Origin of the sequence: Streptomyces sp. CC224B (genome assembly GCF_030010595.1) — a bacterium.
Taxonomy (GTDB): Bacteria; Actinomycetota; Actinomycetes; order Streptomycetales; family Streptomycetaceae; genus Streptomyces; species Streptomyces longispororuber.
On record NZ_JASCXL010000059.1, the window covers coordinates 1 to 57671 of the forward strand.

General features: G+C 72.4%; 51 protein-coding genes (1 of these 51 running past the window's edge). 31 read left to right on the plus strand and 20 right to left on the minus strand.

The window, feature by feature from the left end:
* Positions 1-58: 58 nt before the first annotated feature.
* Positions 59-247 carry a DUF5703 family protein gene (locus QK440_RS23075; protein WP_016641768.1) on the minus strand — a complete coding sequence of 63 codons (189 nt, stop codon included), beginning with the start codon at positions 245-247 and terminating at the stop codon, positions 59-61.
* A gap of 47 nt (positions 248-294) precedes the next feature.
* Between QK440_RS23075 and QK440_RS23080 the strand changes: the two genes are divergently transcribed.
* Complete coding sequence (locus QK440_RS23080) at positions 295-1101, plus strand: hypothetical protein (RefSeq protein WP_282795088.1); 807 nt, start codon at positions 295-297, stop codon at positions 1099-1101.
* Between the two features lie 82 nt (positions 1102-1183).
* Here the strand turns inward: QK440_RS23080 and QK440_RS23085 are convergent, their stop codons facing one another.
* Together QK440_RS23085 and QK440_RS23090 are read right to left on the minus strand one after the other, a co-directional pair.
* Positions 1184-3538, minus strand: a complete 2355-nt coding sequence (locus QK440_RS23085; RefSeq protein ID WP_282795131.1) for a helix-hairpin-helix domain-containing protein — start codon at positions 3536-3538, stop codon at positions 1184-1186.
* A 116-nt stretch (positions 3539-3654) separates the two neighbouring features.
* A complete protein-coding gene (locus QK440_RS23090; protein ID WP_282795089.1) occupies positions 3655-4644 on the minus strand; it encodes an aldo/keto reductase in 990 nt (329 codons plus the stop codon).
* Positions 4645-4862: 218 nt separating this feature from the next.
* Between QK440_RS23090 and QK440_RS23095 the strand changes: the two genes are divergently transcribed.
* On the plus strand, positions 4863-5918 hold the full coding sequence (locus QK440_RS23095; protein ID WP_282795090.1) for an LLM class F420-dependent oxidoreductase: 1056 nt from the start codon (positions 4863-4865) through the stop codon (positions 5916-5918).
* Between the two features lie 314 nt (positions 5919-6232).
* Complete coding sequence (locus tag QK440_RS23100) at positions 6233-7021, plus strand: ferritin-like domain-containing protein (RefSeq protein ID WP_282795132.1); 789 nt, start codon at positions 6233-6235, stop codon at positions 7019-7021.
* 70 nt (positions 7022-7091) lie between these two features.
* Here the strand turns inward: QK440_RS23100 and corA are convergent, their stop codons facing one another.
* Complete coding sequence (corA, locus tag QK440_RS23105) at positions 7092-8090, minus strand: magnesium/cobalt transporter CorA (protein ID WP_282795091.1); 999 nt, start codon at positions 8088-8090, stop codon at positions 7092-7094.
* 62 nt (positions 8091-8152) lie between these two features.
* On the opposite strand from corA, the gene QK440_RS23110 reads away from it, so the two are divergent.
* The 4 genes from QK440_RS23110 (at position 8153) to mshC (ending at position 11734) form a co-directional block, all read left to right on the plus strand.
* Positions 8153-8839 (plus strand): histidine phosphatase family protein, encoded by a 687-nt coding sequence (locus tag QK440_RS23110; protein WP_282795092.1) that lies wholly within the window; start codon positions 8153-8155, stop codon positions 8837-8839.
* 92 nt (positions 8840-8931) lie between these two features.
* Entirely contained in the window at positions 8932-9522 is a 591-nt protein-coding gene (locus tag QK440_RS23115; RefSeq protein ID WP_282795093.1) for a DUF3090 domain-containing protein, read from the plus strand.
* Positions 9486-10337, plus strand: coding sequence for an SCO1664 family protein (locus QK440_RS23120; RefSeq protein WP_282795094.1), 852 nt, complete (start codon positions 9486-9488; stop codon positions 10335-10337). The genes QK440_RS23115 and QK440_RS23120 overlap by 37 nt, the downstream gene beginning before the upstream one ends.
* Before the next feature lie 167 nt (positions 10338-10504).
* Positions 10505-11734: a cysteine--1-D-myo-inosityl 2-amino-2-deoxy-alpha-D-glucopyranoside ligase gene (gene mshC / locus QK440_RS23125; RefSeq protein ID WP_282795095.1), complete on the plus strand. Its 1230-nt coding sequence runs from the start codon at positions 10505-10507 to the stop codon at positions 11732-11734.
* A 101-nt stretch (positions 11735-11835) separates the two neighbouring features.
* On the opposite strand, the gene QK440_RS23130 is transcribed toward mshC, so the two are convergent.
* From QK440_RS23130 to QK440_RS23185, 12 genes are all read right to left on the minus strand, one after another.
* Positions 11836-12510, minus strand: coding sequence for a hypothetical protein (locus QK440_RS23130; protein ID WP_282795096.1), 675 nt, complete (start codon positions 12508-12510; stop codon positions 11836-11838).
* Positions 12511-12665: 155 nt separating this feature from the next.
* Entirely contained in the window at positions 12666-14420 is a 1755-nt protein-coding gene (locus QK440_RS23135; protein ID WP_282795097.1) for a S8 family peptidase, read from the minus strand.
* A 378-nt stretch (positions 14421-14798) separates the two neighbouring features.
* Entirely contained in the window at positions 14799-16121 is a 1323-nt protein-coding gene (locus tag QK440_RS23140; RefSeq protein WP_282795098.1) for a PAC2 family protein, read from the minus strand.
* Between the two features lie 158 nt (positions 16122-16279).
* Positions 16280-16951, minus strand: a complete 672-nt coding sequence (locus QK440_RS23145) for an FCD domain-containing protein (RefSeq protein WP_282795099.1) — start codon at positions 16949-16951, stop codon at positions 16280-16282.
* Between the two features lie 175 nt (positions 16952-17126).
* Positions 17127-17879: a ferredoxin reductase gene (locus tag QK440_RS23150; RefSeq protein ID WP_282795100.1), complete on the minus strand. Its 753-nt coding sequence runs from the start codon at positions 17877-17879 to the stop codon at positions 17127-17129.
* Positions 17872-18501 carry a sulfite oxidase-like oxidoreductase gene (locus tag QK440_RS23155; RefSeq protein ID WP_282795101.1) on the minus strand — a complete coding sequence of 210 codons (630 nt, stop codon included), beginning with the start codon at positions 18499-18501 and terminating at the stop codon, positions 17872-17874. The genes QK440_RS23150 and QK440_RS23155 overlap by 8 nt, the downstream gene beginning before the upstream one ends.
* A gap of 120 nt (positions 18502-18621) precedes the next feature.
* Positions 18622-19944 carry an amidohydrolase gene (locus QK440_RS23160; protein ID WP_282795102.1) on the minus strand — a complete coding sequence of 441 codons (1323 nt, stop codon included), beginning with the start codon at positions 19942-19944 and terminating at the stop codon, positions 18622-18624.
* 59 nt (positions 19945-20003) lie between these two features.
* Entirely contained in the window at positions 20004-20777 is a 774-nt protein-coding gene (locus QK440_RS23165; protein WP_282795103.1) for a nucleoside phosphorylase, read from the minus strand.
* 245 nt (positions 20778-21022) lie between these two features.
* On the minus strand, positions 21023-22642 hold the full coding sequence (locus QK440_RS23170; protein WP_282795104.1) for a glycerol-3-phosphate dehydrogenase/oxidase: 1620 nt from the start codon (positions 22640-22642) through the stop codon (positions 21023-21025).
* A gap of 30 nt (positions 22643-22672) precedes the next feature.
* Positions 22673-24229, minus strand: coding sequence for a glycerol kinase GlpK (glpK, locus tag QK440_RS23175; protein ID WP_282795105.1), 1557 nt, complete (start codon positions 24227-24229; stop codon positions 22673-22675).
* Between the two features lie 46 nt (positions 24230-24275).
* Positions 24276-25061 carry an MIP/aquaporin family protein gene (locus QK440_RS23180; RefSeq protein WP_282795106.1) on the minus strand — a complete coding sequence of 262 codons (786 nt, stop codon included), beginning with the start codon at positions 25059-25061 and terminating at the stop codon, positions 24276-24278.
* Between the two features lie 484 nt (positions 25062-25545).
* Positions 25546-26310, minus strand: a complete 765-nt coding sequence (locus QK440_RS23185; RefSeq protein WP_282795107.1) for an IclR family transcriptional regulator — start codon at positions 26308-26310, stop codon at positions 25546-25548.
* Between the two features lie 297 nt (positions 26311-26607).
* Between QK440_RS23185 and metH the strand changes: the two genes are divergently transcribed.
* From metH to QK440_RS23205, 4 genes are all read left to right on the plus strand, one after another.
* Positions 26608-30165 (plus strand): methionine synthase, encoded by a 3558-nt coding sequence (metH, locus tag QK440_RS23190; RefSeq protein ID WP_282795108.1) that lies wholly within the window; start codon positions 26608-26610, stop codon positions 30163-30165.
* 122 nt (positions 30166-30287) lie between these two features.
* Positions 30288-31037, plus strand: coding sequence for an HAD family phosphatase (locus tag QK440_RS23195; protein ID WP_282795109.1), 750 nt, complete (start codon positions 30288-30290; stop codon positions 31035-31037).
* A gap of 391 nt (positions 31038-31428) precedes the next feature.
* Entirely contained in the window at positions 31429-33036 is a 1608-nt protein-coding gene (locus tag QK440_RS23200) for an ABC transporter substrate-binding protein (protein WP_282795110.1), read from the plus strand.
* Positions 33037-33085: 49 nt separating this feature from the next.
* A complete protein-coding gene (locus tag QK440_RS23205) occupies positions 33086-34660 on the plus strand; it encodes an ABC transporter substrate-binding protein (protein ID WP_282795111.1) in 1575 nt (524 codons plus the stop codon).
* A 201-nt stretch (positions 34661-34861) separates the two neighbouring features.
* On the opposite strand, the gene QK440_RS23210 is transcribed toward QK440_RS23205, so the two are convergent.
* Positions 34862-35533 (minus strand): response regulator transcription factor, encoded by a 672-nt coding sequence (locus tag QK440_RS23210; RefSeq protein ID WP_016639462.1) that lies wholly within the window; start codon positions 35531-35533, stop codon positions 34862-34864.
* Between the two features lie 15 nt (positions 35534-35548).
* On the minus strand, positions 35549-36439 hold the full coding sequence (locus QK440_RS23215) for a RecB family exonuclease (RefSeq protein WP_282795112.1): 891 nt from the start codon (positions 36437-36439) through the stop codon (positions 35549-35551).
* A gap of 130 nt (positions 36440-36569) precedes the next feature.
* On the opposite strand from QK440_RS23215, the gene QK440_RS23220 reads away from it, so the two are divergent.
* The 3 genes from QK440_RS23220 to QK440_RS23230 all read left to right on the plus strand — a co-directional run bounded on the left by QK440_RS23220 (position 36570) and on the right by QK440_RS23230 (position 40162).
* Positions 36570-38390, plus strand: a complete 1821-nt coding sequence (locus QK440_RS23220; RefSeq protein ID WP_282795113.1) for a site-2 protease family protein — start codon at positions 36570-36572, stop codon at positions 38388-38390.
* A 54-nt stretch (positions 38391-38444) separates the two neighbouring features.
* Complete coding sequence (locus tag QK440_RS23225; RefSeq protein WP_190137095.1) at positions 38445-39347, plus strand: tRNA (adenine-N1)-methyltransferase; 903 nt, start codon at positions 38445-38447, stop codon at positions 39345-39347.
* 167 nt (positions 39348-39514) lie between these two features.
* Positions 39515-40162, plus strand: coding sequence for a hypothetical protein (locus QK440_RS23230; RefSeq protein ID WP_282795114.1), 648 nt, complete (start codon positions 39515-39517; stop codon positions 40160-40162).
* A 150-nt stretch (positions 40163-40312) separates the two neighbouring features.
* Here QK440_RS23230 and QK440_RS23235 read toward each other — a convergent pair whose 3' ends face one another.
* Positions 40313-40627, minus strand: a complete 315-nt coding sequence (locus tag QK440_RS23235) for a ferredoxin (RefSeq protein WP_190137094.1) — start codon at positions 40625-40627, stop codon at positions 40313-40315.
* Between the two features lie 254 nt (positions 40628-40881).
* Between QK440_RS23235 and arc the strand changes: the two genes are divergently transcribed.
* The 6 genes from arc to prcA all read left to right on the plus strand — a co-directional run bounded on the left by arc (position 40882) and on the right by prcA (position 46780).
* Entirely contained in the window at positions 40882-42648 is a 1767-nt protein-coding gene (gene arc / locus QK440_RS23240) for a proteasome ATPase (RefSeq protein WP_282795115.1), read from the plus strand.
* A gap of 261 nt (positions 42649-42909) precedes the next feature.
* On the plus strand, positions 42910-44421 hold the full coding sequence (gene dop, locus QK440_RS23245) for a depupylase/deamidase Dop (RefSeq protein WP_349239314.1): 1512 nt from the start codon (positions 42910-42912) through the stop codon (positions 44419-44421).
* A gap of 130 nt (positions 44422-44551) precedes the next feature.
* The gene (locus QK440_RS23250) at positions 44552-44770 is read left to right on the plus strand and encodes a ubiquitin-like protein Pup (protein WP_282795116.1); all 219 of its coding nucleotides are present in this window, start codon (positions 44552-44554) and stop codon (positions 44768-44770) included.
* Positions 44724-45152, plus strand: coding sequence for an endonuclease domain-containing protein (locus tag QK440_RS23255; protein ID WP_282795117.1), 429 nt, complete (start codon positions 44724-44726; stop codon positions 45150-45152). The genes QK440_RS23250 and QK440_RS23255 overlap by 47 nt, the downstream gene beginning before the upstream one ends.
* Positions 45104-45949, plus strand: coding sequence for a proteasome subunit beta (gene prcB, locus QK440_RS23260; RefSeq protein ID WP_282795118.1), 846 nt, complete (start codon positions 45104-45106; stop codon positions 45947-45949). Before QK440_RS23255 ends, prcB begins: the two co-directional genes overlap by 49 nt.
* Positions 45950-46000: 51 nt before the next feature.
* On the plus strand, positions 46001-46780 hold the full coding sequence (prcA, locus tag QK440_RS23265) for a proteasome subunit alpha (protein WP_282795119.1): 780 nt from the start codon (positions 46001-46003) through the stop codon (positions 46778-46780).
* A 75-nt stretch (positions 46781-46855) separates the two neighbouring features.
* On the opposite strand, the gene QK440_RS23270 is transcribed toward prcA, so the two are convergent.
* Positions 46856-47923, minus strand: coding sequence for a LacI family DNA-binding transcriptional regulator (locus tag QK440_RS23270; protein WP_282795120.1), 1068 nt, complete (start codon positions 47921-47923; stop codon positions 46856-46858).
* Positions 47924-48075: 152 nt separating this feature from the next.
* Here QK440_RS23270 and QK440_RS23275 point away from each other — a divergent pair, with 152 nt between their 5' ends.
* The 11 genes from QK440_RS23275 to QK440_RS23325 all read left to right on the plus strand — a co-directional run.
* A complete protein-coding gene (locus QK440_RS23275; protein WP_282795121.1) occupies positions 48076-49341 on the plus strand; it encodes an MFS transporter in 1266 nt (421 codons plus the stop codon).
* 9 nt (positions 49342-49350) lie between these two features.
* The gene (gene pafA, locus QK440_RS23280) at positions 49351-50712 is read left to right on the plus strand and encodes a Pup--protein ligase (protein ID WP_282795122.1); all 1362 of its coding nucleotides are present in this window, start codon (positions 49351-49353) and stop codon (positions 50710-50712) included.
* Between the two features lie 174 nt (positions 50713-50886).
* Positions 50887-51879, plus strand: a complete 993-nt coding sequence (locus QK440_RS23285; RefSeq protein ID WP_282795123.1) for an FKBP-type peptidyl-prolyl cis-trans isomerase — start codon at positions 50887-50889, stop codon at positions 51877-51879.
* Between the two features lie 59 nt (positions 51880-51938).
* Positions 51939-52313 carry an FKBP-type peptidyl-prolyl cis-trans isomerase gene (locus QK440_RS23290; protein WP_282795124.1) on the plus strand — a complete coding sequence of 125 codons (375 nt, stop codon included), beginning with the start codon at positions 51939-51941 and terminating at the stop codon, positions 52311-52313.
* Positions 52314-52570: 257 nt separating this feature from the next.
* Positions 52571-53617 carry a WYL domain-containing protein gene (locus tag QK440_RS23295; RefSeq protein ID WP_282795125.1) on the plus strand — a complete coding sequence of 349 codons (1047 nt, stop codon included), beginning with the start codon at positions 52571-52573 and terminating at the stop codon, positions 53615-53617.
* Between the two features lie 14 nt (positions 53618-53631).
* Positions 53632-54642, plus strand: coding sequence for a WYL domain-containing protein (locus QK440_RS23300; RefSeq protein WP_282795126.1), 1011 nt, complete (start codon positions 53632-53634; stop codon positions 54640-54642).
* Between the two features lie 847 nt (positions 54643-55489).
* Positions 55490-55735, plus strand: a complete 246-nt coding sequence (locus tag QK440_RS23305; RefSeq protein ID WP_229926158.1) for a phage terminase large subunit family protein — start codon at positions 55490-55492, stop codon at positions 55733-55735.
* A gap of 9 nt (positions 55736-55744) precedes the next feature.
* Positions 55745-55942, plus strand: coding sequence for a hypothetical protein (locus tag QK440_RS23310; protein ID WP_282795127.1), 198 nt, complete (start codon positions 55745-55747; stop codon positions 55940-55942).
* A 219-nt stretch (positions 55943-56161) separates the two neighbouring features.
* Entirely contained in the window at positions 56162-56446 is a 285-nt protein-coding gene (gene tatA / locus QK440_RS23315; protein ID WP_282795128.1) for a Sec-independent protein translocase subunit TatA, read from the plus strand.
* Between the two features lie 95 nt (positions 56447-56541).
* A complete protein-coding gene (gene tatC, locus QK440_RS23320) occupies positions 56542-57438 on the plus strand; it encodes a twin-arginine translocase subunit TatC (RefSeq protein WP_282795134.1) in 897 nt (298 codons plus the stop codon).
* Positions 57439-57585: 147 nt separating this feature from the next.
* Positions 57586-57671, plus strand: partial view of a diacylglycerol kinase gene (locus QK440_RS23325; RefSeq protein WP_282795129.1) — the beginning only. Its footprint extends 805 nt past the window's final position; only the first 86 of its 891 coding nucleotides appear in the window; the start codon lies at positions 57586-57588; its stop codon lies beyond the right edge, outside the window.

Genomic DNA, 57671 nt, shown 5'->3' on the forward strand with positions numbered 1-57671 from the left:
AGCGGGCCCCGCGATCGCGCGGGGCCCGCTCCCTCCTCACACCACCCGCCTCACCGCCTCACCAAGTGGCTCGGACCTGGCGGATGATGCGCCGCCGCAGCCGCACCCGCCGACTGCCGTCGGCGTGCAGGCTGAGGCGGTCCAGCTCCCAGTGTCCGTACTCTGCGTGGTCCGTCAGCAGACGTGTCGCCTCCTTGCGGGAGACCCCGCGCGGAACGTACACGTCGACAAATTCGTATTCCGGCATCGCATCTATTGTGCGGGCACCGGCCCGGTACGGATAGCGTCTGCACTATGTCTGATGCTGCGCAGCCCACCGCTGCCGAGGTACGCGCCGCCGCCGAGGCGGTCAAGACCGCGCTCGACCGCCATCTCGCCGCGGTCGAACGCAGGTCGGGCGAGGACGATCCGGCCGTCTACGACGCGTTCAACGAGCTGGCCGCCGCGGCCGAAACCTACGACGAACTGCTCTACGACCGGTACGACGAGGTCACCCCCTTCGAGATCCCCGGCGCGGAGGACAGCCTTCCGCCGTACCAGGGGCCCGTGGAGCCGACCGCGCTGAGCGTGCTGATCCGGCGCGACTACGCCGTGGCGGAACCGCAGCGGCTCCTCGCCCAGGCCGCCCGCGTGGAGGCGGCGGACGAGGACGCGGCGGACGACGACCGCCAGGCGGGCACCGTGCCGGGCGCCATCGGCCTGCTCTTCGGCGAGTTCGAAGCGGACGAGATCGCCTCCCGGCACAAGGAGTTCGGCCTGGAGGAGGGCGACTCCACGCTCTGGGTCACGGCCCTGGAGGAGCCGGCGGAGGCGGGCGAGTGGCTGGAGTCGCCCTTCGAGCAGGTCGACCCCCAGCGCGTGGTGTGCCGCTTCGACGTCAGCGCGGTCTTCGACGACGAGCCGAACGGTGTCGGCGGCCTGCACGACGCCGATGACATCGATGACGCAGACGAGCTCGACGACGTCGACGACCTCGGCGGTCGGAATCCGGCCGATCCTGACGCGGACGGCGAGCTGGACTACGTGCTCGACGAGGCGGTGGTCCTGGGCGACACCGAGGAAGTGGAGCTCGTCGAACGCAAGCCGGGCGAGTCCGCCTAGGCCCGCGCGCCGGACCCGCGCGGCGACCGGGCCGCCCTCCGGCCACCGCGCGGGCCGGAGGGCCTCAGGCCCGCGCGGTCCCTCAGCCCACCTCGGGCTGGGGGCGCAGCAGGGTGCGCAGGCGGGTCGTACGCTCCTTGGCCGGGCGCTCCGCCACCGCCTGGGGCAGGGCCTGGGCGACGCCCTGGACCACCGACAGATGGCGCTCGGCGCGGCTGAAGGCGGAGTAGACCCAGGGCCGGGTCAGCACCCCGGCGGCGTCGCCCGGCAGCACCACCACGGCGGCGGGCCAGCGGCGCCCGGCCGCCTGGTGCGCCGTGACGGCCCAGGCGTGCCGCACGCTCTGCTCCACCCGCTCCTTCGGTACGACCACGGGGGTGCCGTCGCACTCCAGGTGCAGGCCCTCCGCGTCGGCCCGTACGACGCGGCCGAGCGCCGTGCGGCCCGGCGCCGGGGCGTACGCGACGCGGTCGCCGGGGTCGAAGCCGCCGAACCGGCCCGGGCCGGGATTCAGCCGTTCCTTCAGCGCCGCGTTGAGCGCGCGGGTGCCCGCGGCCCCGCCATGGCCCGGCGTGAGGACCTGTGTGTGCTCGGGCGGCACCCCGAGCGCGCGGGGCACCGAGTCCGCGACGAGCTGCACCGTGCGGTGGATCGCGTCGGCGGCGTCGCGCACCGGCACGATGACGACCTCCTTGTCCGGCGCGGCGACCTCGGTGAGCTCACCGACGCCGATGCCCGACACCAGCTCGCCGATGGGGCCGGGGTCCGGCGTGCGCGAGACGACCTGGGGGCAGGCACGCGCCGCGAGCAGGTCGGCGAAGACCCGGCCCGGGCCCGCGGACCACAGCACGCCCGGGTCGCCGCTGAGGACCAGGCGGGCGCCGTCGGGCAGCGACTCGACGAGCACGGCCGCCGTCTCCACGTCGAGCTGCGGCGCGTCCAGGACCACCAGGAGGTCCAGGGCCAGCGCGCCCTCCGCGTCCCGGCCCGGGCCCTGCTGCCCGGACAGCAGCCCGGCCACGGTGACGGCGACGTCCGCGTCCGCGGAACGGTCCACGCCGGGGCCACCGGCGCCACCGGGGCCAGGACCGGAGCCATCGGTGGCGCCCTGCGCACCGTGCGCGGCGTTCGTGCCGCCGGTGTCGAGGTGCTGGGCCAGGCGGCGCCGCCCGTCCGCGGTGTGGGTCGCCGCGCACACCCGCAGGCCGAGCGAGCGGGCCGCCGCGACCAGGGCGGCGGGCTCGGAGCGGGCCGCCTCGCCGCCGGTGTGCAGCACCAGGCCGTGCGCGGCGACGGCGCGGATCAGCTCGGCGGCGGAGCCGGACACCTTGCTCGCGGCGGCCTCCCACGCCTCGGCGTCCGGACCGGGTCCGTCGTCCTTCGGCAGGGAGTTGAGCACGCGGGCGAGACCGTCGGCGAGGCTCTCCTCCGCCAGCGCGTACCGCTCCAGGCCGAACAGGACGCGGACCGGGGGCGCCGCCTCCTCCTCGTCCCCGGCGCCCTCGGCGGCGGGGACGGGAGCCGCCTGGGGGGCGTCGTCCAGGGCGTCCTGGAAGACGAGTACGTCGCCCTCCGCCACGGCGCTCCGCACCGCCTCGTCCGGGTCCGGCACGGCGCGCTGCCCGAGCGCGGCGGTGAGCGCCGCCGTGTCGAGGGCCGTGTGCCCGGCCAGTGCGGCCTGCTCCAGGAGCCACACCACCAGGGCGCGGCCCCGGCGCTCGTCCCCGGGCCCGCAGCCGTCGCCGAGCAGCGCCCGCGCGAAGCCGTCGGCCTGCTCGGGCCGCACCCCGGGGACCCGCAGCAACTGCCAGGGGTCCTCGCGCAGCAGGCCGTCCGCGCCCTCGCCGAGGGCGGTCGCCGCCCGGGGCGCGAGCGCGGTGGGCGCCCCGCCCTCGGTGAGCACGGCCGCCACGGCGGCGACGGCCTCCTGCGCGGGCTCGGCGGGAGCGGCCGGAGCCACCTGGACCGGGCGCCGCGCCGGCTCCGGCGCGGGCCTGCGCGGCGCGACGGGCCCGGGGTCCTGGAACGCCGAGGCGACCGGCTTCTCGCCGCTCTCCACGGCCCGTACGGCCGCGAGCAGGTCGGCGGCCGTGCCGGCCAGCTTGGCACCGGCCTCCAGGGGGCCCTTCTTGGCCGCCTTGCGCTCCTCGATCCGCTGCCGCAGCTCCCGCTGCGCGGCCAGCTCCGCCTCGGCCTCGGACAGCTCCCCGGCCCCGCTCGCGGCACCGTCCGCACCGGCTGCGGCGTCGTCCGTGCCAGCCTCGGAGGCGTCCGCACCGGCCGCGGCAGCGGCGTCGGCACTCCCGGCGCCGTCCGCGCTGTCCCCGTCCGTCCCGCCCGGCTCGTCCGTCCTGTCCGCCTGGTCCCCCGCACCCGGCTCGTCCCCCGCGCCGGGCTCGGCCGCCCCGTCCGGCACGGCAGCGGCCTCCCGCTCCACCTCGGTGACGGCTTCCGGCCCGGCCCCGGCCTCCGGCGCAGTCCCGGGCTCCGCCCCGGCCGCCCCGGCCTGCGGGGCCTCGGGCTCGGTGACCTCCGCGGCAGCGGACTCCGTACTCACAGCGTGCTCCAGTCCTGGTCTGGGTAGCGGTGCACGGGCGCCGACACGTCGTCGAGCGCCCGGCAGATCTCGTCAGGAAGACTAAGGGTCTCCACTGACAACGCCGCCGCGAGCTGCTGCGCGGTGCGCGCGCCGACGATGGGGGCGGCCACGCCCGGGCGGTCCCGCACCCAGGCGAGCGCCACGTGCAGCGGTGTCACGGCGAGCCCGTCGGCCGCCGTCACCACGGCGTCGACGACCCGGCTCGCCGCGTCGTCCAAATACGGCGCGACGAACGGGGCGAACTGCTCCGAGGCCCCGCGCGAGTCGGCGGGCGTGGCGTGCCGGTACTTGCCGGTGAGGACGCCGCGGCCGAGCGGTGACGACGGCAGCAGCCCCACGCCGAGGTCCAGGGCCGCGGGCAGCACCTCGCGCTCCACGCCGCGCTGGAGCAGGGAGTACTCCATCTGCGTACTGGCGATGCGGGAGCGGGTGCCGGGCGCGGTCAACTGCCACGTCGCGGCCTTCGCGAGCTGCCAGCCGCTGAAGTTGGAGACGCCCGCGTAGCGCGCCCGGCCGCTGGCGACGGCGATGTCCAGGGCCTGGAGCGTCTCCTCCAGCGGCGTGCAGGGATCGAAGGCGTGCACCTGCCACACGTCCACGTAGTCCGTGCCGAGGCGGGCGAGCGAGGCGTCCAGGGCGGACAGGAGGTGGCCGCGCGAGCCGTCGAAGCGGCGGTCGGGGTCGGGCACGCTGCCCGCCTTGGTCGCGATGACGAGGTCGCGGCGCGGCACGAGCCGCTCCACGAGCCGGCCGAGGAGGTACTCGGCCTCGCCGTCGCCGTACACGTCGGCCGTGTCGACGAGGGTGCCGCCCGCCTCCCAGAAGACCTTCAGCAGGTCCGCGGCGTCGTTCTCGTCGGTCTCCTCGGAATGGCCCCAGGTGAGGGTGCCGAGCCCGATCCGGGACACGCGCAGACCCGTACGGCCGAGATGCCTCTGCTCCATGGCCGCGAGATTACTGGCCACGCCACAGCCCCGGGCAAGGCTGTGGACGAACGCACGGATGTGGACAACCCGATGCCCCGGGCGAGGGACGGGGCCCCGGCGCGCGGCGCCCGCGGGCCGCGCGGGACGCGGGCGCGCCGCTCGCCCCTGACGGAACCCGCGCCCGCGCGCTACAGTCCCGGCACACAGACGTTACTCACGGGTAAGGGGATTCGGCCATGCAGCTCGGGATCAACCTCGGCTACTGGGGCGCGGGGATGGACGCGGACAACCTCACCGTCGCGAAGGAGGCCGACAAGCTGGGGTACGCGGTCTGCTGGGCGGCCGAGGCCTACGGCTCGGACGCGGCCACCGTGCTGTCCTGGGTCGCGGCGCAGACCGAGCGCATCGACGTCGGCTCGGCGATCTTCCAGATCCCCGCCCGGCAGCCCGCGATGACCGCGATGACGGCCGCGACGCTGGACTCGCTCTCGGGCGGCCGCTTCCGCCTGGGCCTCGGCGTCTCCGGCCCGCAGGTCTCCGAGGGCTGGTACGGCGTGAAGTTCGACAAGCCGCTGGCCCGTACGCGCGAGTACGTCGAGATCGTCCGCAAGGCCATGACCCGCGAGCGGCTCTCGTACGAGGGCGCGCACTGGACGCTGCCCCTGCCGGACGGCCCCGGCAAGCCGCTGAAGCTGACCGTGCACCCGCAGCGCGAGCACATCCCGCTGTACATCGCCGCCATCGGCCCCAAGAACCTGGAGCAGACCGGCGAGATCGCCGACGGTGCCCTGCTGATCTTCCCCGCCGCCGAGCACCTGGAGGAGACCGCGCTCCGGCACCTGCGCGCCGGGCGGGAGAGGGCGGGCCTGACCATGGACGGCTTCGACGTCGTGCCGACGGTGCCGCTGGCGGTCGGCGAGGACGCGGACGTGGACACGCTCGCCGACATGTTCCGGCCGTACACCGCGCTGTACGTCGGCGGCATGGGCAGCCGCAAGCAGAACTTCTACAACCAGCTCGCGTGCCGCATGGGCTACGAGAAGGAGGCGGCCGAGATCCAGGACAAGTACCTGTCCGGCGACAAGGAGGGCGCGGCGGCCGCCGTGCCGCAGTCGCTCATCGACTCCACCACGCTGCTCGGTTCCGTGGACCGGATCGCCGACCGGATGCGCGCCTACGCCGAGGCCGGGGTCACCACGCTCACGCTGTCGCCCGCGGGCTTCTCCCTGGAGGACCGGCTCGCCTCGCTGCGGGCGGGTACCGAGGCCCTGGAGCGGGCCGGACTGGCCTGAGCGGACCTGAGGGGCCGAAGAGGTCCGAGAGAGGCCCGGGAGGGTGCGACACGCCCGGGGCCGGGGAGGTCTTCGGCGCCCGCGGGCCCGGGAGAATTTCCACGGCCGTGGTGGGGGCTCGGGGGTCTTCCCCGCCACGGCCGTCAGGAAGCACAACGTTTCGGCAGCCCTCCGGTTACGGCCCCTCGTCCGGCGGCTGGTGTCCTTCGTTCGGCCGAGCTGTCCCGCACCCCTGTTGCCTCCCGGCACGCCGGGCATTTGACTCGTTCCTCGCGGCGGTCCGCGCGGACCGCGAAGGCATGGAGGTGCCTGCGATGCTCTCGGCCAGGAGTCTCTTCCAGGAGATCCTCGACAACGACGAGTCGTTCCGGCTGTTCTGCTCCATCGCGGCCAGCGGGGAGTCCCAGGGCGGCTGGGAGAACGGCCGCATCGCCGCGCTCGTGCCCGAGACCCGGCGCGACCTCGCCCCCAGGATCGCCCGGCACGGCGCCGACGAGGACAAGCACGGCCGCATCTTCCGCGCGCTGCTGAAGAAGCGCGGCCTGGAGCCGTGCGAGGTCCCGCAGGAGACCGACTACACGATGCTCCTGGAGCGCCACGGCATCGGCCTCGCGCACGAGAAGCTCCGCGCCGACAAGCGGCTCACCGAGCGGGACATCATCACGTACCTCGCGCACAGCAGGGTCACCGAGCAGCGCGCCGCCGACCAGATGGCGCTGCTGAGCAGGCACTTCGCGGACCACCCGGAGATCGGCAGGGCCGTGCGGATGATCTCGAACGACGAGGACAACCACCTGGCCTACTGCCACGAGGAGTTGCTCCGCTTCGCCCGCGCGGGCCACGGCCGCGCCATCCAGCGCGCGCTCCGCGAGGCCGCGCACGTCGAGATCCGCGTGCACCGCGACGTCGGCCTCGCCGTCATGGAGCACATGGGCCGCATCCTGCGCTGGTCGCCCACCAAGGTGCGACTCCTCGCGTCGGGCATCCACACCGTCCACGCGTACGAACGCCTCGGCGGCTGGCGCAAGATGGTCGGCCTGCGGATGCCGGAGCGCCGGGACGCCCTGGGCGGGCCCGCCACCCCCGCGCCCGAGTTCGCCTGACGCCCCGGCCCGCCCGGCCACACGCGCGGGTACGCGCGCGTGGCCGGGCAAGCCGGACGCGGCGCGGGCGCTACAGCCAGCCGCGGCGCTTGAACATCCGGAACAGGACCACTTCCAGCACGACCATCAGCAGGATCACCGCCGGGTACGTCCACTCCCAGTGCAGCTCCGGCATGTGGTCGAAGTTCATGCCGTAGACGCCCGCGATCATCGTCGGCACGGCGGCCATGGCGGCCCAGGCGGAGATCTTCCGCATGTCGTCGTTCTGCCGCACGCTCATCTGCGCCAGGTGCGCGGACAGGACGTCGGTGACCAGGCGGTCCAGGCCCTCCACGGACTCGTTCACGCGCGTCAGGTGGTCGTGGACGTCCCGCAGGTACGGCTGCGCCGACTCGTCCACGTACGGTACGGAGCGGTCGGTGGGGCCGACCCCGGCGAGCCGGGCGACCGGCATCGCCAGCGGTCCGGTGGCCCGTCGGAACTCCAGGATCTGGCGCTTGAACCGGTAGATCCGCGACGCCGAGTTCCGCGACCCGCCGCTGTCCGGCGAGAACACCTCGGTCTCCAGGACCTCCAGGTCCGTCTGCAACTCGTTCGCGACCTCCAGGTAGTGGTCCACGACGGCGTCGGCGATGGCGTACAGCACCGCCGTCGTGCCGTGCTCCAGGACCTCGGGCTCCGCCTCCAGGCGGTCCCGTACGCGGCCCAGGGGCGCACCCTCGCCGTGCCGGACCGTCACCACGAACGAGTCCCCCATGAAGAGCATGAGCTCCCCCGAGGACACCGTGTCGCTCTCCGGCTCGTACACCACCGGCTTCAGGACCATGAACAGCGAGTCCTCGTACACCTCGAGCTTCGGCCGCTGGTGCGCCTTCAGGGCGTCCTCGACCGCCAGCGGGTGCAGCCCGAACTCCTCCGTGACCAGGTCGAACTCTTTCTCCGTCGGCTCGTGCAGGCCGATCCACACAAAGGCGTCGCCGGCCGCGCGCGCCTGCTCCAGGGCGTCGGACAGGTCCTCGGGACCCTCGGTCCGGTGCCCGTGCCGGTAGAGGGCACAGTCGACGATCACGTTGCGCATTCTCCCCAGGCCGCACTGCTGCCGCACCCGCGCGTCGGCTTAGGCTGGCCAGCATGCCCACGCTGATACTCGTCCGGCACGGACGCTCCACGGCCAACACCGCGGGCCTGCTCGCCGGGTGGACCCCCGGTGTCGGCCTGGACGAGCGCGGCCTGGAGCAGGCCGCCGCGCTGCCCGGCAGGCTCGCCGCGCTGCCGCTCGCCGAGGCCGTCACCAGCCCCCTCCAGCGCTGCCAGGAGACTCTGGCGCCGCTCCGCGCGGCCCGCCCCGACCTCACCGTCCACACCGACGACCGCGTCGGCGAGTGCCACTACGGCGACTGGTCCGGCCGCAAGCTCGCCGAACTCGCCGACGAGCCGCTGATGCAGGTCGTCCAGCAGCACCCCTCCGCCGCGGCCTTTCCCGGCGGGGAGTCCCTGCGCGCCATGCAGACCCGCGCGGCCGAGGCCGTACGCGAGTGGAACGCGCGCGTGGAGCGCGACCACGGCCCCGAAGCCGTCTACCTCATGTGTTCCCACGGCGACATCATCAAGTCGCTCGTCGCCGATGCCCTCGGACTCCATCTCGACCTCTTTCAGCGGATCTCCGTAGAACCTTGTTCCATCACGGCGATCCGTTACACCCGGCTGCGCCCGTTCCTCGTCCGCCTCGGGGACACCGGGGACTTCACGTCCCTGGCCCCGCGGGGCGAGCCGGCGGGCGAGGATGCTCAGGTGGGGGGAGACGCGGGCGCTCCGTGAGACGCCCGCCATGACCGTGATCGTCGCCCGCAGTAGGGTTCCCCTCAGTTGTCGCGTCAAGTACACGCAGTCGATCCCAATGGAGACAGGACGTGCCCCGTCAGGTGTTCCTCTACGACCCGCCGGAACGCTTCGTGGCCGGAACCGTCGGGCTCCCCGGGCGGCGTACCTTCTTCCTCCAGGCGTCCGCCGGAGTGCGGGTGACCAGCGTCGCCCTGGAGAAGACCCAGGTCGCCGCGCTCGCCGAACGCATGGAAGAGCTGCTCGACGAGGTGGTGCGCCGCAGCGGGGGCAGCGCGGCGGTGCCCGCCGTGGCGCCCGCCGAGGTCACCGACAGCGCCCCGCTGGACGCGCCGGTCGAGGAGGAGTTCCGGGTCGGCACGATGGCGCTCGCCTGGGACGGTGAGGCCGAGCGGATGATCGTCGAGGCGCAGGCCCTCGTCGAGCTGGACGCGGACTCCGAGGACGACCTCGCGGAGGCCGAGGAGAGACTTCTGCAGGACGAGGAGAACGGCCCGCCGATGCTCCGCGTCCGGCTCACCGGCGCGCAGGCCAGGGCCTTCGCCAAGCGCGCCCTCGACGTCGTGAACGCCGGGCGCCCGCCGTGCCCGCTGTGCAGCCTGCCGCTCGACCCGGAAGGACACGTATGCCCGCGCCAGAACGGATACCGGCGAGGAGCCTGACCGACACGGAGCTGCTCGCCCAGGGCGAGCTGACCGTGCGCGGACAGATCCGGGAGGCGTCCAACGCGGTGCTGTACTGCTCGGTCGCCTCCCCCGACGCCCCCGGCCGGTCGCTGTCCTGCGTCTACAAGCCCGTCGCCGGGGAGCGCCCGCTGTGGGACTTCCCCGACGGGACGCTGGCGCAGCGCGAGGTCGCCGCGTACGAGGTCTCCGAGGCTCTCGGCTGGGGCCTCGTACCGCCCACCGTGCTGCGGGACGGGCCCTACGGGCAGGGCATGGTCCAGCTCTGGATCGGCTCTCCCGCGGACGACGACGGCGACTCCGCCCCCGGTGAGGAGCTGCTCGCACTCGTCGACGGGGACGAACCGGGGGACGGGTGGAAGGCCGTCGGGTTCGCCGCGGTGGGGGAGGGGCGCACGGCGCTCCTCGTGCACGCGGACGACGAGCGGCTGCGGCGGCTCGCCGTGTTCGACGCGGTGGTCAACAACGCGGACCGCAAGGGCGGGCACCTGGTGGCGGGGGCCGGGGGGCGGCTGTACGGGATCGACCACGGGGTCACGTTCCACGTGGAGGACAAGCTGCGGACGCTGCTGTGGGGGTGGGCCGGGGAGAAGCTCACCGACGAGGCGGTGGCCGGCCTGGGGGCCTTGCGGGAGGGGCTTGCCGAGGGGCAGGGCCTTGCCGTGCGGCTGGGTGAGCTGATCACCTCTGCCGAGGTGGAGGCCACCCGCGCCCGGGTGGAGGCGCTGCTCGCCTCGGGACGGCACCCGGCCCCCTCCGGGGAGTGGCCTGCCATCCCGTGGCCGCCGGTGTGACGTTCCCGCGGGGACCGGCCGCCGTCTGACACGGTCCGCCGGTGCGGGCGGCTGGTCCGCCCGGGAGGCAGCGCGGGCGGGCACGGCCCACGACGGCCGACGGGGGAGAGACGCGGGTCATGGTCCCGGGCTCGTATGTGGACGGTGCATCCGGTTAGGCTCATGGCATGTATGCCTGGCCCGCTTCTGAGGTCCCCGTCCTGCCCGGCAAGGGCCGCGACCTCCGGATCCACGACACCGCGACCGGTGAACTCGTCACCCTCGAACCCGGTCCCGTCGCCCGTCTCTACGTCTGCGGCATCACACCGTACGACGCGACCCACATGGGTCACGCGGCGACCTACAACGCGTTCGACCTCGTGCAGCGCGTATGGCTCGACACCAAGCGGCAGGTGCACTACGTACAGAACGTGACCGACGTGGACGACCCCCTCCTGGAGCGGGCCGAGCGCGACGGCAAGGACTGGGCGGAGCTGGCACAGACCGAGACCGCGCTGTTCCGCGAGGACATGACGGCCCTGCGGCTGCTGCCGCCCCGGCACTACGTCGGTGCCGTCGAGGCCATACCCGGCATCGTGCCGCTCGTGGAGCGGCTGCGGGACCTGGGCGCCGCCTACGAGCTGGACGGGGACGTGTACTTCTCCGTCGAGGCCGACGCGCACTTCGGCGAGGTGTCGGGGCTCGACGCCGCCGCCATGCGGCTGCTCTCCGCCGAGCGCGGCGGCGACCCGGACCGGCCCGGCAAGAAGAACCCGCTCGACCCCATGCTGTGGATGGCCGCCCGCGAGGGCGAGCCGAGCTGGGACGGCGCCTCCCTGGGCCGCGGCCGGCCCGGCTGGCACATCGAGTGCGTGGCCATCGCCCTGGACCACCTGGGCATGGGCTTCGACATCCAGGGCGGCGGCTCCGACCTCGCCTTCCCGCACCACGAGATGGGCGCCTCGCACGCGCAGGCCCTGACCGGCGAGTACCCGTTCGCCAAGGCGTACGTCCACGCCGGGATGGTCGCCCTCAACGGCGCCAAGATGTCCAAGTCCAAGGGCAACCTGGTGTTCGTGTCGGCGCTGCGGCGCGACGGGGTCGACCCCGCCGCCATCCGGCTCTCGCTGCTCGCCCACCACTACCGCGCCGACTGGGAGTGGACCGACCAGGTCCTCCGGGACGCCGAGGCGCGGCTGGGCCGCTGGCGCGCCGCCGTGTCGCGCCCGGACGGCCCGTCCGCCGACCACCTCGTGGAGGAGCTGCGCGAGGCGCTCGCCGACGACCTGGACGCGCCCGCCGCGCTCGCCGCCGTCGACCGCTGGGTCGCCCGCCAGGACGCCGAGGGCGGCACGGACGAGGGGGCGCCCGGCGTGGTGTCGCGCGCCGTCGACGCGCTCCTCGGCGTCGCGCTCTAGGCGGACGCCGTACGCGCGTACCCGAGGGTGCGCAGCGGCGCCGGGCGGACAGGTTCCGCCCGGCGCCGCCGTGCTGTCCGGTCCTCACCCGGCCGTACGGATCACCTGGTGATCACGATCGCGAGGAGGATGCCCGGGTTGTTGGTGTCGTAGTAGCCGATGACCGGCAGCCCGTACGCGAACGCCTCCTGCACCTGGTCCCGGGTTCGCTCGCTCGGGTTGATGTACGCGCGCCAGTCGCCGTCCACGTGCAGGTACAGCAGGGAGGCCTGGCCGGGCAGCGGCTGGACGACGTCCCAGAAGGTCTCCGCGACGGCCCCGGAGAGGGCGTGCGTGGAGATCGTGGGCGCCTGGGCCTGCGGGATCTGCTGCTGGCCGAGCTGCTGGAGCAGGTGCTGGAACGGCTGCTGCTGGCCGAGCTGCTGCATCTGCTGGCGCAGGTGCTGCGGGATCTGCTGCTGGCCCATGCCCTGCTGGCCGATGCCTTGCTGGCCCATGCCCTGTTGACCGCTGCCCTGCTGGCCGAACGGCCGCTGCTGCTGGCCGAACTGCTGCTGCGCCTGCGGCGGCGCGGTGCTCTGGCCCTGCTGCTGGCCGACGCCCTGCTGGCCGATGCCTTGCTGGCCGATGCCTTGCTGGCCCATGCCCTGCTGGCCCATGCCCTGGGGGCCGTACTGCTGCTGGCCGAGCGGCTGCTGCTGGCCGAACTGCTGCGGACCGTACTGCTGCTGGCCGTGCTGCTGGCCGAGCTGACTCATCTGCGGGGTGGTGCTCATGCTGGTGCCACCTTCCGTCAATGGTCCGTGCGTGAACTGTCCGTCGTGCTGTCGCTCCCCGCCTGTGGTGCGGGGCGCCGTGGTGGTCCGTTCCGCTCCCTCCGCGCTCCGCGCCCGCGCCCGCGCCGGGCGCGTGCGGTACGGTGCGCGCCGGCTCACCCCGTGACGACCAGGCCCACGACCTCGTCGTCGGAGAACCAGACGCGTACGTCCGGGGAGCCGCCCGCGAAGGCGGAGTGCACCGCCTGGCGGATCTCGGGCGTCGGGTGGTTCAGGTTGCGCCACTCACCGGCCACGAAGAGCCGCAGCCGCGGCGGCAGTTCGGGCGGGTAGGGGATCAGCTCGTCCCAGTAGCGCTCGGCGCGGCCCGAGCCCACCGCCGACGGCAGGAGCTTGGTGACCGCCGCCTTGATGTCGGGGCGGTTGCCGATCCGCTGCGACGCCGGGCGGCCCGGGGCGTCCTGTTGCGGCGAGCCGGTCGCGCGCAGCACGGCCCGCGCCCGGGACGACGTCATGAGGTCCTGGCCCGCCGCCTTCAGCATGCCCTGCAGCGAGGCGAGCGCGCCGACGACGATCGGGGACGCCGACGACGTGCCGGAGAACGTGTCCGTGTACCAGGCGATCTCGTCCACGCCGCCCTGGAGGTCGCCCGGCTGGTTCCAGAAGCCGCCGGTCGTCGTGGTCTCCCGGCCCCAGCCCTGCGCGTCCACGCGCGCGCCGTAGTTGGAGAACGCGAGCCGCGAGCGGTCCGGGCCGTGGTCGCGGCCGTGCGTGCCGGGCGGCGGCGCGCCCGCGCCGACGAGGACGGCGTCGGACGACGGGTTGGACGGGTTGAACGGGTTGCGCCACCAGGACGGGAACTCGTCCGGGCGCCGCTCGTACACCGCGTCGTCCAGCGACTCGGCGCCGTTGCCCGCCGCGCCGACCACGATGACGCCCTTGGCGGTGGCGTAGCGGACCGCCGCGTAGTCGTCCGGCCACCACTCCAGGGCGATGTACCCGCGCTGGTCGTCGCGGTCCTCGAACTCGAACCGCGGCCCGGGCCGGTGCAGTTCGAGCAGGATGAGGTCACCCCGCGCGAGCCGGTCCGCCGCCGCGTGGATCGTCGCCGCCGTGCCGCTCGGCAGGAACGACGCCGCCGCCGTCACCGCGTCCGGCGCGATGCCGGTGATGCCGGAGCCGCTGCGGTCGCCGCCGATCACGCCGAGCACGGCCGTGCCGTGGTTGCGCCACGCCAGGTCCTGGACCGGGGTGCCGATCACCACGCCCGCGAGCTTCGCGGACAGGTCCTCGTGGCTGAGCTGCCAGGCGCCCTCGACGTCGATGACGGTCACGCCGTCACCGCCGCCGCCGAGCCGCTGCCAGGCCCAGTGCGCGTCGACGCCCTCGGGGGCCGCGCCCAGATAGCCCTGGCGGCCGCGGAAGTCGGGCGTGACGGGCGCGCCCTCCTTGCGGCGCCGCGTCTCGTCCGGCTCGCCGGTGCCGGCCTGCCGCCCCGGCGCGCCGAGCGTGGCCGGCACGGCGGCCGGCTTGACGTACGCCGTGTCGATGCCGGGCAGCGCCGCGATCCGCGCCCGCAGCTCCGCGGCCCGGTCCTCGCCGCCGCGCACCCGGTAGAAGAGCGTCAGGTCGGGCACGTCGTCGCCGGTGCCCGTCGCCGCCGCCTGGAGCCGGTCCTCGCTGCCGAACAGCGGCTCCAGGGTGAGTTGCTCGTCGTCGAGGAACATGTTGAGAGCCGAGACGTCGGCGCCCGTCGCCGAGCGCACGCCGTGCTCCTGGGCGCGCAGCCTGGCCTCCGGCCGTGCGACGACGATGAGTTCCTGTTGGGTCGCCCGGTAGGTGAATCCCGCTCCGTCGGGTCCGGGGCCGCCGGCTCCCGGATCACTGCCCTGCCGCACCTGCTCGGTCATCGCTTCACCGCTCCCTTCGGTTTCCGCGCCCCGGGCGTTCGGTCGCTGCACACCCTGCTACCGCCGGGCCGGGTCGTCCAGACCCCTTTCTCCCCAACTGCGTTTGAGGAGAAGTCGAGCGGGGAAGCGTGTGCATTTCGGCCACAAACCCGTGTCACGCCGCAAACCGGCCAGAGACGAACGAGAGGGCGGCGGGAGCGCGCAGGGGCGGCACCCTCGCGGGTGCCGCCCCTGGAAGCGGGTTTCCCTCTAGAAGCCGGTCATCCCTGGACGCCGGTCTCCCCTGGGAGCCGGTTTCGCCCTGGAGCCGGTTCCCCTGGACGCCGGTCTCCCTTGGGAGCCGGTCTCCTGCGGCCGGTGCCTCCGGTCGCGCGGTGCTCAGTCCTCCGAGGAATCGCCGGAGGGGCCTTCGGAAGAGCCCTTCGCGCGGCCCTTCGAGGTGCGGCCCTTGGCGGCGCCGTCCTTCGAGGCGCCGTCCTTCCTGGTGCCGTCCTTCGGCGGAGCATCGCCGTCCGGGTCCGTACCGGCCCCAGTGCCGGTTCCATCCGATGCCTCGTCCGACGGCTTGGCCGACGCCTTGTCCGAAGCTCCGTCCGACCCCTCGCCCGACCCCTCGTCCGGCGCCCTGCCCCCGGCATCCTCCGGGCCTTCGGTCGCGGCATCCGCGGTATCCCCGGCACTCGCGGCATCCGCCGCACCGGCGGTCGGCTCGTCGTCCGCCGCGGGCTTCGCCGCCGGGTCCGCCGGGGCCTCCGCGCGGGGCTGCGGCTTCGGCGCGCGGGTGCGCTCGCTCGGGGTGTCCCGCAGGTACGCCGCGCCCTCGCCCTCCGCGGCGACCCCGCCGACCTGGCCGGGCCCGCCGCCGTCACGGCGCCGCAGATAGCGCTCGAACTCGCGGGCGATGGCCTCGCCCGACGCCTCCGGCAGCTCCGCGGTGTCCCGCGCCTCCTCAAGGGACTGCACGTACTCGGCGACCTCGCTGTCCTCGGCCGCGAGCTGGTCGACGCCGAGCTGCCAGGCGCGCGCGTCCTCGGTCAGCTCGCCCAGCGGGATCCTGAGGTCGATCAGGTCCTCCAGGCGGTTCAGGAGCGCGAGCGTCGCCTTGGGGTTCGGCGGCTGCGACACGTAGTGCGGCACCGCAGCCCACAGGCTGACCGCCGGGACGCCCGCGTGCGTGCACGCCTCCTGGAGGATGCCGACGATGCCCGTCGGGCCCTCGTACTTGGTCTCCTCCAGGTCCATGGTGCGCGCCAGGTCCGGGTCCGACGTGACGCCGCTGACCGGGACCGGCCGGGTGTGCGGGGTGTCGCCGAGCAGCGCGCCCATGATCACGATCAGTTCGACGCCCAGTTCATGGGCGAAACCGAGCAGTTCGTTGCAGAACGAGCGCCAGCGCATGGACGGCTCGATGCCCCGCACCAGGACCAGGTCGCGCGGCTTGTCGCCGCCGACGCGGACCACCGAGAGCCGGGTCGTCGGCCACGTGATCTTCCGCACACCGCCGTCCAGCCACACCGTGGGGCGGTTGACCTGGAAGTCGTAGTAGTCCTCGGCGTCCAGTGCGGCGAAGACCTCGCCCTTCCACTCCTTGTCGAGATGCGCGACCGCGGTGGAGGCGGCGTCGCCGGCGTCGTTCCAGCCCTCGAACGCGGCCACCATGACCGGGTCGATCAGCTCGGGTACCCCCTCGAGCTCGATCACCCAGGCCTCCTTCCGACGTTCTCCTCTAAGTACGCCCCAACCTTACGGCGTCCCGCGGGGGCCTCCGCAGCCCCCCGGCGGCGCCGAGTGCCCGATCACTGCCCAGGTCAACCGCCCCTCACTCCTGCCGTGCCGGGTGGAGCGGTGGCACCCGGCGCTCACGGTGCGGAGCGCAGCCACCGCTCCGCGCTCGCCAGGTGCACGGTCGCCCAGGACCGCGCCGCCTCCGCGTCCCGGTCGCGCAGGGCGCCGAGGATCGCCCGCAGCTCCTGCGGCGCCCGGGCGACCGCGTCCTCCCGGGTGAGGCCGCGCCGGACGTGGACCCGTGCCGTCGGGCCGGCCAGGCCCTCAAGGAGCGAGTACAGGACGGTGTTCCCGGCCGCCCGCGCGACGCCGCGGTGGAACTCCAGGTCGTAGGCCGCCAGTTCCTCCGCTCCGGGAGCGGCGCCGAGCGCGTCCAACCGCTCGGCCAGGGCGTCCAGTTCGGCCTCGCCGATCCGCGTGGCCGCCATCGCCGTCGCGGCGGGCTCCAGGATGCGGCGTACGGCCAGGAACTCCGGGACCGAGTCGGCGCGGTGGAGGTCCGTCACGAAGGTGAGCGCGCCGAGCAGCAGCTCCGGGCCGAGGCCGGTGACGTAGGTGCCGTCGCCCTGCCGTACGTCGAGGACGCGCATCAGCGCCAGGGCGCGCACCGCCTCGCGCAGGGAGTTGCGGGACAGTCCGAGCGCGGCGGCGAGTTCGCTCTCCTTGGGCAGCCGGTCGCCGGGGCGCAGCGCACCCGAGACGATCATGTCCTTGATCTTCGCGATGGCCTCGTCCGTGACCGCCATGGGGACCTCGCCTGGGTGAGGAGTGTCACGGGCAGCCCCGTGCGGGCGACCGCGTGCGCCGCGTGCCACAGGGCGGCCCCGTGGCACAGGTCACCGTCCTGCCGGGGCCGACGCGGTTTCAGACATCCGATGTATCGGCCCCATTATGGCGTGCACGGCCGCGCGCGGAACGGGTTCAGCCGAAGCGTTCGATCCTGATCCGGTCCACCGGCTGGCCGCCCTCCACCAGGAGCCGCGAGGCGTGCTCCGCGAAGCCGTTGGAGCCGCAGACGTACGCCTCCCAGCCGCCGTCCGGCTGCCCGGTGCCGAGGTGGCGCGCCAGGTGCCGGGCGGTCAGGCGGCCTTCCGTGCGGGTGAGGACCACCTCCGTCTCCGCGCCGTACTCCTCCGCGTAGATCAGGTCCGCGCGCGTACGGGCCGAGACGATCAGGCGCAGCGGCACCGTCAGGCCCGCGCGCCGGTGGTGGCGGACCATCGACATCAGCGGTACGACACCGGAGCCCGCGCCGAGCAGCAGCGCGGGCCGGTCGCCGGGCCAGGCGAAGAACCCGGACAGCGGCCCGCGCACCTCCACGGTGTCGCCGACCCGCGCGACCGTGTGCAGGTGCCCGGACACCTCGCCGCCCGGCACGTGGTCCAGGGTCAGCTCGATCTCGCCGCTGCCGTCGGGCGGGGAGGCCAGGGAGTAGTGGCGCTGGGCGACGTAGCCGTCCGCCGCGGTCAGCCGCAGCATCAGGTGCTGGCCGGGCAGGTGCCCCTGCCAGTCCGGCACCTTGAGCCGGAACGTGGCGGCGGCGTGCGTCTCGCGGCGGATCCCGGTGATCAGGGCCTGCTGCCAGCGGGCGGCTGCCTGTTCGTTCACGGCGATGCGTCCGGGCACCGCGAAGGCGGTCGGCGGGACGAAGGTCCCGGGGGTGTTCTCAGTCACCGGCGTAACGCTCCTCACGCCACGGGTCGCCCCGGTGGTGGTAGCCGTTCTTCTCCCAGAAGCCGGGCTCGTCGTGGTCGAGGAGCTCCAGGCCCGCGACCCACTTGACGCTCTTCCAGAAGTACAGGTGCGGGACGATCAGTCGGGCCGGGCCGCCGTGCTCGGGCGGCAGCGGCTCGCCGTCGTACTCCCAGACGATCCACGCCCGGCCGCCGGTGACGTCGGCGAGCGGCAGGTTCGCGGTGTAGCCGGTGTGCGCGTACGCGACGACGTGGGTGGCGGCGGGCAGCGGGCCGCCCGCCCCGGCGAGGAACGTGTCGAGGCTCACGCCGCCGAAGCGCACGCCGAACTTGGACCAGCTCGTCACGCAGTGGATGTCGCCCGCGTACCCGGAGGGCGGCAGCGCGTGCGCCTCGCCCCAGGTCCAGGTGCGCGGGCGGGCCACGAGGCCGCCGACGCGGAAGGTCCAGTCGGCCGCGTCGAGGCGCGGCGTGACCTCGGCGGACAGGACGGGCCAGGTGTCGCGGGCGTCGTACTGCCCCGGGGGCAGGCGCGGGTCGCGGTCGGCGGCGCGGGCGCGGCCGGTGAAGCCGCGGGTGGGAACGGGGTCGTGTGCAGTCATGTCAGGGGTGGGGTCGCGTGCGGGGTGCGGTCACAAGGGTGGTGCGGTCGCCTCAGGGGTGTGGTCCCGGGCGCGGTCAGGGGCACGTTCACGGACGGTGCCGTCGCGTCGAGGGCGCCGTCATGGCAGGTGCGCCGGCGCGGCCGGGGCCACGGCGGCGTCCAGGGCGGCGACCGCGCCCGCCTCGTCGAGGGTGAGCAGGGCGCGCTCGCGCATCAGGACGCGTCCGTCGACGACGGTGTCGCGCACGTCGGCGGCGGTGGCGGCGTACGCGAGCGTGGAGTACGGGTCGTGGCGCGGCGCCAGGTGCGGCCGGGCGAGGTCGAGCACGATCAGGTCGGCGCGCTTGCCCGGCTCCAGGGAGCCGAGCAGGTCGCCGAGGCCGAGCGCCCGCGCGGATTCGACGGTCGCCATCCGCACGGCCTGCTCGGCGCCGACGGCGGTGGGGTCGCCGCCCGCCTTGTGCACGAGCGCCGCGAGCCGGACCGCGCCGAGCACGTCCAGGGTGTTGGAACTCACGGCGCCGTCCGTGCCGAGGCCCACCGTGACGCCCGCGTCGAGGAGTTCCGGTACGCGGGCGATGCCGCAGCCCAGCTTGAGGTTCGAGGCCGGGCAGTGGGCGACCGCCGTGCCCGTGCGGGCGAGCGCCGCGATCTCCCCGTCGGTCAGCTCCACGGCGTGCGCGAGCAGCGTGTCCGGGCCGAGCACGCCGAGCGAGTCGAGCAGTTCCACGGGGCGCATGCCGTGCCGCTCGACGACCGTGGCGACCTCGGCCGCGTTCTCGGCGGCGTGCAGGTGCAGCAGCGCGCCGTGGGCCCGGGCCAGCGCGGTGACGGCCGCGAGCTGATCGGGCGCCAGGGTGTACGCGGAGTGCGCGAACAGGACGGGCCGGGTGCCCGGCGCGGGGATGTGCCGGGCCAGCCAGTCGCCCGCCCAACTCAGCCGCTCCGCGTAGGGGCGGCCGTCCGGCGGCTCGGGCACGTCCATGAAGGTCGGGCCGGTGAGCAGCCGCCACCCGGCCTCGCGGGCCACCTCCGCGGCGGCCTCGTGGAACCAGTACATGTCGAGCGCGGTCGTGACCCCGCCGCGCACCGACTCCGCGATCGCCGCCCGGGTGCCCACCGCCACCGCCTCCGGGGACAGCAGCGCCGCCTCGCGCGGGATGACGCGCTCCAGGAAGCCCTGGAGCGTGACGTCGTCGGCGCTGCCGCGCAGCAGCGTCATCGCCAGGTGCGTGTGCGTGTTGACGAGCCCCGGCAGGACGAGACAGCCGCGCGCGTCGATCTCCTCGGCCGCGGCGTACTCCGCGCGCAGCCGCGCGGCCGGGCCGACGGCCACGATCTCGCCGGCGCGCACGGCGACGGCCCCGTCGGTCACGACGGTGCCGGGCGCGTCGACGGTCAGGACGTCGCCGCCGTGGACGAGGAGGTCGACGGGAAGCATGCGGTGCGTGTCTCCAGGGGTGGTGCGGGCGTGGGCGGGGGGGCGCGGGACCCGGGGGGCTACCCGGCCTGCGCGGGGACGTCGGTGGCCAGCAGGCGCAGCGCGTCCAAGGTTATCCGTGCGCCGCGGGCGACTCCGTCGGCGACGACCGTACGGTGCGGGTCGTAGCCGCCGGTCGCCTCCTCGTCGACCAACTCGTCGGCGTTCGCGCCGTCCACGACGAGCGCGCCGCCCGCGATCAGGCCGCGCGTCGCGGCGAACACGTACAGGGCGCTCAACTCCATCTCGATGGCCGCGATTCCCGCCCGCTCGTACGCCTCGACGGGCAGCGGCAGGAAGCCCGGCTGGAACGCGGCCCGGGTCCACACCACGCCCCGGTGGTGCGGGGCGCCCGCGGCGCGGGCCGTGCGCTGGAGGGCGAGGACCGCCTCCGGGGCCGCGAACGCCGGGTACTCGGCGGGGATGAGCTGCTGCGTCACGCCGTCGTCGCGCACCGCCGCGTCGGCGATCACCAGGTCGCCGTCCGCGATGCCGCGCCGGATCGCGCCGGCCGTGCCGAGCCGGATGAGGTGCGTCACACCGGCCTGCGCCAGCTCCTGGAAGAGCAGCAGCGCCCCGGACGCGCCCACGCCGTGCGAGGAGACGACGACGGGCAGCCCCCGCCAGGTGCCGGTGAAGGTGCGGTACTCGCGGCGGTACGCCACCTCCTTCGCGTCCTCCAGGAGCGCGGCGACGGCCGAGGCGCGGGCGGGGTCGCCGACGACGACGGCGTACGGGGGAAGGCCGGTCCAGGGGACTCCGGTGAGGGGGAGAGGGGTGGCGGTGGTCGTCACAAGCGTGCTCCTCCGAGGCTCCAAGGGTGTCGGGGCTACGCGCGGAAGTGTGCCGGGAGCCCGGCACCCGCCCCGCACCGGGGCCCTTCGGAGACACGTCCCGGCCCCTTCGGAGCACTCGTACCGGTCCCGTCAACGCGCTCGCACCGGTCCCTTCCAAGCGCACGTCCCGGTCCCTCCGGGAGCACGCGTAAGGGGCGGCCGCAGTGGCGACCGCCCCTTACCACTGACCGACCGGTGTGGCGTCAGCCCTTCTTCTCCAGCAGGTCCTCGACCTTGCCGCGGATCTCGTCCGTCGCCAGGCCGCGGATCGTCAGCGTGGTCCGCCGGCGCAGCACGTCGTCGGCCGTCTCGGCCCACTCGTGGTCGCGCGCGTAGACGACCTGCGCCCAGATCTCCGGGGCGTCCGGGTGGACGCGCTCGGCGAGCTCCGGGTTCTCGTTCGCCAGGCGGGCGATGTCGAAGGAGAGCGAGCCGTAGTGCGTCGCCAGGTGGCGGGCGGTGTCCGGCGCCATCCGCGGGCCGGGCGCCGGGCCGTCGACCAGCAGGCGGTGGGCGACCGCGCGCGGGTTGGCGATGCCGGGCAGCGGCAGCTTCTTCGGCAGCGTGGAGATCGGCTCGTAGTCGTCGCCCAGCGGGTGGCCCGGCAGCGACTCCAGCTTCTTCATGATGGTGCGGCCTATGTGGCGGAACGTCGTCCACTTGCCGCCCGCGACCGACAGCATGCCGCCGCGGCCCTCGGTGACGACCGTCTCGCGCTTGGCCTTCGAGGTGTCGCCGGGGCCGCCGGGCAGCACCCGCAGACCCGCGAAGGAGTACGTGATCAGGTCGCGGGAGAGCTGCTGGTCCCGGATCGAGAACGCGGCCTCGTCCAGGATCTGCGTGACGTCCTTCTCGTTGACCGAGACCTCGCGCGGGTCGCCCTCGTACTCCTCGTCGGTCGTGCCGAGCAGCAGCATGTCCTCCCACGGCAGGGCGAACGTGATGCGGTACTTGTCGATCGGCGTGGCGAGCGCGGCCTTCCAGGGGGAGGTGCGCTTGAGCACGAGGTGCGCGCCCTTGGACAGGCGGATGGAGGGGGCCGCGTTCTTGTCCTCAAGGGCGCGCAGGTGGTCGACCCAGGGGCCGGTGGCGTTCAGCACGAGCCGCGCGTTGACGCCGAACTCGTCGCCGGACAGGCGGTCCTTGAGGTCGGCGCCGGTGACCCGGCCGCTGGTGAAGCGCAGCCCGGTGACCTCGGCGTGGTTGAGGACGACGGCACCGGCCTCGACGGCCGCGCGGACCGTCATCAGGGCCATGCGGGCGTCGTTCATCTGGTCGTCGCCGTACACGGCCACGGCCTTCAGGTTGTCGGTGCGCAGCTCCGGCACGTCCTGCGCCGCCTTGGCGGGGGAGAGCAGGTGGCCGACGCCGTCGCCGAACGCGGACAGCGCCGAGTAGGCGAACACGCCCGCGCCGAGCTTGGCGGCGCCGTGCGGGCCGCCCTTGTACACCGGCAGGTAGAAGGTGAGCGGGTTGGCGAGGTGCGGTGCCACCTGGCGCGACACCGCACGCCGCTCGAAGTGGTTCTCCGCGACCAGCTTCACCGCGCCGGTCTGCAGGTAGCGCAGACCGCCGTGGAGCAGCTTGGAGGAGGCGGAGGAGGTGGCGCCGGCGAAGTCACCGGCGTCCACCAGGGCCACCCTGAGACCCGACTGCGCGGCGTGCCAGGCCGTGGAGATGCCCAGGATGCCGCCACCGATCACCAGGAGGTCGTACGCCGCCTTGGAAAGGCGTTCCCGGGTCTCGGCGCGGCTGGGGTTGCCGCCGGTGGCCGGCGGCGTCCCGAGTGCCGAGACGACGGGGTCGCTGTCTAGGGTGGTCATGGTTATTGCTCCTCGTCAGGCGAGCTGTGGTCAGCTCTCGTCCTCGAGCCAGCCCATGGTCCGCTCCACGGCCTTGAGCCAGTTCTTGTACTCACGGGCGCGGAGGTCCGCGTCCATACGGGGGGTCCACTCCGCGGCCCGGCGCCAGTTGGCGCGCAGGTCGTCGGTGGAGGACCAGAAGCCGACGGCGAGACCGGCGGCGTATGCGGCGCCGAGGCAGGTCGTCTCGGCGACCATCGGGCGCACCACGGGCGCGTCCAGGAAGTCCGAGAGGGTCTGCATCAGCAGGTTGTTGGAGGTCATGCCGCCGTCGACCTTGAGGGCCGCGAGCTCGACGCCGGAGTCCTTCGTCATGGCGTCGGTGATCTCGCGGGTCTGCCAGGCGGTGGCCTCCAGGACGGCGCGCGCGATGTGCGCCTTGGTGACGTACCGGGTCAGACCGGCGATCACCCCGCGGGCGTCGGAGCGCCAGTACGGGGCGAACAGGCCGGAGAAGGCCGGGACGAAGTAGGCGCCGCCGTTGTCCTCGACGCTGGAGGCCAGCGTCTCGATCTCGGCGGCGGACTTGATGAGGCCCATCTGGTCGCGCATCCACTGGACGAGCGAGCCGGTGACGGCGATGGAGCCTTCGAGGGCGTAGACGGGCTTGGCGTCACCGATCTGGTAACCGACCGTCGTCAGCAGTCCGCTGTACGAGTTGATGGCCTTCTCGCCGGTGTTCATCAGCATGAAGGTACCGGTGCCGTACGTGGACTTGGCCTCGCCCTCGGCGAAGCAGGTCTGGCCGAACAGGGCCGCCTGCTGGTCGCCGAGCGCGGAGGCGACGGGGATGCCGCCGAGCAGGTCGCCGAGGGCGCCGCCGGTGACCTCGCCGTAGACCTCGGCGGAGGAACGGATCTCCGGGAGCATCTGCATGGGCACGCCGATGGAGTCGCAGATGCGCTCGTCCCACTCCATCTTGTGGAGGTTCATCAGCATGGTGCGGGAGGCGTTGGTGACGTCGGTGACGTGCTTGCCGCCGTTCACGCCGCCCGTCAGGTTCCAGATGACCCAGGAGTCCATGGTGCCGAAGACGATGTCGCCGGCCTCGGCGCGCTCGCGCAGGCCCTCGACGTTGTCGAGCAGCCAGCGGGCCTTCGGCCCGGCGAAGTAGGACGCCAGCGGCAGGCCGGTCTCGCGGCGGAAGCGGTCCTGGCCGACGTTGCGGCCGAGCTCTCTGCACAGGGCGTCGGTGCGGGTGTCCTGCCAGACGATGGCGTTGTGCACCGGCTCGCCGGTGTTCTTGTCCCACAGCAGCGTGGTCTCACGCTGGTTGGTGATGCCGATGGCCTTGATGTCGTCGCGGGTGATGCCGGCCTTGGAGACGGCCCCGGCGACGACCTCCTGGACGTTGGCCCAGATCTCGGCGGCGTCGTGCTCCACCCAGCCCGGCTTCGGGAAGATCTGCTCGTGCTCCTTCTGGTCGACGGAGACGATGCGGCCGTCCCGGTCGAAGACGATGCAGCGGCTGGACGTGGTGCCCTGGTCGATGGCCGCGATGAACGGCCCGGCGTGGGAGGGGGCGCCTGCGGTGTGTGCGTCGGTCACGGTGTGCTCCTGAAGTACGTCGTGGTCGGGTGGTCGGCGGGTTCGCTCAGAACAGCTTGTAGATGCAGGCGGCGAGGGCGCCGCCGAACAGCGGACCGACCACGGGAATCCACGCGTACGACCAGTCGGAGCCACCCTTGTTGGGGAGCGGGAGCAGGGCGTGGACGATGCGGGGGCCCAGGTCGCGGACCGGGTTGATGGCGTACCCCGTGGGGCCGCCGAGCGAGAGGCCGATGCCGACCACGACGAGGGAGGTGATCAGGGCGCCCAGGGTGCCGAGGCCGTTGCCCCCGTCGTTGAGGCCCTGGGTGAGGATCGCCAGGACGAGCACGGTCGTGGCGATGACCTCGGTGACGAGGTTCTGCACGACGTTCCGGATCTCCGGACCGGTGGAGAAGATGCCGAGCACGGGACCGGCCTTGGGCGCGGCCTTCTGGTCGACGAGGCCCTCCTCGGCGGGCTGCGCCGCGATGACCTCGGGGTCGGTGAGGTGGGCCTGGAACTGCCCGTAGTACGTCGCCCACACCAGTACGGCACCGATCATGGCGCCCAGGAGCTGCGAGGCCAGGTAGAGCGGCACGTCGTTCCACTTGGTGCCGCCCTCGACGGCGAGGCCGACGGTGACCGCCGGGTTCAGGTGGGCGCCCGAGACGCCGCCGGCCAGGTAGGCGGCCGTGAGCACCGCGAAGCCCCACCCGAAGGTGATGGCGAGCCAGCCGGCGTCCTTGGCCTTCGAGCGCTTGAGCGTGACAGCGGCGCAGACTCCACCGCCCAGCAGGATGAGCACGGCGGTACCGATGGTCTCGCCGAGGAAGATGTCGTGGCTGGACACCCGCGACTCCTTTGTCCTTCGTCCAGGGGAAAGCCGAACCCCGGGTCCCTCCGGTGGTCCGCGCCCTCAGGTGAGAGCGTTGCCGGCCCTTGGCTCGCCCCACTCTAACGCGTAATGCCGTTAGCTGTTCGACAATGCCGACCGGTGGACGCGAGTCTGTCTCTGGGGTTACCGGCACGTCAAGAGTTCTGTAATTGAAAACACGATCGTTATTGATCGACTGGACCTATCACCGCGGGCCGACAGCGGTGCGCGTGGTGGGCGGGGGTCACCTCAGGCCGTCCGGCGTTCGAGGACGAGGCGCGGAGCGCCGGAAAGGAGGCCCCAGGGGGCGCGGCCCCCTGGTTTCGGGAAGGGGCGGGTGAGAGGCGCCCCGCGCAGGCGGAAGCGCCCCGCCGGAAGCTGCCGGGCGCGGCCTGGAAGCGCCCCGCGGGAAGCCGCCGACGCGGCCTGGAAGCACCCCGCGGGAAGCCGCCGACGCGGCCTAGAAGCGGCTCGCGCCCAGGTCCCGCGAGACCGCCCGGGCGCAGTCCCGCACGGCCGCGACCAGCTCGGGCCGCAGCTCCCCGTCCGGGCACACCCGCTCCACGGCGCCGGTGACGCCCACGGCCCCCACCGGCATCCGCCGCCGGTCGTGGATGGGCGCGGCCACCGAGGCGATGCCCTCCCAGGTCTCTTCCTCGTCGGTCGCGTACCCGCGCGCCCGCGTGAGGTCGAGGACCGCCTCGAACGCCTCCGGCGCGCAGGTCGTCCGGTCGGTGAAGGCCTTCCGCTCGGCCTCCAGGGCCTCGCTGTGCGCCACCGGGTCGTACGCCGAGAGCACCTTGCCGAGCGCCGTGGAGTGCAGCGGCTGCATCGCCCCGACCTCCAGGACCTGCCGGCTGTCGTCGGGCCGGAAGACGTGGTGCACGATCAGCACGCCCTGCTGGTGCAGCACGCCCAGGTAGACGCTCTCACCGCTGGAGCGGGCCAGGTCGTCGGCCCACACCAGGGCGCGGGCCCGCAGCTCGTGCACGTCCAGGTAGCTGTTGCCGAGCCGCAGCAGCTCCGCGCCGAGCTGGTAGCGCCCGGAGGTCGCGTCCTGCTCGACGAAGCCCTCCTGCTGGAGCGTGCGCAGGATGCCGTGGGCCGTACCCTTGGCCAGCCCGAGGGAGGAGGCGATGTCCGAGAGGCCGAGCCGCCGCTCGCCCCCGGCGAGCAGGCGCAGCATCGCCGCGGCCCGTTCCAGCGACTGGATGTTGCGTGCCATCGCAGCCCTTTCCTCCATCCGTGTCCCGCACCCCTGTGTGCCGGGCACCCGTTCCGCGGCAACCTGACGAACGGGGTCGCCGTTCGGCAATGCTGAACACTATCGGTCGTTGCCGACCTCTGGCTAAGGATGCGCACGCCGGTATCGCGTTCAGGCCGACCGACGTCGACTTCCGGCCACCCGTCCGTCCTCTGGAACGTCCTCACACCAGAAAGCCTGTGCCAGCTACCCTGGCCGCGTGCGCCTTCCGTGGGAAGCCGCAAAGCCGACAGCCGTCGCACTCCAGGGAGCTCATTCATGGCCTCGTCGCCGTCCTCCTCATCCGTCCCCGCCACGGACGCCCCCGCCCCCGCGGCGGACGCCTCCGCCGGGAGCCGGGCCGACGCCCTCCGCCACGCGCTCGCCACCCGCGTGGTCGTCGCCGACGGCGCCATGGGCACCATGCTCCAGGCCCAGGACCCCAGCCTCGACGACTTCCAGAACCTCGAAGGCTGCAACGAGGTCCTGAACGTCACCCGCCCCGACATCGTCCGCTCCGTGCACCAGGAGTACTTCGCCGCGGGCGTCGACTGCGTCGAGACCAACACCTTCGGCGCGAACCACGCCGCGCTCGGCGAGTACGACATCGCCGACCGGGTCTACGAGCTCTCCGAGGCCGGCGCCCGCATCGCCCGCGAGGTCGCCGACGAGGTCACCGCCGAGACCGGGCAGCAGCGCTGGGTCCTCGGCTCCATGGGCCCCGGCACCAAGCTGCCCACCCTCGGCCACGCCCCCTACACCCTGCTGCGCGACGCCTACCAGCAGAACGCCGAGGGCATGATCTCCGGCGGCGCCGACGCGCTCCTGGTGGAGACCACCCAGGACCTGCTCCAGACCAAGGCCGCCCTGCTCGGCGCCCGCCGCGCCCTGGAGGCCACCGGCGCGGACCTGCCGCTGATCTGCTCCGTCACCGTCGAGACCACCGGCACCATGCTCCTCGGCTCGGAGATCGGCGCCGCGCTCACCGCCCTGGAACCCCTCGGCATCGACATGATCGGCCTGAACTGCGCGACCGGCCCGGCCGAGATGAGCGAGCACCTGCGCTACCTCGCCCGCCACTCCCGCGTCCCGCTGGCCTGCATGCCCAACGCCGGCCTGCCCGTGCTCGGCAAGGACGGCGCCCACTACCCGCTGACCGCGCCCGAGCTGGCCGACGCCCAGGAGACCTTCGTCCGCGAGTACGGCCTCTCCCTCGTCGGCGGCTGCTGCGGCACGACGCCCGAGCACCTGCGCCAGGTCGTCGAGCGGGTGCGCGGGCTCACCCCGGCCGCGCGCGAGCCGCGCCCCGAGCCGGGCGCCGCCTCCCTCTACCAGAGTGTCCCGTTCCGCCAGGACACGTCGTACCTCGCGATCGGCGAGCGCACCAACGCCAACGGCTCGAAGAAGTTCCGCGAGGCCATGCTGGAGGGCCGCTGGGACGACTGCGTGGAGATGGCCCGCGACCAGATCCGCGAGGGCGCCCACATGCTCGACCTCTGCGTCGACTACGTGGGCCGCGACGGCGTGGCGGACATGGAGGAGCTCGCCGGACGCTTCGCCACCGCCTCCACGCTGCCCGTCGTCCTGGACTCCACCGAGGTCGACGTCATCCGGGCGGGCCTGGAGAAGCTCGGCGGCCGCGCCGTCATCAACTCTGTCAACTACGAGGACGGCGACGGCCCCGACTCCCGCTTCGCGCAGGTCACCCGCCTCGCCCAGGAGCACGGCGCCGCCCTCATCGCGCTCACCATCGACGAGGAGGGCCAGGCCCGCACCCCGGAGAAGAAGGTCGAGATCGCCGAGCGGCTGATCGCCGACCTCACCGGTAACTGGGGCATCCACGAGTGCGACATCCTCATCGACACCCTGACCTTCACCATCTGCACCGGCCAGGAGGAGTCCCGCAAGGACGGCATCGCCACCATCGAGGCCATCCGGGAGCTGAAGAAGCGCCACCCGGACGTGCAGACCACCCTCGGCCTGTCCAACATCTCCTTCGGCCTCAACCCGGCCGCGCGCATCCTGCTGAACTCCGTCTTCCTCGACGAGTGCGTCAAGGCGGGCCTCGACTCGGCGATCGTGCACGCCTCCAAGATCCTGCCGATCGCCCGCTTCAGCGAGGAGGAGGTCACCACCGCCCTCGACCTCATCCACGACCGCCGCGCCGAGGGCTACGACCCGCTGCAGAAGCTGATGGCGCTGTTCGAGGGCGCCACCGCCAAGTCCCTCAAGGCGGGCAAGGCCGAGGAACTCGCCGCCCTGCCGCTGGAGGAGCGCCTCAAGCGCCGCATCATCGACGGCGAGCGCAACGGCCTGGAGGCCGACCTCGACGAGGCCCTGACCACCCGCAAGGCCCTCGACATCGTCAACGACACCCTCCTGGACGGCATGAAGGTCGTCGGCGAGCTGTTCGGCTCCGGCCAGATGCAGCTCCCGTTCGTGCTCCAGTCCGCCGAGGTCATGAAGACCGCCGTCGCCCACCTCGAACCCCACATGGAGAAGGTCGAGGGCGACGAGGCGGGCAAGGGCACCATCGTCCTCGCCACCGTGCGCGGCGACGTCCACGACATCGGCAAGAACCTCGTCGACATCATCCTGTCCAACAACGGCTACAACGTGGTCAACCTCGGCATCAAGCAGCCCGTGGCCGCGATCCTCGACGCCGCCCAGGAGCACAAGGCCGACGTCATCGGCATGTCCGGCCTCCTGGTCAAGTCGACCGTGATCATGAAGGAGAACCTGGAGGAGCTCAACCAGCGCAAGATGGCCGCCGACTACCCGGTCATCCTCGGCGGCGCCGCCCTCACCCGCGCCTACGTCGAGCAGGACCTCCACGAGATCTACGAGGGCGAGGTCCGCTACGCCCGCGACGCCTTCGAGGGCCTGCGCCTGATGGACGCCCTCATCGCCGTCAAGCGCGGCGTGCCCGGCGCCACCCTGCCCGAGCTCAAGCAGCGCCGCGTGCCCAAGCGCGACACGGCCGCGGTCGAGGTCAAGGAGCCCGAGGGCCCCGCCCGCTCCGACGTCGCCACCGACAACCCCGTGCCCGCGCCGCCGTTCTGGGGCACCCGCGTCGTCAAGGGCATCCAGCTCAAGGAGTACGCCTCCTGGCTCGACGAGGGCGCCCTGTTCAAGGGCCAGTGGGGCCTGAAGCAGGCCCGTACCGGCGACGGACCCACGTACGAGGAACTGGTCGAGACCGAGGGCAGGCCCCGGCTGCGCGGGCTGCTCGACGACCTCCAGACCAAGGGCCTGCTCGAAGCCGCCGTCGTGTACGGCTACTTCCCCTGCGTCTCCAAGGGCGACGACCTGATCATCCTCGACGAGCAGGGCAACGAGCGCACCCGCTTCTCCTTCCCGCGCCAGCGCCGCGGCCGCCGCCTGTGCCTCGCGGACTTCTTCCGGCCCGAGGAGTCCGGCGAGAAGGACGTCGTCGGCCTCCAGGTCGTCACCGTCGGCTCGAAGATCGGCGAGGCCACCGCCGAGCTCTTCGCCTCCGACGCCTACCGCGACTACCTCGAACTGCACGGCCTGTCCGTGCAGTTGGCCGAGGCCCTCGCCGAGTACTGGCACGCCCGCGTGCGCGCCGAGCTCGGCTTCGGCGGCGAGGACCCCGCCGACGTCGAGGACATGTTCGCGCTCAAGTACCGCGGCGCCCGCTTCTCGCTCGGCTACGGCGCCTGCCCCGACCTGGAGGACCGCGCGAAGATCGCCGAACTCCTCCGGCCCGAGCGCATCGGCGTCCAGCTCTCCGAGGAGTTCCAGCTCCACCCCGAGCAGTCCACGGACGCCATCGTCCTCCACCACCCGGAAGCCAAGTACTTCAACGCACGCTGATATCCCGAGGCACGCGCAGCCGGGCAGTCGTACACTGGTCGGTCCAGCTCTCAGGCCGGTCCCCCGCGGGGGACCGGCCTTCTCGTCCCTCATGGACCTCATGACCTCATGGAGGTGTACGGATGACCAGTACGGTCCCCGCGCGCGGCGCCCAACCCCAAGCTCTCGGCTCCGCCCGAGCGGGGGAGGCCCCACCGGCCGAAGGCTCCGCCCTGCAGGCCGTTCTCCTCGACATGGACGGCACGCTCGTGGACACCGAGGGCTTCTGGTGGGACGCCGAGGTCGAGGTGTTCGCCGCGCTCGGCCACACCCTCGACGAGTCCTGGCGCGACGTCGTCGTCGGCGGCCCCATGACGCGCAGCGCCGGCTTCCTCATCGAGGCCACCGGCGCCGACATCACCCTCCCCGAACTCACCGTCCTGCTCAACGACGGCTTCGAGGACCGCATCAGCCGCTCCCTGCCGCTGATGCCCGGCGCCGCCCGGCTGCTCGCGGAACTCTCCACCCACGAGGTGCCCACCGCCCTCGTCTCCGCCTCGCACCGGCGCATCATCGACCGCGTCCTGGACTCCCTCGGCGCCCACCACTTCGCCCTGACCGTCGCCGGCGACGAGGTGGCCCGCACCAAGCCCCACCCCGAGCCGTACCTGCTCGCCGCCTCCGGCCTCGGCGCCGACCCGGCCCGCTGCGCCGTCGTCGAGGACACCGCCACCGGCGTGGCCGCCGCCGAGGCCGCCGGCTGCCGCGTGGTGGCCGTGCCGTCCGTCGCGCCCATCGCCCCGGCCGCGGGCCGCACCGTCGTGCCCTCCCTCGAACACGTCGACCTGGACTTCCTGCGCAGCCTGATGACCACCCCGGCGGCCCGCGCCTGAGGGGCGGCCGGGGCACCCCCGGCTGTGGGGAACCAGCCGGGTGGCCGAAAAGCCCAGAGCACACACCCGGTTGAAAGTGTGACGTTTCCCACTGGCATGAGGGTCGACAGGCGCGTCGCCTTGTGCAGGAGGGGCTGTCCACCCCCCATGGGGCAGGCCCTTGTGTCCTGATTGAACCGGTGGTGCACGAAACCTTCCGGTGTCGGGTTATCGGTGCGTCCCCGCCCGGTATCCCTGCGTGATGGCGCCTCAACTCCGGTCCCCGTCAACGCCCCCAGTGGTGCGGACTAATCTCGTCGCGAGAACATCGCTGCCACCCCCCGTGCCCCTGTCGAACCCCACCCCGCCGTTGCCGGAAACACGGGATCAAGAGTTCTGGAGAACGTCCAGCATGAACCGCAAGACTTTGGTGCTGCCGGCCCTGATAGGTCTGCTCGCCCCCACGCTCGCCGCGTGTGGCGGTTCCGGCAGCGGGGACGGTGACGACCCCATCGCCGCGGGGACCACGGACCGGTTCACGGCCTCCAAGGAGGTACCGGCGCCCTTCGACCCGGCGTACGCCTACGACGCCGGCTCCTGGAACGTCCTGCGCCAGACCCTCCAGACGCTCATGGCCCTGCCGCGCGGGGGCGGCGAGCCGGAGCCCGAGGCCGCCCAGAAGTGCGGCTTCACCGACACCGGCAACGAGCGTTACGCGTGCACCCTGCGCAAGGACCTCACCTTCGCCGACGGCAAGCCGCTGACCGCCTCCGACGTGAAGTTCTCCATCGAGCGCGTCCGCGACATGAAGGTCGCCAACCCCAGCGGTTCGGCCCAGCTCGTGTCGAACGTCGAGACCATCGAGGTCCAGGGCGAGCGCGGGATCGTCTTCCACCTGAAGACCCCGGACGCCACCTTCCCGTACAAGCTCGCCACGCCGACCGCGGGCATCGTCAGCCCCGACCACTACGACAAGAACAAGCTGCGCGACGGCTTCGAGCTTGACGGCTCCGGCCCGTACACCGTCAAGCAGGAGGTCGAGGACAACCAGCTCGTCAAGGCCGTCTTCACCAAGAACCCCAAGTACAAGGGCTCGTTCACGCCGCAGAACGACAAGGTCGAACTGCGCACCTTCCAGAACGCCTCCGCCATGGGCAAGGCCCTGGAGGACGGCGACATCGACCTGATGACGCGCACCATGTCGCCCGAGCAGATCAAGCGGCTCGACACCAGCCCGGCCAAGAACATCGACCTCGTCGACATGCCCGGCCTGGAGATCCGCTACCTCGCCTTCAACACCGACGCGCCGACCGTGAAGGACAAGGCCGTTCGCCAGGCCATGGCGCAGGTCGTCGACCGCGGCGCGCTGATCGACAAGGTGTACGGCCCCTCCGCGGACCCGCTGTACTCCCTGGTGCCCACCACCATCACCGGCCACTCCAACTCCTTCTTCAACCGCTACAGCGAGCCGAGCCCCAAGAAGGCCAAGGACCTCCTGCGCCGCGCGGGTGTCGACGCCCCGGTCAAGCTGACGCTGCACTACACCACCGACCACTACGGCCCGGCCACGAAGAAGGAGTTCGAGACGCTGCGTCAGCAGCTCAACGACAGCGGCCTCTTCGACGTGCAGATCAAGGGCCACATCTGGAACACCTTCCGCGCCGCCGAGCAGAAGGGCGAGTACGACGTCTACGGCATGGGCTGGTTCCCCGACTTCCCGGACGCGGACAACTTCCTCGCGCCGTTCCTCGACGAGGACAACTTCCTCGGTTCGCCCTACCGCAACAACACCATCAACAGCGAGCTGATCCCCGCCTCGCGCCGCGAGGCCGACCGCCTCAGCGCCGCCAAGAGCCTGGAGCGGATCCAGGACATCGTGGCCGATGACGTCCCGGTGCTCCCGCTGTGGCAGGGCAAGCAGTACATCGCCGCCCGCGATGACATCACGGGCGTCGAATGGGCTCTCAACTCCTCCTCCAACCTCCAGTTGTGGGAGCTCGCCCGTGGTGTGGGCGACTGACCCGCCCCGCACCCCGAGACGGAAACAACGACAAGGCACGCAAGTGAAAATGCGCAACCCGTGGCTGGCCCTCCCCCTCTCCTCCGGCCTGGCCGCCGCCCTCCTCACCGGCTGTGGCTCGGAGTCCTCCGGGTCGGCCGAGGACAGTGACTCCGTGGTCGTCGGCATGTCCGACGACGTCCTCGCCACCGACCCGGCCTCCGGCTACGACCCGGGCTCCTGGCTGCTGTTCAACAACGTCTTCCAGTCGCTGCTGAGCTTCCCCAAGGGCGCCACCGAACCGGAGCCCGAGGCCGCCCGGAAGTGCGGCTTCACCGACCAGCGCGCCCAGGTCTACACCTGCACCCTGCGCGAGGGCCTGAAGTTCAGCAACGGCAACGCCCTCACGTCGAAGGACGTCAAGTTCTCCTTCGACCGCATGCTGAAGATCAACGACGACAAGGGCCCGGCGCCCATGTTCCCGATGCTCGACCGCGTCCAGACGCCCGACGACAAGACCGTGGTCTTCAAGCTCAAGGGCCCCGACGCGACCTTCCCGAGCAAGATAGCCTCGGGCGCCGGCTCCATCGTCGACCACCGCGAGTACCCCGCCGACAAGCTCCGCACCGACGGCGAGGCCGTGGGCTCCGGCCCGTACACGCTCGACTCCTTCAGCAAGGACGAGGCGGTCTTCTCCGTCAACGACGACTACCGCGGCACCGCCAAGCCCAAGAACGAGGGCGTCACCCTCCGCTTCTTCCGCGACGACCGCAAGGCCCTCAAGCAGGCCGTCATCGACGAGAAGATCGACATCGCCTACCGAGGCCTCGCCGCCGCGGACATCGCCGACATCGAGAAGAACTCCGCCGACCACGACCTGGAGGTCGTGGAGGGCACCAGCGCCGAGGTCCAGCACTTGGTCTTCAACATGAAGGACCCGGTCGTCGGCAAGCTCGGCGTCCGCAAGGCCGTCGCCTACCTGCTCGACCGCGAGGCCCTGGTCGACGAGGTGTACCAGAACACGGCGACGCCGCTGTACTCCATCGTCCCGGCGGGCATCGGCGGCCACAACACGGCCTTCTTCGACACCTACGGCGCCCGGCCCCAGCGCGACAAGGCCGCCGCCGCCCTGCGCCAGGCCGGCGTCGAGGGCAAGGCCCGGCTCACCCTGTGGTCCACGCCGTCCCGTTACGGCCCGGCCACCGACGAGGCGCTGCGCGCCGTCGCCAAGCAGCTCAACGCCAGCGGCCTGTTCGAGGCGGACGTGAAGTCCGTTCCGTTCGAGCAGTACGAGAAGGACATCAAGGCCGGGAAGTACGGCGTGTACGTCAAGGGCTGGGTGCCGGACTACCCGGACCCGGACAACTTCACGCAGCCGTTCTTCGGCAAGGGCAACGTGCTGTCCAACCACTACGAGAACAGCACCATCACCGGGAAGATCATCCCCGGCATGGCCGCGCAGAGCGACCGCGCCTCGACCGACAAGGACTACGGCCGCCTGCAGGACATCGTCGCCGAGGAGCTGCCCATCCTCCCGGTCTGGCAGGCCAAGCAGTACGCGGTGGTCCGCCAGAACGTCTACGGCGTGGAGTCCTGCCTGGACCCGTCGACGGTCTTCCGCTTCTGGGAGCTGAGCAAGGACTGAGCACCGGCGCACACGACGAGGCCCTGCTTCCCGGAGGGGAGCAGGGCCTCGTCGTGCGGTGGTGCCGGCGGCTCGCTGCCCGCGGAGGGCCGCCGCCTGTTGTTCGGGGTCTACCGGGGGTTTGTTCGGGGTCTATCGGAGATCCAGCCGGGGGCCTGTCCAGGGTTCAGCCGGGGGCCCACCGGAGGTTCAGGGGGGCGGCTACTGCGCGCCGGGTCGTACGAGACCGCTCTCGTACGCGTACACCGCGGCCTGCACCCGGTCCCGCAGCCCCAGCTTCGTCAGTACGTGCCCCACGTGCGTCTTCACCGTGGTCTCGCTCACGAACAGGTCCGCGGCGATCTCCGCGTTGGACAGCCCCCGGGCCACCAGCTTGAGGACCTCCACCTCCCGCTCGGTCAGCGTGTGCAGCGTGTCCGGAACCGGCTCGTCCCCCGACGGCAGATGCCCCGCGTACTTGTCGAGGAGCCGCCGCGTGATGCTCGGCGCCAGCATCGCCTCACCCGCGGCCACCACCCGGATGGCCTGCACCAGCTCGTTCGCCGGGGCGTCCTTGAGCAGGAAGCCGCTCGCGCCCGCGCGCAGCGCCTCCACCACGTACTCGTCGAGGTCGAACGTCGTCAGCACCAGCACCTTCGCCGGGCCGTCCCGGCCGGGCCCGGTGATCTGCCGGGTGGCCTCGACGCCGTCCATCCGCGGCATGCGGATGTCCATGAGGACCACGTCGGGCTGCAGCGCCCGCACCTGGTCCAGAGCCTGCAGGCCGTCTCCGGCCTCGCCGACGACCGCGATGTCCTGCTCGGCCTCCAGAATCATCCGGAAACCCGTGCGCAGCAGCGGCTGGTCGTCGACCAGTAGGACACGGATGGCCACGTAACTCTCCTTCGCCTAGCCCGGGCCCATTCTGCCCTGCTCACCGACGGCCGACGCGGGCGCCCTCACGGCGAGCGGATACGGCGGGGGAGTGCCGCCGAATTCCGGACACACGGCCTGGTGGTCGCACCAGCCGCACAGCTTCGTCGGGCGCGGCCGCCAGTCGCCGCTCTCCGTCGCCGCGACGATCGCCTCCCACAGCGCGAGCAGCTTGCGCTCCACCCGCTCGAGGTCCGCCGGCACCGGGTCGTACGTGATCACGTCGCCACTGCCCAGGTACACGAGCTGGAGCCGCCGCGGCAGCAAGCCCTTCAGGCGCCACACCACCAAGGCATAGAACTTCATCTGGAACAGCGCGCCCTCCGCGTACTCGGGGCGGGGGGCCTTGCCCGTCTTGTAGTCCACGATCCGGACCTCGCCCGTCGGCGCGACGTCCACCCGGTCGATGATCCCCCGCAGCTTCAGGCCCGACTCCAGCTCGGTTTGCACGAACAGCTCCCGCTCGGCGGGCTCCAGACGCGTGGGGTCCTCCAGCGTGAACCACCGCTCCACCAGCCGCTCGGCGTCCGCGAGCCACCGCGTGAGCCGCTCGCCCTCGGCGTCGTCCGCGAACAGCTCGGCCAGCTCCGGCCTCGCCTCCCGCAGCCGGTCCCACTGACCGGGCACCAGCGCTTTGGCGCGCGGCGCGGTCCGCTCGGCCGCGGGGGCGTCGAAGAGTCTCTCCAGGACCGCGTGGACCAGCGTGCCGCGCGTGGCCGCCTCGCTCGGCTTCTCCGGCAGCTTGTCGATCACCCGGAAGCGATAGAGCAGCGGGCACTGCATGAAGTCGCTCGCCCGCGAGGGCGACAGCGAATCCGGGCGCACCGCCGCCGGGGACGCCACGGCGGCGTCGGTCCTGGTCTCCATGACCTCAGACCCTACGACCCGCCACTGACAACGGCCGCATACCATCGACGACAGACCCTCTCGCCCTGCATGATCGTGCGTGTACCCGCGCCACGGCAGGAGCGGGTGACGCTTCGAACGAGGGGACACCGTGGACGAGAGCGGCGCGAGCGGCAGGCCGCGGTCCGAGAGCACGCCCGAGCACGACGCGCCGGGCGCGCCCGAGCCACGCCCGGAGGCGGCGGGACCCGGCCACGCGCCGGGTGCCCCGGCCCCCGCCCCCGAGCGCACGGCGGAACCCGGCGCCCCCGGACACCCGCGGGAGACCGCCGCCACGGCCCGTACGAAGAACGACGACGACCTCCCGGAACCCACCCACGAGACCCCGCCCCGGCCCCTCACACCGGAGGAGCCTCCCGCCCAGCAGGGCGAGGCAGCACCCCGGCAGCCCCGCGAGACGGCACCTCCGCGGTCCCGTGAAGCGCCTCCCGCCCAGCACGGCGAGGCGGCGCCCGCACAGGCCCAGGCCCGTGAGACGGCAACCCCGCAGTCCGGCGAGGCAACGCCCTCACAGTCCCGCGAGGCGGCACCCCCGTGGTCCCGTGAAGCGGCCCCCGCCCAGCACGGCGAGGCGACGCCCCCGCAAGCCCGGGAAGCAGCCTCCTCCCACACCCGCGAGGCGGCACCCCGCCAGGCCCGCGAGGCGGCACCCCCTCACCCCCCGCAGGCCCCCCGCGTGCACCACGGCGCACCCGCCTCGGGCCGCCCCGGGCAGCGGTCCCGCCCGGACGCCGCCGACGGCGCCAAGGAGGAGCCCAGGAACCCCGGCGGGGGACTGCTCATGGGCCGGCCCTTCGGCGTGCCCGTGTACGTCGCCCCGAGCTGGTTCCTCGTCGCCGCCCTCATCACCTGGGTCTTCGGCGACCAGCTCGACCGCGTCCTGCCCGAGCTCGGCGGCGCCCGCTACCTGGTCTCGCTGTTCTTCGCCGTCGCCTTCTACGCCTCCGTCCTCGTGCACGAGCTCGCGCACACCGTCGCCGCCCTCCGCTTCAAGCTGCCGGTGCGCCGCATCCAGCTCCAGTTCTTCGGCGGCGTCAGCGAGATCGAGAAGGAGTCCGAGACCCCCGGCCGCGAGTTCGTCCTGGCCTTCGTCGGCCCGCTGCTCTCCCTCGTCCTCGCGGGCGTCTTCTACGCGGGCCTGCGCGCCGTCGAACCCGACACCGTCCCCGGCGTCCTGCTCGCCGGCCTGATGATCTCCAACCTCATCGTGGCGGTCTTCAACCTGCTGCCCGGCCTGCCCCTCGACGGCGGCCGCATGCTCCGCGCCGTCGTCTGGAAGATCACCGGTCGCCCCATGACCGGCACCGTCGCCGCCGCTTGGGTCGGCCGCGTGCTCGCCATCTCCGTCCTCATCGGCCTGCCCCTGCTCAACCAGTCCGGCGCGCTCGGCGGCGACACCGGGGAGCTCGGCGGCATGGACGCCGTCACCGACGCCCTGCTCGCCGCGATCCTCGCCGCCATCATCTGGACCGGCGCCGGCAACAGCCTGCGCATGGCCCGGCTGCGCGAGCACCTGCCCGAGCTGCGCGCCCGCGCCCTGACCCGTCGCGCCGTACCCGTCGAGACCGACACGCCCCTCTCCGAGGCCCTGCGCCGCGCCAACGCCGCCGGCGCCCGCGCCCTCGTCGTCGTCGACCCCGACGGCGACCCCATGGCCGTCGTCCGCGAGGCCGCCATCGTCGGCGTCCCCGAACACCGCCGGCCCTGGGTCGCCGTCAGCGGCCTCGCCCAGGACATCACCGAAGGCATGCGCGTCCCCGCCGACCTCGCGGGCGAGGACCTCCTCGACCGGCTGCGCGCCACCCCCGCCACCGAGTACCTCGTCGTCGAGGACTCCGGCGAGATCTACGGCGTCCTGTCCGCCGCCGACGTGGAACGCGCCTTCGTCAAGGCCATGGCCCGCCCGACCTGAGGCCCGGCCCCGCGGATGGTCGGCGGCACCCGCCACGGCCGGTAGGCTGGTCACATGTCCGAACCGACCGGTGCCGCCCGCCGTCGCGGGCCCTTCAAGGTCGGGGACCAGGTCCAGCTCACCGACCCCAAGGGACGCCACTACACGTTCACGCTCGAAGCGGGGAAGAACTTCCACACCCACAAGGGGTCCTTCCCGCACGACGAGCTGATCGGCGCACCCGAGGGCAGTGTTGTCCGCACCACGGGGAACGTCGCGTACCTCGCGCTGCGCCCCCTGCTCCCCGACTACGTCCTGTCCATGCCCCGCGGCGCCGCCGTGGTCTACCCCAAGGACGCGGGGCAGATCCTGGCCTTCGCCGACATCTTCCCCGGCGCCCGCGTCGTCGAGGCCGGTGTGGGCTCCGGCTCGCTCAGCGCCTTCCTGCTGCGCGCCATCGGCGACCAGGGCATGCTGCACTCGTACGAGCGCCGCGAGGACTTCGCGGACATCGCCCGGCAGAACGTCGAGCGCTACTTCGGCGGCCCGCACCCCGCCTGGCAGCTCACCGTCGGCGACCTCCAGGACAACCTGTCCGACACCGAGGTCGACCGCGTGATCCTCGACATGCTCGCCCCCTGGGAGTGCCTGGAGGCCGTCTCCAAGGCCCTCGTGCCCGGCGGCATCCTCTGCGCGTACGTCGCCACGACCACGCAGCTCGCCCGCACCGTGGAGTCCATCCGCGAGCTCGGCGGCTTCAACGAGCCGACCGCCTGGGAATCGATGATCCGCAACTGGCACATCGAGGGCCTGGCCGTCCGGCCCGACCACCGCATGATCGGGCACACCGGCTTCCTGCTCACCGCCCGCCGCCTCGCGGACGGCGTCGAGCCGCCCATGCGCCGCCGCCGCCCCGCCAAGGGCGCCTACGGCGAGGACTACACCGGCCCGAACGCCGACGGCGGCACCCCCCGCTGACACCGCCCGGGCCCGGCCCCCACACCGGCCCGAGCACGCCCGTCCAACGCACCGGCGCTGCCGTCGAGTTCCCCCCACGGGAGGGGAACTCGACGGCGGCGCCGTTCTGTTGCGCGCGTGCCACCCGCGCGCCCCCGGTGTTCCGCGGCCCTGTGAGGTGTGACACGATGCTGGCCATCCCACCTCCACCGGCACAGCCCTCACAGGAGACCCTCCTCGTGCAGCACCCCGCCGACCCGGAACCGGCCCGCACGGCGCACCGGCCGTGGGCCACCCGCCCCCTCCACTGGCTCGCCACCGCGGCCGCCCTGGCCGCCGTCGTCGCGGGCTCCGCCTTCCTGGAACCCGAACGGGCCACCGCCACCGCCGTCGGACCCGGCGGCGGGACGGAGGCCAAGGCCGCCGCGCCCGCCCCCGCCCCCGACCCGGCGGCCGTCGACTACCCCCTGGACTGCGGCACGGTGAAACCGGTCGTCGCCCAGAAGGCCACCGGCGACCTCGACGGCGACGGCCGCCCCGAAACGGTGGCCGCCGTGCACTGCCAGGCCGGCTCGGGCACCCCGCCCGACGGCGTCTACGTCCTCACCCGGCCCCGCCAGGGCGCCGCCCGTGTCGTCGCCACCCTCGTCGACCCCAAGGACCAGCGCACCGCGCAGGACCTCCGCGTCCGCGGCGCCGCCGTCACCGCGACGCTCCTCGGCTACTCCTCGCCCGACGTGCCCCGCTGCTGCCCCGACCGGCGCGACGAGGTCAAGTGGCAGTGGAAGAACGGCGCGTTCACCCGCTCGACAAGCGGCGCGGCCCGCAGCGTGTGACGGTCCGCCCCGGCCTCCCGGGGCCCCGCCCGCCGCACCCCGCGCCCCTGCGGGCACCCGCGCCCACGGCACAGGGGCCCGCAACCGCCGTACCCGGCGGGACACGAGCCCCTGGTGACACCGATCCGGTCACGCAGCGAAACTATTCGGTCACTCTGCGTCCGGCCCGTAGACCTCGACCTTGTCCGAAACCCGACGTACATGAATACAGTCGCCCGGACACTCCTTCGCCGAATCCACCACGTCCCGCAGCAGCGGGAGCGGCACCGGCGTGGTCGCCCCGGGAGCCTGCAACAGCTCGTCGTCGCCGCTCTTCACGTACGCCAGACCGTCAATGTCCAGCTCGAAGACCTCCGGCGCGTACTGCGCGCAGATCCCGTCCCCGGTACACAGGTCCTGATCGATCCAGACCTCGAGCGGGTCCTGCCCTTCACCGACGGTCCGAGCGTCGTGCCCCACGGTCATCTCTCCTGCCGAAACTGCGCCAGACCCAGCCGACTTTGCAGCAAGTCCGGCCAGCTCTGACGGGTGTTGAACAGTTCGACCCTACAACCGGCGGCTTTCGGATGTTGTTCGGTGGGTATTCCCCTGGCGTGAGGGAGAGCGCAAGGGTGAAGATCGGACACACCCCCACCGTCTTTGTGATCTAGGGGTTTCAATCAGCACCCACCCAGGTAGGGTCAGGAAGCGTCCAGCTCCCCTTGGAGGAGGTGAGGACCGTGGCAGCCCACGACGACGACATCAACCGCGGCATCCGGCCGGGGCGAGGGTCTGAGGACCCAGCCGGTCAGGTTGCCTATCTCGAGCAGGAAATCGCCGTCCTGCGACGCAAGCTCGCCGACTCTCCGCGGCACACGAGGATTCTCGAAGAGCGGATCGTCGAGCTGCAGACCAACCTGGCAGGCGTGTCCGCGCAGAACGAGCGGCTCGCCAACACGCTCCGCGAGGCCCGCGACCAGATCGTGGCCCTCAAGGAAGAGGTCGACCGGCTCGCGCAGCCGCCGGCCGGCTTCGGAGTCTTCCTCACGGCGAACGAGGACGGCACCGCCGACATCTTCACCGGCGGCCGCAAGCTCCGCGTGAACGTCAGCCCGAGCGTCGAGCTCGACGAACTCAGGCGCGGCCAGGAAGTCATGCTCAACGAAGCGCTCAACGTGGTCGAGGCCATGGCGTACGAGCGCGTCGGAGACATCGTCACCCTCAAGGAGATCCTCGAGGACGGCGAACGGGCCCTCGTGCTCGGGCACACCGACGAAGAGCGGGTGGTCAGGCTCGCCGAGCCGCTCCTGGACGTGACCATCCGCCCCGGCGACGCCCTGCTGCTCGAACCCCGCTCCGGCTACGTGTACGAGGTCGTACCGAAGAGCGAGGTCGAGGAACTGGTCCTCGAAGAGGTCCCGGACATCAGCTACGACAAGATCGGCGGCCTCGGCGGCCAGATCGAGATGATCCGCGACGCCGTCGAGCTCCCGTACCTCTACCCGGACCTCTTCAAGGAGCACGAACTGCGGCCCCCGAAGGGCGTCCTGCTCTACGGCCCCCCCGGCTGCGGCAAGACGCTCATCGCCAAGGCCGTCGCCAACTCCCTTGCCAAGAAGGTGGCCGAAGTCACCGGCCAGCCCGCGGGGAAGAGCTACTTCCTCAACATCAAGGGACCCGAGCTCCTCAACAAGTACGTCGGCGAGACCGAGCGCCACATCCGCCTGGTCTTCCAGCGAGCCCGCGAGAAGGCGAGCGAGGGCACCCCCGTCATCGTCTTCTTCGACGAGATGGAATCCCTCTTCCGCACCCGCGGCAGCGGCGTCAGCTCGGACGTGGAGAACACCATCGTTCCGCAGCTCCTCGCCGAGATCGACGGCGTGGAGGGCCTGGAGAACGTCATCGTCATCGGCGCCTCCAACCGCGAGGACATGATCGACCCCGCCATCCTGCGCCCCGGCCGGCTCGACGTGAAGATCAAGATCGAGCGCCCGGACGCCGAGGCGGCCAAGGACATCTTCGCCAAGTACCTCACCGAGCGCCTCCCGCTGCACAGCGACGACCTCGCCGAGCACGGCAGCGACAAGGCCGCCACGGTACAGGCCATGATCCAGTCCGTCGTCGAGCAGATGTACGCCGAATCCGAGGAGAACCGCTTCCTCGAAGTCACGTACGCCAACGGCGACAAGGAAGTCCTCTACTTCAAGGACTTCAATTCCGGCGCCATGATCGAGAACATCGTCGGCCGCGCCAAGAAGATGGCCATCAAGGCCTTCCTCGAACAGAACCAGAAGGGCCTCAGGGTCGCGCACCTCCTCCAGGCCTGTGTGGACGAGTTCAAGGAGAACGAGGACCTGCCCAACACCACCAACCCGGACGACTGGGCCCGCATCTCCGGCAAGAAGGGTGAACGGATCGTATACATCCGCACCCTCGTCACCGGAAAGCAGGGCGCCGACACCGGACGCTCCATCGACACGGTGGCCAACACCGGTCAGTACCTGTAGGGACACAGGGCGGCTGCGGGTGCCCACCACGGGTACCCGCAGCCGACTGTTTTCCGTCACTCGCTCAGGGCCTCGCGGCCGCGTCATCGACCCAGCGAGAGCAAAGCAGAAAATGATCTCCCCACCAGCGCAGAGGCGTTCTACGCTCTTCCGTACCGCCGAGTCGCGCAGTGCGGGGACGGGCACCGCACACGCACCGGAGCACCAGCGGTACTTGAGCTGCGCCCCCGACCGAGGGCGCCGCCGGGCAAGGAGGGCCGCATGACCGTACGGCGAGTAATGGGCATCGAGACGGAGTACGGAATCTCCGTCCCCGGCCACCCCAACGCCAATGCCATGCTCACCTCGTCCCAGATCGTCAACGCCTACGCCGCGGCGATGCACCGGGCGCGACGCGCCCGCTGGGACTTCGAGGAGGAGAACCCGCTGCGGGACGCACGGGGCTTCGACCTCGCCCGCGAAGCCGCCGACGCCAGCCAGCTCACCGACGAGGACATCGGCCTCGCCAACGTCATCCTCACCAACGGGGCACGCCTCTACGTCGACCACGCGCACCCCGAGTACAGCGCGCCCGAGGTCACCAACCCGCGCGACGCCGTCCTCTGGGACAAGGCCGGCGAGCGGATCATGGCCGAGGCCGCTGAGCGAGCCGCCCAGCTCCCCGGCGCCCAGCCGATCCACCTCTACAAGAACAACACCGACAACAAGGGCGCGTCCTACGGCACCCACGAGAACTACCTGATGAAGCGGGAGACCGCCTTCTCGGACATCGTGCGCCACCTGACGCCGTTCTTCGTCTCCCGGCAGGTCGTCACCGGCGCGGGCCGCGTCGGCATCGGCCAGGACGGCCACGAGCACGGCTTCCAGCTCAGCCAGCGCGCCGACTACTTCGAGGTCGAGGTCGGCCTGGAGACCACCCTCAAACGGCCCATCATCAACACCCGCGACGAGCCGCACGCCGACGCCGAGAAGTACCGCCGCCTGCACGTGATCATCGGCGACGCGAACCTCTCCGAGATCTCCACCTATCTCAAGCTGGGCACCACCTCGCTCGTCCTCGCCATGATCGAGGACGGCTTCATCGCCGTGGACCTCGCCGTCGACCAGCCCGTCCGCACGCTCCACCAGGTCTCCCACGACCCGAGCCTGCGCCACCTGATCACCCTCCGTAGCGGCCGGACGCTCACGGCCGTACAACTCCAGATGGAGTACTTCGAGCTGGCCCGCAAGTACGTGGAGGAGCGCTACGGGGCCGACGCCGACGAGCAGACCAAGGACGTCCTCACCCGCTGGGAAGACGTCCTCAACCGCCTGGAGCACGACCCCATGAGCCTCTCCGGAGAGCTCGACTGGGTGGCCAAGCGGGAACTGATGGAGGGCTACCGCCGCCGCGACGGCGTCGACTGGGACGCCGCCCGGCTGCACCTCGTCGACCTCCAGTACGCCGACGTGCGCCCCGAGAAGGGCCTCTACAACCGCCTCGTGGCGCGCGGCAAGATGAAGCGGCTCCTGGACGAGGCCGACGTCGAGCGGGCCCGCGCCAAGCCCCCGGAGGACACCCGCGCCTACTTCCGCGGCCGCTGCCTGGAGCAGTACGCGGACGACGTGGCCGCGGCCTCCTGGGACTCCGTGATCTTCGACCTGCCGGGCCGGGACTCCCTCCAGCGGGTCCCGACCCTGGAGCCGCTTCGCGGAACGCGTAATCACGTCAAGGAGCTGCTGGACCGGTGCCGCACGGCGGAAGATCTGGTCCGGGTGCTCTCCGGAAGCTGAAACGCGGCTGAAAGCACGCGGGCCGGGGAATCACAGAGGTGGTCCCCGCACGTTACGGAAGTGCGGGGCCGATGTCGGACCCGGATTGTAGGGTCTGATCAAGAACGTCTAACCGAGCGGGGTGAGGTAGATGGCGACCAAGGACACCGGCGGCGGACAGCAGAAGGCGACGCGCTCCACCGAGGAGGTCGACGAGCAGACGCAGGACGCGCAGGCTTCGGAGGACCTCAAGGAGCGCCAGGAGAAGCTGAGCGACGACGTCGACTCGGTTCTTGACGAAATTGACGATGTACTCGAGGAGAATGCAGAGGACTTCGTGCGCTCCTTCGTGCAAAAGGGCGGGCAGTAAGCCCCTTTTTCCTTCGATTCGAAGGCGTGGTGCGGGCGAGGGGGCGGGACGGCTCGGCGACGACCCTCCGCGCGGCAGGCGCGGTCCGGCCCCCGGAGTGTGGCCCGCACCCTCCGGGCCCCGCTCCCGGCACCCCGCGGTCCGGCTGGCGCGACCGTGCTCCCGCGCCGGCCGGAGGCGCCCCGCGGGCGTCCCGACCGCGCACGTGGAGCACGGGCACGGGACGGGTAGAGTCCGCGGCGTACTGAGCCGCACCTGCAATTCGGCCATCGGCACGTCGGGGGACGAACCAGCCACCCGCCGTCGGGCCATGAACTACTTGGAAGGAAACCCGTGGAAGCCAACACTCGTAGCACCGGGCGTCTACCGGCTGCCTTCCTGACGCCTGGGTCCTCGTCCTTCGTGGACTTCCTCTCGGCGCACCAGCCGGAACTGCTCCCCGGCAACCGCCAGTTGCCGCCGACGAAGGGCGTGCTCGAGGCGCCGCACGGCACGACGATCGTGGCGACGACGTTCCCCGGCGGCGTGGTGCTCGCCGGTGACCGCCGCGCGACGATGGGCAACGTCATCGCGCAGCGCGACATCGAGAAGGTCTTCCCCGCGGACGAGTACTCCGCGGTGGGCATCGCCGGCACGGCGGGCCTGGCCGTGGAGATGGTCAAGCTCTTCCAGTTGGAGCTGGAGCACTTCGAGAAGGTCGAGGGCGCCCAGCTCTCCCTGGAGGGCAAGGCGAACCGGCTGTCGACCATGATCCGGAGCAATCTGGGCATGGCGATGCAGGGCCTCGCGGTGGTGCCGCTCTTCGCCGGGTACGACGTGGACCGGGCCAAGGGCCGGATCTTCTCGTACGACGTGACGGGCGGCCGCAGCGAGGAGCAGGGCTTCGCGGCCACCGGCTCCGGCTCGGTGTTCGCGCGCGGCGCCATGAAGAAGCTGTACCGCGACGACCTGACGGAGGAGCAGGCGACGACGCTGGTCGTGCAGGCGTTGTACGACGCCGCCGACGACGACTCGGCGACGGGTGGTCCGGACGTGGCGCGCCGGATCTATCCGATCGTGACAGTGATCTCCGAGGACGGTTTCCGGCGCTTGTCGGAGGAGGAGACTTCCGGGATCGCGCGCTCGATCCTGGCGCGACGCCTGGAGCAGCCGGACGGCCCGCGGGCCGCGCTGCTCTGAGTACGACTCCGTTGTTGTTGTGACGTTTTGACAGAAAGGGACGGATAGCCGGTGTCGACGCCGTTCTATGTCTCACCCCAGCAGGCCATGGCCGACCGGGCGGAGTATGCCCGCAAGGGCATCGCGCGCGGTCGCAGTCTGGTTGTGCTGCAGTACGCCGACGGCATTGTGTTCGTCGGTGAGAACCCGTCCCGTGCGCTGCACAAGTTCAGCGAGATCTACGACCGGATCGGTTTCGCCGCGGCCGGTAAGTACAACGAGTACGAGAACCTCCGCATCGGCGGTGTCCGTTACGCGGATCTGCGGGGGTACACCTATGACCGCGGTGATGTGACGGCCCGCGGCCTGGCGAATGTGTACGCGCAGACGCTGGGCACGATTTTCTCCAGCAACGCGGAGAAGCCGTACGAGGTGGAGCTGGTGGTGGCGGAGGTCGGTACGACCCCCGACGGCGACCAGATCTACCGGCTGCCGCACGACGGTTCGATCGTGGACGAGCACGGCTCGGTCGCGGTCGGTGGCAACGCCGAGCAGATCAGCTCCTTCCTGGACCAGCGGCACCGGGACGGGATGACGCTGGCGGAGGCGTTGAAGCTGGCGGTGCAGTCGCTGTCGCGGGACACCAACGGCAGTGAGCGCGAGATCCCGGCGGAGCGCCTCGAGGTGGCGGTGCTCGACCGTACGCGGCCGCAGCAGCGGAAGTTCAAGCGGATCGTGGGCCGTCAGTTGGAGCGGCTGCTCGGTGGGGACGGCGCCGCGGAGGCGTCTGCGGATGCCGAGTCGGAGGCCGGGGCGGACGGGGAGTCCGCCGAGGGGTCGTCCGAGGAGTAGCGTCCCGGCGAGTCACCGGGAAGGTGTGTCGGCCCGCAGGGGCCGGGACGTCGCGGAGCCCCGTGTTCCGGCGTGTCAGCGCCGGGGTGCGGGGCTCTGTGCTGTGGAGCCGCGTACGACGAGGCGTACGGGGAGCGGTGTCGGCGCGGGGGTGCGGCCGGCGAGGACGTCGAGGAGGGTGGTCATGCCCTGCTCGCCGAAGTCCTCGGCGGGCAGGCGCACGGTGGTGAGTTCGGGCTCGACGGCGGTGGCGAGGGTGAGGTCGTCGAAGCCCGTGACGCTGAGGTCCTCGGGTACGCGCAGGCCGAGTCGGCGCGCGGCTTTGCACACTCCGGCGGCGAGGACGTCGTCGTCGCAGATGAGAGCCGTGGGCCGGGGCCCGGGGCCGGTGAGCGCGGCTTCGGTGGCGGTGCGGGCGTCGTCGACGGTGAGGGCGGCCTTGACGGTGCGGTGGCCGGCCCCGGTGCCGCGCAGGGCGGTGGCGAGGGCCTCGCGGCGTACGTCGAAGGTCCAGGAGTCGATGTCGGCGGTGAGGTGCAGCAGGTCGCGGTGGCCGAGGGCGAGGAGGTGCTCGGTGACCTGGCGCATGCCGTCGGCGATGTCGAGGTTGACGGTGGCGGCGCCGAGGCTGCGGGCGGGGTCGCTGTCGAGCATGACGAGGGGCAGCGCGTCGTCGCGGAGGGTGGCGAGGGCGTCGGAGGCCATGGAGGAGGCGAGGACGCCGTCGAGGGCGGCGCGGGCGGAGTCGAAGGGGTCGCTGACGCGGGGGGCGGGGGCACCGTCGGCGCCGCCGCTGGGGGCGACGCCCTCGGGGGAGGGGTAGAGGACGACGCCGAAGCCGTGCCGGGCGGCGACGCGGGCGGCGCCGGTGTGCAGCCGGGCGAAGAACTCGTTGGTGAGGGCGGGGACGACGAGCAGGGCGGTGCGGGTGCGGCCGAGGCGGAGGTTGCGGGCGGCCAGGTTGGGGCGGTAGCCGAGGTCGCGGGCGGTGGCGCGGACGCGCTCGGCGGTGCGTTCGGCGACGCGGCCGTGCCATTTGCCGCCGAGCACGAGGGAGACGGTGGCCTGGGAGACGCCGGCGGCGCGGGCGACGTCACGGCTGGTGGGGCGGGGGGCCGTGGTGTCGTGCTGAGGCCTGGCCACGGACGTCTCCTGGTGGGTCTCGGGTGGCCGCCGCCCGGGTGGCGGCGGAGTGCGCGGTGGACTGCGGTCAGCGCTCATGGTACGTATGACCCGCGAAGTTATACGTAACACTTGAGGCGCCGCGGCGCATGGGCGGGCAGGAGAGCGCACAGATGGCTTCCGGTTACGGCGAGATCCTGCGCACGCGGTACGCGGCGCGGCTCCTGGTGGGCACGTTGGTGGGGCGGCTGCCGAACGCCACGGCGCCGATCGCCCTGGTGCTCTTCGTCCGCGCGGAGGGCGGCTCGTACAGCCTGGCGGGCGCCCTGGCCGCCGTGTACGGCGTGGCGAACGCCGTCGGGCAGCCGCTGCTCGGCCGCCTGGTGGACCTCTACGGCCAGCCCCGGGTGCAGCTGCCCGGCGCGGTCGTGTCCGCGCTCGCCATGGCGGTGCTGGCCTGCACCGGCCCTGACTCGCTGGGCGCGGCGTACGCGGCGGTGGCGGTGGCGGGGCTGGCGACGCCGCCCCTGGAGGGCGGGCTGCGCGCGCTGTGGCCCGGTGTCCTGCGCGAGGACGGGCAGGTGCACACGGCGTACGCCATGGACGCCGTGGCGCAGGAGGTGATGTTCACCGTCGGGCCGCTGCTGGTCACCGGGTGCGTGGCGCTGTGGTCGGAGCAGGTGGCGCTGCTCGTCGTGAACGCGGTGGGGGTGCTCGGCGCGCTGTCGGTGGTGGTCTCCGAGCCGTCCCGGCGGTGGCGTTCGCAGGCGCGCGAGGCGCACTGGCTCGGCGCGCTGCGCTCTCCTGGGCTGCTGGCCCTGCTCGGCGCGTACCTGTTCGTCGGCGTGGCCCTCGGCGCCATCAACGTGGCCGGGGCCTCGTACGCCGACGGTCACGGCGGTGACGTGGTGTACGGGTGGATCATCGCGGGCATCGGCCTGGGCGGGCTCGTCGGCGGGGTGCTGTACGGGGCGCGGCAGTGGGCCGGCGTGCCGGAGCGGCGGCTGGTGGTACTGGTGGCGCTGCTCGCGGTCTGCTATCTGCCGCTGCTGCTGATGCCCGGGGCGGTGGGCATGACGGCGCTGTCGGCGCTGTCGGGCCTGTTCCTCGCGCCGTCGCTGGCGTGCGCGTTCGTGGTGGTGGACCGGCACGCGCCCGCGGGCACGGTGACGGAGGCGTTCTCCTGGCTGGTCACCACCTTCACGGTGGGCGCCTCGCTGGGAACGGCGGGGGCCGGGCCGGTGGTTGAGTGGGGCGGCGCGCGGTGGGGCTTCGCGGTCCCCGGGGCGGCCGGTGCGGCGGCGCTGCTGGTGCTCCTGATGACCCGGCGGATCCTGGTGGCGCGTGGTACGGCGCGCGGCGGGGCCGTTGAGGGTTCATGGGAAAATGATCGAAACGGTACTGTCGAACCCGGTTTCAGTACGGGTCATCGGGCGTAATGTTCAGGCATGGACCGCCGCATTTTCGGGCTGGAGAACGAGTACGGTGTCACGTGCACGTTCAGGGGACAGCGCCGTCTGTCGCCTGACGAAGTGGCGCGCTACCTCTTCCGCCGTGTTGTGTCATGGGGCCGCAGCAGCAACGTCTTTCTGCGGAACGGCGCCCGTCTGTATCTCGACGTGGGTTCGCACCCGGAATACGCCACACCCGAGTGCGACAACGTGACCGAGCTGGTCACCCACGACAAGTCGGGCGAGCGCATTCTGGAAGGCCTGCTCGTCGACGCCGAGCGCCGCCTGCACGAGGAGGGAATCGCGGGCGACGTCTATCTGTTCAAGAACAACACCGACTCGGCGGGAAACTCCTATGGTTGTCATGAGAACTATCTCGTGGCGCGCCACGGGGAGTTCTCGCGGCTCGCGGACATCCTGATTCCGTTCCTCGTCACGCGGCAACTGCTGTGCGGCGCGGGCAAGGTGCTCCAGACGCCGCGCGGCGCCGTGTACTGCGTGAGCCAGCGGGCGGAGCACATCTGGGAGGGTGTGTCGTCGGCGACGACACGCTCGCGGCCGATCATCAATACGCGTGACGAGCCGCACGCGGACGCCGAGCGGTACCGCAGGCTGCACGTGATCGTCGGTGACTCGAACATGTCCGAGACGACGATGCTCCTGAAGGTCGGCGCGACCGATCTGGTGCTGCGCATGATCGAGGCGGGCACGGTGATGCGCGACCTGACGCTGGAGAACCCGATCCGGGCGATCCGCGAGGTCAGCCACGACACGACGGGCCGCCGCAAGGTCCGCCTGGCCAGCGGCCGGGAGGCCTCGGCCCTTGAGGTCCAGCGGGAGTACTACGAGAAGGCGGTGGACTTCGTCGACCGCCGGGGCATCCGCACGGGCACGGTCGAGCGCGTCCTGGAGCTGTGGGGCCGGGCGCTGGAGTCGATCGAGAGCGAGGACCTGGACCGCATCGCCACCGAGATCGACTGGGTCATGAAGTACAAGCTCATCGAGCGGTACCGCGCGAAGAACAACATGACGATGTCGCACCCGCGGGTCGCCCAGATAGACCTCGCGTACCACGACATCCACCGCCGCCGGGGCCTGTACTACCTCCTGGAGAAGAAGGGCCAGGCGGCCCGGATCTGCAACGATCTGAAGATCTTCGAGGGCAAGTCGGTGCCGCCGCAGACCACGCGGGCGCGGCTGCGCGGCGACTTCATCCGCCGGGCCCAGGAGCAGCGCCGGGACTTCACGGTGGACTGGGTGCACCTGAAGCTCAACGACCAGGCGCAGCGCACGGTGTTGTGCAAGGACCCGTTCCGTTCCGTGGACGACCGGGTGGAGAAGCTCATCGCCGGAATGTGAGCGGATCGGACCGCCCGCCGGCCGTTGTCGACCGGTGGTGCGGGACGGGTGGGACGTCAGTGCGTGGCGGGAACGCAACGCGGGGCGCCGTACGTTCCTCGTACGGCGCCCTTCTCACTGCGTAGAGTTGCGCGCACGCCAACTGACAAGATCGATCGATACGAGGCCCCCACCGTGCGCCGACGCTCACTCCTCCTGGCCGTTCCGGCCGGCCTGCTGACCCTGGCCGGATGTGGTGACGACAAGTCCGACAAGGCCAAGTCCAAGGACAGCAGCACCCCGACGAACTCCACGCCCCCGAAGGGCAAGATCGTCGACGGACCCCTGCCCGAGATCACCAAGGGCACGAAGTTCGGTCAGAAGCCGACCGTCGCCAAGGGCTCCGGCAAGCCCTCCTCCGACCTCGCGGTGAAGACGCTCATCGCGGGCAAGGGCGCCGAGGTGGCCAAGGGCGACTACCTCCAGGCCCACTACCTCGGGCAGATCTGGGACACCGCGAAGGTCTTCGACAACTCCTACGACCGCAAGGCCCCCACGATCTTCCCGATCGGCGTCGGCCGGGTCATCCCCGGCTGGGACCAGGGCCTGGTCGGCAAGAAGGTCGACAGCCGCGTCGAGCTCGCCATCCCGCCGGAGCTGGGCTACGGCAAGGAGGGCAACAAGCAGGGGGGCATCAAGGGCACGGACACCCTGGTGTTCGTCGTCGACATCGTGGGCACGTACGGCAAGAACAGCTCCGCCAAGGGCAAGGACGTCGCCCAGGACAACAAGGACCTGCCGAAGGTCGGGACGAACACCGACGGCAAGGCCCCCTCCCTCGACGTGCCGAAGTCCGCCGCCCCCAAGAAGGTCGTCGCGAGCTACGTCATCGAGGGCGACGGCGACGAGGTCAAGGAGAGCGACACGCTCCTGTGCCAGTACAAGGGCGTGCTGTGGGCCGACGGCAAGGAGTTCGACTCCTCCTACAAGAGCGGTCAGCTCGCGCAGTTCCAGCTCGCCCAGGTCATCCCGGGCTGGCGGCAGGGCCTGGTCGGCAAGAAGGTCGGCAGCCGCGTCCTGGTCGTCGTCCCGCCGAAGGACGGGTACGCGGACAAGCCGCCGCAGGGCAGCACCATCAAGAAGGACTCCACGCTGGTCTTCTCCGTGGACATCCTCGCGAAGATGTGACACCCGCGGATGGCAGACTGTCCCGGTTGCCCTATCGCACATGAGCAGGAGCTAGTGACGTGAACATCGACAAGCCCGAGATCGACTTCCCCGAGGGCCCGGCCCCCACGGAGCTGCAGATCGACGACATCTGGGAGGGCGACGGCCCGGTGGCCAAGGCGGGCGACACCGTCCAGGTGCACTACGTGGGCGTGTCCTTCTCCTCCGGCGAGGAGTTCGACGCCTCCTGGAACCGCGGCAAGCCGCTGGAGTTCCAGCTCGGCGCCGGCCAGGTCATCGCCGGCTGGGACCAGGGCGTGCAGGGCATGAAGGTCGGCGGCCGCCGCAAGCTGACCATCCCGGCGCACCTGGCGTACGGCGACCGTGGCGCCGGCGGCGGCCGGATCGCCCCGGGCGAGACGCTGATCTTCGTCTGCGACCTGGTGAGCGTCTGACGTTCGGCGTGCCGCCGAGCGCCCGGCCGCCGGCACTCCGGTGAGTGTCCGGCCGGCCGGGCGAGCAGAGGGCCCGTGCCTGGTGTGGCGCGGGTCCTCTCGTCTTCCTCCGCCGCGTGGGCGGAGCCCCGGTGACCACCCGGCGCACCCTCGGCTTTTGCCACGACACGCCGTAGCGGTACGGTCATCGGTCGGAAGTACTGGTGAGCGGGCGCCGGTGACCACACACGGGCGAGCTGGGCCGAGAAAGGGCGTCGATGGCCATTGCCAAGGCCGAGCGGCTGATGAGTCTGGCGCTGTGTCTGCTCGGGACCAGACGTCCGCTGAGCAAGCGTGAGCTGCGGGAGTCGATCGAGGCCTACGTCGAGGCCTTCGGGCCGGGCAGAGGTGCGGCCTTCGGGCCGGGCAGAGGTGTGGCCTTCGGGCCGGGGCAGGGTTCTCCTGGGGGCGCGGCTCCGGCGTCGGCGTCCGAGGAGTCCTTCAACCGCATGTTCGAGCGGGACAAGGACGATCTGCGCGAGCTGGGCCTCGTCATCGAGACGGTGGAGAACCTGGACGGCGAGACGGGTTATCTCGCCCGCCGGGACAGCAACCGGCTGCCGCCCATCACGCTCGACGCGGAGGAGGCCGCCGCGCTCGGCCTCGCCGCGAAGGTGTGGCAGCAGGCCCGGCTCGCCGCCGCCGCGAGCGGCGCCCTGCACAAGCTGCGGGCCGCGGGCCTGCCCGAGGACGTCGACCCGTACGGCTCGCACGGCGCGCTGGAGCCGCGCATCCCCGTGCACGAGGCCGCGTTCGAGCCGCTGATGCTGGCCTGCCGCGACCGCAGGCCCGTGGTGTTCGACTACCGCAAGGCCACCGCGGCCCGGCCCGAGCAGCGCCACGTCGAGCCGTGGGCGCTGGAGTGCTGGCGCGGCCACTGGTACCTGGCGGGCTGGGACCGCGACCGCGAGGCCGAGCGCGTCTTCCGGCTCTCCCGCATCACCGGCAGGGTCCGCTCGCGGGCCGGCACGTTCAAGGCCGAGGTGCCGGACGTCGTGACCGTCCGCGAGACCGTGGCGAGCTGGGCGGGGGAGCGGGCGGACCGCACCGCGCTGATCCGGCTGCGCAAGGGCGCGGGCTACCCGCTGCGCGCGCGGGCCGTCGGCGCCCGGGAGCTGGACGGCGGCTGGGACGAGCTGGAGATCCCGTACGGACACGGGCTCGACGCCTGGCTGGTGGAGTTCGGGCCGGACGTGGTGGTGCTGGAGCCCGCGGAGCTGCGGGCCGACGTCGTGGACCGGCTGCGCGCCGTGGCCAAGGGCTGAGGGGGAGGACGACCATGGCCACGAACGCCATCGACCAGACCCGGCGGATGCTGTCCCTGGTGACGTATCTGCGCGAGCGCCCGGGGGCGCGCGTCGCGGACGTCGCGCGGGCCTTCGGTATCACCGAGGACGAGCTGATCTCCGACCTCGACGTGCTGCCGCTGTGCGGGACGAGTTTCCGCGGCGGCGACCTGCTGGACATCGACACGGACGGCGACCGCATCTGGTGGCACAACCCCGACGCGCTCGGCGCGGACGCGGCGGAGCCCCTGCGGCTCGCCGCCGACGAGGCCACGGCGCTGCTGGTGGCGGCGCGCGCGGTGGCCACGCTGCCGGGCCTGCGGGAGAGCGACCGGCTCGCGCTGCTGCGCGCCACCGCGAAGCTGGAGGCGGCGGCCGGTGAGGCGGCCGGGGCCAGCTCGCGGCTCTCGGTGACCTTCGAGTCCGAGGGCGGGGTCTTCGCCGACGTCGACCGGGCCATCTCGGAGCGGCGGAGGCTGTGGATCCGCTATTACTCGCCCGCGCGCGACGAGCTGTCCGAGCGGGAGATCGACCCGATCCGGCTGGTGAGCGTGGGCCACACGTACGTGGAGGCCTGGTGCCGCCGCTCCGAGGCGCGGCGCACCTTTCGGCTCGACCGGGTCGCCGAGATCAAGGTCCTTGACGAGCCGTCCGCGCCGCCCGAGATCGAACTGCGCGACCTGTCCGAGGGGCTGGTGCAGCCCGCCGCCGAGGACCCCGAGGTGGTCGTGGAGGTCGGGCCCGGGGGCCGCTGGGTCGCCGAGTACTACCCGCACGACAGCGCGGAGGAACTGCCCGACGGCGGTCTGCGCATCACCCTGCGCACCCCGGAGCCTGCGTCCTTGCGCCGCCTGGCCCTGCGCCTCGGCGGTGACGGCCGCATCGTCTCCCCGCAGGACCTCGCGGACAGCGCCCGCCAGGCCGCCCGGGAGGCCCTTGCGGCGTACGACGAACTGCCCGCGGACGCGCCCGGCCCCGGCGCGCCGGGTGGGCGCGGGGCGTGAGGGCGCGGGACGCGGCGGTGCCGGGAGCGCGCGGCGAAGGCCCCGCGACCGGCACCCGGCGCACCACCCGGGCCACGCTCCCGGGGCGCTGCGCCGTCCGACGCGGCCATGGCACGCGGGGGACCGCCGCACCACCCGCGCCGCCTGTGTCACCCGCGCCACCCGCACCGCCCGGTCGTGGGCGGCGTCCTGCGGTCCGGCTCGTGGGCGGGCGTCGGTGCACTCCCTGCCCGGGCGAGACGGCGCGGAGTCGCCCCAGCCCCTGCCCCGGCGTGACCCTCGGTCATCGGACCAGCTCCCGGTGGGGCGCGCCCCCGGTGTCCGGTGCGACCCCCCTGCCGTGCACCACCGCGTGCCCGGCCGGAGCTGTGCGCCGGGGCGCGACCGTGCGCCGAAGCGGTGGCGCGGCGGGAGGTGCGACCGTGTGCCGAGGCGCGACGGCGAGGCGGGACGTGGGACGGGGGCCGCGGCGGACCGGAACCCAGCTTGGCTGCCTCAGTCCGGAACCCAGCCCGGGACCGGCCCGCAGCGGGTCACGAACCCACGCGGGCCGGGGTCGGAACCCAGCCAGGAACCGGGCTGCCACAGACCGGAACCCAACGGGGCCCGGCCCGCACCGGGCAGGGACGCGACGCGGGACGGAGCCGGAACGCGACGTCGGGCGGAGCCGCACCGGGCCGGAACGCGACGCGGGACGGAGCTGCCATGGGCCGGGACGGAGCCGCAGCGGCCGGGACGCGGCCGCACCGCCCCGCGGCGGTACCGCGGCGGCACGGGGCGGCACCGCCCCGTGCCGCGTACGGAGCGCGGAGAACACAGCCGAGGAGAGTTGCACAGGATGTCACTGATGCCCCTTACGCCCCGCCCGGTGGCCGCGGTCCTCTTCAAGGCCGCCTGCCCCGACTGCCGCGCGCGCTTCGAACTCGCCGCCGGCGCGCTGCGGTTGGCCATCGGTGCCAGCCGCCGTACGACCTTCTACTCCTTCACCTGCCCGGAGTGCGGCACCGCCGTGCGCAAGCCCGCCGGGGAGCGCATCGTCGAACTCCTCACCGGGGGCGGGGTACGCACCCTGCGGCTGCACTCGACCGTCTAGGCTCGACGCATGTTCTGGGCGATGCTGGCGGTGGCCGTGGGATTCTGCGGTCTCGCCGTACTGGGTGTGTTCGCGATCAAGGTCTTCGTGGAGGCCCAGCGGCTCGGACGCCAAGTGACCGAGACCACACAGCGGATCAACCGCGCCGCCGAGGACCTGGAGCGGGCGGCCGCCGACGTGGCCCGGGCGGGCCGCGAGGCGGGCTGACGCCGGACGGCCGCGGGGGTGCGGCCACGGGCCCGCGGCCTTCGCCGGGTACGCTCTGAAGTGGCCCGAAATGTGAGGCGCGGGCCGCAACTGGGAGTATGCACGGGGATTGCCCCGCGTTTACTCCAGGGGGTTACGATCGCTGGCAAGCCCGGCGGTCGGATGACTGTCCGACAGCCGGTCCCGAAATCGACGCCTCGGTGAAGAAGGTAGACAGCTATGGGTAGGCTCGGCCCCACCGAGATCATTCTGATTCTCGTCATCCTGGTCCTGCTCTTCGGTGCGAAGAAGCTCCCGGACATGGCCCGGTCCCTCGGCAAGTCGGCGCGCATCCTCAAGAGCGAGGCCAAGGCCATGAAGTCGGACGGCAAGCAGGACGAGGCCGCCCCGGCCGACCCGCCCGCGGACAAGGTCGTGCCCCCGCGCACCATCCAGGCCGCCCCCGGCGACGTGAGCAGCTCCCGTCCGGTCGCCGAGCCGACCGACCACACGACGAAGCGCTGACCCAAGGCCGGCTCCGACAGCCGGCCTGCCGCACGAGATGAGGACGTGGGTTGCTCAAGTCTGCCCGCAAGAAGGAGAGGGACCCCGAGGGGCGGATGCCGCTCGCGGACCATCTGCGTGAGCTCCGCAACCGGCTCGCGAAGGGAATGCTGGCGATCGTCGTCGTGTCGATCGTCGCGGCGTTCTACAGCGAGGAGCTCATGGAGTTCCTCGCCGACCCCGTGCCGCGCTGCGCGAAGGGGGAGGACCGCACGGGCGGCGTCTGCGCGACGGTCTCGTACATGGACCTGCTCTCGCCCTTCACCACCACGGTGAAGGTGTCCCTCATGGTGGGCGTCGTCGTGGCCAGCCCGGTCTGGCTCTACCAGCTCTGGGCCTTCGTCGCGCCCGGGCTGCACAAGCACGAGCGCAAGTACACCTACGCCTTCGTGGGCGCCGCGGTGCCGCTGTTCGTGGGCGGCGCCTGGCTGGCCTACGAGATCATGCCGATCAGCATGCGCGTGCTGCTCAGCATCACCCCGGACGGGTCGGAGAACATCCTGCCCATGGACAAGATCCTGGACTTCAGCGTCCGGATGGTCCTGGTCTTCGGTGTCTCCTTCGAACTGCCCCTGCTGCTCGTGATGCTCAACATGACCGGCATGGTCAGCGGCCGGCGCATGCTGGGCTGGTGGCGCGGCGTCGTGATGGGCGTGTTCGTCTTCGGCGCGGTGGCCACCCCGACGACCGACCCGGTCGGCATGATCGCGCTCGCCGGTCCCATCGTCGTCCTGTACTTCCTGGCCGTCGGTTTCTCCGTCCTGAACGACAAGCGGCGCCGCAGGAACGACCCGGACGCCGACCTCGACGACGACGAGGCCTCCGAGCTGGACCTGACCCCCGAGCCGGTCGTGGGCATCGAGCCCGTGCCCGCCGCGAAGTCCCTGCCGGAGCAGGTCAACGGCGACGGCTCGCGCTCCGCCAAGTACAACGGCTACGACGACGTCACCTGACCCGTGCGGCACCGGCCGCGGCGAGGCCCCGCACCCGGGGAGCCGGCCCGCGGCCGCACCCGTCACCGGCTACCGGAAGGGGCCGGACGCCCAACGCGGCCGGCCCCTTCGGGTTGCCCCGCCCGGCCGCCTTGTAGGGTCCGCCCCGTGACCAGCGAGATCACCCTCTTCGTCAATCCCACCGCGGGCCGGGGCCGGGGCGCGCACGCGGCGCAGCCCGCCGCCGCGGCCCT

What these genes read in the sequence shown, in the direction of transcription:
- QK440_RS23080 (WP_282795088.1), top strand. Translation starts at nt 295, where the DNA reads ATGTCTGATGCTGCGCAGCCCACCGCTGCCGAGGTACGCGCCGCCGCC.
- QK440_RS23185 (WP_282795107.1), bottom strand. Translation starts at nt 26,310, where the DNA reads ATGGCACGCAACATCCAGTCGCTGGAACGGGCCGCGGCGATGCTGCGC.
- dop (WP_349239314.1), top strand. Translation starts at nt 42,910, where the DNA reads ATGACCGTACGGCGAGTAATGGGCATCGAGACGGAGTACGGAATCTCC.
- tatC (WP_282795134.1), top strand. Translation starts at nt 56,542, where the DNA reads ATGCCGCTCGCGGACCATCTGCGTGAGCTCCGCAACCGGCTCGCGAAG.
- QK440_RS23110 (WP_282795092.1), top strand. Translation starts at nt 8,153, where the DNA reads ATGCCCACGCTGATACTCGTCCGGCACGGACGCTCCACGGCCAACACC.
- QK440_RS23090 (WP_282795089.1), bottom strand. Translation starts at nt 4,644, where the DNA reads ATGGAGCAGAGGCATCTCGGCCGTACGGGTCTGCGCGTGTCCCGGATC.
- QK440_RS23230 (WP_282795114.1), top strand. Translation starts at nt 39,515, where the DNA reads ATGCTGGCCATCCCACCTCCACCGGCACAGCCCTCACAGGAGACCCTC.
- QK440_RS23160 (WP_282795102.1), bottom strand. Translation starts at nt 19,944, where the DNA reads ATGCTTCCCGTCGACCTCCTCGTCCACGGCGGCGACGTCCTGACCGTC.
- QK440_RS23145 (WP_282795099.1), bottom strand. Translation starts at nt 16,951, where the DNA reads ATGGCGGTCACGGACGAGGCCATCGCGAAGATCAAGGACATGATCGTC.
- QK440_RS23225 (WP_190137095.1), top strand. Translation starts at nt 38,445, where the DNA reads ATGTCCGAACCGACCGGTGCCGCCCGCCGTCGCGGGCCCTTCAAGGTC.
- QK440_RS23235 (WP_190137094.1), bottom strand. Translation starts at nt 40,627, where the DNA reads ATGACCGTGGGGCACGACGCTCGGACCGTCGGTGAAGGGCAGGACCCG.
- QK440_RS23195 (WP_282795109.1), top strand. Translation starts at nt 30,288, where the DNA reads ATGACCAGTACGGTCCCCGCGCGCGGCGCCCAACCCCAAGCTCTCGGC.
- QK440_RS23275 (WP_282795121.1), top strand. Translation starts at nt 48,076, where the DNA reads ATGGCTTCCGGTTACGGCGAGATCCTGCGCACGCGGTACGCGGCGCGG.
- QK440_RS23250 (WP_282795116.1), top strand. Translation starts at nt 44,552, where the DNA reads ATGGCGACCAAGGACACCGGCGGCGGACAGCAGAAGGCGACGCGCTCC.
- QK440_RS23205 (WP_282795111.1), top strand. Translation starts at nt 33,086, where the DNA reads ATGCGCAACCCGTGGCTGGCCCTCCCCCTCTCCTCCGGCCTGGCCGCC.
- QK440_RS23100 (WP_282795132.1), top strand. Translation starts at nt 6,233, where the DNA reads ATGCTCTCGGCCAGGAGTCTCTTCCAGGAGATCCTCGACAACGACGAG.
- QK440_RS23300 (WP_282795126.1), top strand. Translation starts at nt 53,632, where the DNA reads ATGGCCACGAACGCCATCGACCAGACCCGGCGGATGCTGTCCCTGGTG.
- QK440_RS23200 (WP_282795110.1), top strand. Translation starts at nt 31,429, where the DNA reads ATGAACCGCAAGACTTTGGTGCTGCCGGCCCTGATAGGTCTGCTCGCC.
- QK440_RS23130 (WP_282795096.1), bottom strand. Translation starts at nt 12,510, where the DNA reads ATGAGCACCACCCCGCAGATGAGTCAGCTCGGCCAGCAGCACGGCCAG.
- QK440_RS23255 (WP_282795117.1), top strand. Translation starts at nt 44,724, where the DNA reads ATGCAGAGGACTTCGTGCGCTCCTTCGTGCAAAAGGGCGGGCAGTAAG.
- mshC (WP_282795095.1), top strand. Translation starts at nt 10,505, where the DNA reads ATGTATGCCTGGCCCGCTTCTGAGGTCCCCGTCCTGCCCGGCAAGGGC.
- QK440_RS23135 (WP_282795097.1), bottom strand. Translation starts at nt 14,420, where the DNA reads ATGACCGAGCAGGTGCGGCAGGGCAGTGATCCGGGAGCCGGCGGCCCC.
- tatA (WP_282795128.1), top strand. Translation starts at nt 56,162, where the DNA reads ATGGGTAGGCTCGGCCCCACCGAGATCATTCTGATTCTCGTCATCCTG.
- metH (WP_282795108.1), top strand. Translation starts at nt 26,608, where the DNA reads ATGGCCTCGTCGCCGTCCTCCTCATCCGTCCCCGCCACGGACGCCCCC.
- QK440_RS23215 (WP_282795112.1), bottom strand. Translation starts at nt 36,439, where the DNA reads ATGGAGACCAGGACCGACGCCGCCGTGGCGTCCCCGGCGGCGGTGCGC.
- pafA (WP_282795122.1), top strand. Translation starts at nt 49,351, where the DNA reads ATGGACCGCCGCATTTTCGGGCTGGAGAACGAGTACGGTGTCACGTGC.
- QK440_RS23120 (WP_282795094.1), top strand. Translation starts at nt 9,486, where the DNA reads ATGCCCGCGCCAGAACGGATACCGGCGAGGAGCCTGACCGACACGGAG.
- QK440_RS23295 (WP_282795125.1), top strand. Translation starts at nt 52,571, where the DNA reads ATGGCCATTGCCAAGGCCGAGCGGCTGATGAGTCTGGCGCTGTGTCTG.
- QK440_RS23310 (WP_282795127.1), top strand. Translation starts at nt 55,745, where the DNA reads ATGTTCTGGGCGATGCTGGCGGTGGCCGTGGGATTCTGCGGTCTCGCC.
- QK440_RS23095 (WP_282795090.1), top strand. Translation starts at nt 4,863, where the DNA reads ATGCAGCTCGGGATCAACCTCGGCTACTGGGGCGCGGGGATGGACGCG.
- QK440_RS23170 (WP_282795104.1), bottom strand. Translation starts at nt 22,642, where the DNA reads ATGACCACCCTAGACAGCGACCCCGTCGTCTCGGCACTCGGGACGCCG.
- QK440_RS23075 (WP_016641768.1), bottom strand. Translation starts at nt 247, where the DNA reads ATGCCGGAATACGAATTTGTCGACGTGTACGTTCCGCGCGGGGTCTCC.
- QK440_RS23305 (WP_229926158.1), top strand. Translation starts at nt 55,490, where the DNA reads ATGCCCCTTACGCCCCGCCCGGTGGCCGCGGTCCTCTTCAAGGCCGCC.
- QK440_RS23155 (WP_282795101.1), bottom strand. Translation starts at nt 18,501, where the DNA reads ATGACTGCACACGACCCCGTTCCCACCCGCGGCTTCACCGGCCGCGCC.